A 55,421-nucleotide genomic window follows, 5' to 3' on the forward strand; every position below is an offset into this window, starting at 1 on the left:
AGCCGGACGCGGTCCGCGCCGAGGAGGCACTGCGCGCCTCGGGAGCCGAACTGACCGTCGTACGGGCCGCGTTCTTCGCGCAGAACTTCACCGAGGGCGCCATGGCGGAGGGCGTCGCGGAGGGCGTGATCGCGTTCCCCGCCGGCGACACGGCGGAGCCGTTCGTCGACGCGGACGACCTCGCGGAGGTCATCGTCGAGACGCTGACCCGGGACGGCCACGCGGGCCTGGTGCACGAGGTGACCGGTCCCCGGACGCTGACCTTCGCGGAGGTGGCGGCGGAGGTCTCCCGGGCGTCGGGCCGTGAGGTGACGTACATCCCCATGGGCGAAGGCGAATACGCCGCGCTGCTGGGCACGTTCGGGCTGCCCGCCGAGGACGCGCGGTGGCTGGCGGCGCTCTTCGCGATGCTGCTCGACGGCCACAACGCGTCGGTCACGGACGGTGTGAAGCGGGTCCTCGGCCGCGAGCCGCGCGACTTCACGGCCTTCGCGGCGGAGGCGTGGGCGCGGCCGGCGGAGGCGTGAGGACCGGCGGAGAGGCGGCCGACGGCGGCGTGGCGGCTCCGTACCGGGCTGCGAGGCGGGCGACGGTCCCGGCGATGCGGGCACGGAGTTCGGGGGGTTCCAGGACCTCGATGTCCGCGCCGAGACCGAGGTAGGTGTCGTGGGCGTGGGCGAGGGACTCGATCGGGAGCGTGGCGCGCGTCCAGCCGTCCGGCTCGGGGGTGCCGTTCGCGGCGAGGGCGCGGGCGGCGGCGCCCGTGAGGCGCTTCACCCCGTCCGGGGAGAGACGGACGAGCGCGTCGCCGCCGTGCAGCCGGGCGTGGAACCCGGCCTGGGACGCCCGCCAGTGGGCGGCCAGGTCGAAGCCGTCGGGGATCCCGGACTCCTCGTCGGTGACGTCGATGCCGAGGATCTGGTCCACCCGGTAGGTGCGCGGTCCGGGGCCCGCGACCAGATACCAGCGGCCGGCCTTGAGGACGAGTCCGTACGGTTCGAGGCGACGGTCGACGTCGGTGGGCTCCTTCCAGCGGCGGTAGCGGACGGCGATGACCCGGCCGGCCCGTACGGCCTCGGCGACCTGGGGCAGGAAGGGCGCGTCGGTGTCCTCCGCGTACCACCCGGGGGCGTCGATGTGGAAGCGGGCCCGCAGCCGGTCGACATGGTCGCGCAGCGGCGCGGGCAGGGAGGCGCGCAGTTTGAGCTGCGCGTCGACGAAGTGGGCGCCGAGGCCGAGTTCGGCGGCGGCCCCGGGGATCCCCGCGAGGAAGAGCGCCTCGGCCTCGCCCGTGTACAGGTCGGTCAGCCGTGAACGGTGGCCGGCGAGCAGCTGGTAGCCGCCGGAGTGGCCCGCGTCGCCGTAGAGCGGGACTCCGGCCGCGTGCAGCGCCTCGACGTCGCGGTAGACGGTCCGTACGGACACCTCCAGCTCCTCGGCGAGCTGGGCGGCGGTCATCCGGCCCCGGGTCTGGAGCAGCAGGAGGACGGAGATCAGACGGCTGGACTTCACTGACACAAGGTGTCAGTGAAGTCCTCCTACAGTCCAGCCATGGCTTTCGCAGAGAAGTTGCTCTTCGTTCCGCCGCCCGTCGAGGTGGGCGGCCGTCGTGTCAAGCGCTATCACGTCACCCTGGACCCGGCCGGGATCGAGCCGGAGGTCGAGAAGGCGGCCTACGCCCTGCTCCCCGACCTGCTCCCCGAGGCGGACGGGACACCGCCCGCGACCTTCGTCGTCCTCCACCGGGGCGGCGACACCGGCGCCTACCTGAACGCGTACAGCTGGGTGTGGGACAACGTGCTCCACTTCGGCGGCGCGGCCGCCGGGCAGCCGGTCCTCGGCTGTCCGGACACCGACCCCACGCACTTCGTGAAGACGGCGAAGCCCTGGATCGGCTGTGTCTGGGAGCTCCCGCCGATCCTGCACGAACGGGACGCCTGGGTACGGCACATGCTGGCGCCGGACGCGCCCGACCTCGACGGCTACGTACTCGACTCCCTCCCCGCCGGCACGACCGGAGACCGCGCGTGAGCGGCGTCGACCGGGCCGGCGGCTTCGACTTCCTCGACGGCGGCTGGAACGTCCGCAACCGCCGCCTCGCCGACTTCCTCGATCCCGCGAGCGGCTGGGAGGAGTTCGACGGGCACACCTCGGGCCGTCTCCACTGGGGCGGCCGGGCCCACGTCGACGAGATCGTCTTCCCGTCGAAGGGGTTCAGCGGGCTGACGCTGCGGCTGTACGAGCCGGAGACGGACGAGTGGACCCTGAACTGGTCCAACAGCCGTACGGGCCGCCTCGAACCGCCGGTCAGGGGGCGGTGGTCCGAGGACGGCACCGGGGAGTTCCACGGTGTCGACACCTACGCCGGCAAGGACGTGCGGGTGCGCTTCCGCTGGTCGGGCATCTCGGCGGGCACCGCCCGCTGGGAGCAGGCGTTCGCGGTCGACGGCGGGGAGTGGGTGACGAACTGGGTGATGGAGTTCAGTCGCGCCTGACGGGCCGCCGGTAGGACACGAGCCGGTACTCGGGATCGTCACGGGGGCGGTCCTGGTCCGGCAGTGCGCCGAGGCCGGCGGCGAGCGCGGCCGCCGTCTCCGGGGAGCCTTCGAACCACGAGGCGAAGTAGCCGCGGCGCAGCTTCTCGACGGTGCCGCGCGGGGTGTTGCCCTGGCCGTGGCCGGTGAAACGGGTGGCGCCGGCCGGTTCGAGGCCGTGCGCGGCCGCGTGGGCCGCGACGAGATCGGCCCGGTCGGTGCTCGCCTCGTACGAGCGGTGCGACGCGAGGACGGCGTCGATGTCGCTGCCGACGTCGTGGGCGGCGTCCTTGTCGACCGTGACGATCAGGACGCCGCCCGGTCGCAGCACCCGGGCCGCCTCGGCGACGATCGCGGCCGTGAAGGGGACCAGGTGCAGCAGCCAGACGGCGCTGACCGCGTCCACGGAGGCGTCCGGGAGCGGCAGCCGCCGGGCGTCGGCGAGGACGATCCCGCCCGGGACACGCCGGACGGCCCTGTGTGCCATGCCGGATGCGGCGTCCGCGCCGTAGACGCGCAGGTTCGGGCGGGTGATCCGCTCGGTGACGAGCCCGGTGCCGCAGGCCAGGTCGAGGAGGGTGCGGGCGCCGGGCGGCACCAGTCTCAGTACCGCCTCGGCGGCGGCCCGCGCCCGCGGGACACCGCCGCGCGTCTCGTCGTAACGGTCCGCCTCGGCGTCGTAGTCCAGCAAGGTCTCCCCCATGGGGAGAGCGTAGTCCGCCGGGGTCAGCTCGCGCCGTGGCCGGGAGCGACGGCGTCGACCCGGGCGGCCAGTTCGAAGTCCTTGTCCGTGATGCCGGGTCCGGCGGAGTGCGTGTTCACGGAGACCGCGACGGAGTCGTATCCGAGGGTCAGATCGGAGTGGTGGTTGAGCTCCTGCTGGATCTGCGCCACGTGGACGACCATCGCCGTGGCCGCGAAGTGGTCGCCGAGGCGGTACGTGCGGGTGATCCGGTCGTCCGTCAGGGACCAGCCGGGGAGCTCTCGCAGGCGGTCCTCGATCTCCTTCTGCGACAGCGGCTCTGTGGGCATGTCCGTACTCCCTCCGGTCGGGGTTGCTCACGGTGACGATACGGTCCCGGGGGTTCGATACCCCGGCCGACACCTGGGATAGCGTCGGGTCATGACAACAGTCGTGACCGACACGGGAGTAGGGCCGCTGCTGCGCGGCTGGCGCGAGCAGCGGCGGTTGAGCCAGTTGGCGCTGGCGCTGCTGGCCGATTCCTCGGCCCGGCACATCTCCTTCATCGAGACGGGCAGGGCCCGGCCGAGCGAGGAGATGGTCCTCCGCCTCGCCGAGCATCTGGAGGTGCCCGTACGGGAGCGGAACGCGCTGCTGCTCGCGGCGGGGTACGCCCCGAAGTACACCGAGTCGACGCTCGACGACCCGCAGCTGGAGACGTTGCGGGCGGGCATCGAGCAGCTGCTGCGCGGGTACGACCCGTATCCGGCGCTGGTGGTGGACGGTTCGTACACGGTGGTGGCGGCGAACGAGGGCATCGGCGTGCTGCTCTCCGGCGTGGCGGAGCACCTGCTGACGCCGCCCCTGAACGCGATGCGGATCACGCTCCATCCCGAGGGTCTCGCGCCGCGGATCCGGAACCTGCGGGAGTGGCGGGGGCATCTGCTGGCCCAGATGGAGCGTCAGATCGCCCTGTCCCGCTCGCCCGCGCTGCGGACGCTGTACGAGGAGGTGGCGGCGTACCCGCTGCCGGAGGGCGCCCAGGACCCCGAGGACCGGGAGGACCCGGAGCCGTATCCGTACTTCGCGCTCCCGCTGCGGATCGAGCACGACGGTCGGGTGCTGTCGTTCGTCTCCTCGATCTCCACGTTCAACACCCCGACGGACGTGACCGTCGCCGAGCTGGCCATCGAGACGCTGCTCCCGGCCGACCCGGCGACGGTCGACTATCTGCGGTCGCTCACGGGGTAGTGGCGCGCAGGGCCGACCACTGCAGGGCGGCGAAGCCGGCGACGGTGAGGGCCTGCGCCAGGGTCCACACCGTCCCCGCCGTGCTGGGCTCCAGCCAGGCGACCAGCGCGACGACGCTCAGCACGGTCCAGAGGACGTTGACGTCGACGACGAGCCTGACGCCGAGGACGGGCGGGCGGGCCCGGCCGCCGACCCAGGCCACGCCGGCGGCGTACGCGGTGAGCAGCGCGCCGAGGGCGAGGAGCAGCCCGGGGTCGACGCCGAACAGCTCGCCGAGCGGCCCGGAGGCGCCGAGGTAGGCGAGCCCGTTGGCGCCCGTGACGAGGGCGTCGAGAGCGAGGAACCGGCGCAGCATGGACAGGGGCCGAGTGGTGCGGGAGAGGCCGGCGAGCAGGGCCTGGGACATGGCGGATCACCCTCCTTGGGGGACGTAACCGCTGCTGGTGGGCCGGAGCTCGGCCGGAGTGCGCCGGCCGAGTTCCGGTGGACACCACGATGCCGCCGGTCCTGACGTGGGTCGATTACGTGTGGGGTAATGCGCGATGCTCCAGGGACGCGCCCGCCGCGCGTCAGCCGCTAGCGGACCGGGACCGGGACCGACCGCGGACGCGGACACGACCGCGACCGCGCCCGCGCCCGCGACCGCGCGAGCCTGTTCTCACAGGCGGCTTCTGTGCGGGGCGTACAGGTCCAGGAGGCGGGTCCGTGCGGAGACCAGGCGGTTCGCCAGCATCTGGCCCACCGCGTGCTCCACGGCGTAACCGAACGCCGGGTCCTCGGCCATCTCCCGCCGCACGGAGAGGGCGTCGAACTCGAAGGCCCGCACCCGGGTCATGGCCTCTCCGCCGAAGTGCCAGCGGTAGGGGTGGAACAGCCAGGACCAGCCGACCAGTTCGCCCGCCCGCACACTCTCGACGACGGCGGCGGAACGGCCGGAGACCTGGACGTCGAGGGTGACCGTACCGGTGCGGATGATCCAGAACTGGTCGGCGATTCCCCCTTCCTCGAACAGGCGGGTGCCTTCGGGGAAGTCCACCGGGCGGGCGCCGGACATGAGGCGCTCGCGGTGGTCACCCAGGGCGACGGAAAGGTTTCGGGGGGAAGCGGGCGGTGTCACGGCGGACCTCCTCACCGAGGATGTCTCTTCACTATGCCCCGAGCCGGGCGCCGCCACCTCAGGGACGGGTACCCCGCCCCGGCCGCCGACCGCACATCGTGACGAGTTCTCGACACGGAGTGATGAAGTCCGCATAGGGGCGGTCCCTGAGGGCAGAACGCCAGTGGCACGACCGTCCCAACCCCGGGAGCCTCCCATGTCATCCTCGCCTCCGGCCTCCGAGCCGGTCTTCATCGCGGACTTCAGCTCTCCGGAGCAGTGGGTCGCCGGCCGCTCGTGGGCCTATCCCGACGGCGGGCCGGTCAACCCGGGCGACAACAAACTCGACCACCTGGTGGAGGACCCCGACTACAGCCGCTCCGGGGTCTTCCGTGCGACCCGCCGCGGCGACGGGCTGTGGGACAGCGGACTGCTGACGACGGAGGGCAGCCCCCAGGGTTTCGAGGTGCGCGCGGGGGACGTGCTGGAGGCGCGGGTCCGGCTGCCCGAGGAGACCGGGGCCTGGCCCGCGATCTGGACCTGGCGCGACGGCGGGCAGGAGATCGACGTCTTCGAGTACCACCCGGACAACCCCGACCTGCTCGAACTGTCGAACCGTGTGCGCGGCGCCCACCGCTACCACCGCTCCCCCTCGGTGCGCCCCGGCGGCTGGATCCGGCTGCGGACGCAGTTCGGAGCGCGCTCGGTGGTGTGGTGGCTGGACGACGTACGGGTGTTCGACGACCGTCGCGGGGTCGGCCGCTCCTGGCACGCCGCCCTGATCGTCAATCTGTCGGTCTGCGCGGGCCGTTACCACCCGGCACCGGACGCGGGCACCGACGAGATGTCGTTCGAGGTACGTGACCTCAAGGTGTACCGGCCGGGCGGGTGAGCAGGGGCGCGGCGCCGGATCCCCCACCGGGGAACCGAGGCCGTGTCCGACCACAACTCCCGTGCGACGTATGGGTATTCTTCGCGCCGTGGTGGCGGGGGCCGCCATCGGGACGGCGGGAGACGCACATGGCGTGGCGCAGGGACCGGGCGGGGATGGTGGCGGCCGGGGACGAACACAGGGTGACGCCGGCCGAGCTCTTCTTCGACCTGGTGTTCGTGTACGCGATCACTCAGGTCACCGCTCTGATGGCGGCCGATCCGTCGGTGGTCCGCGTGGTCGGCGCGATGATCGTGCTCGCGCTGCTGTGGTGGTGCTGGTGCTGCTTCGCATGGCTGGGCAATGTCGTCCGGGCCGACTCCGGTGCGCTGTTCGCGGTGCTCGTGGTCGTGATGGCCGTCGTCTTCATCGTGTCGCTCGTGGTGCCCGAGGTGTTCGCGGACGCACCCGGCGGGCTCTCGGCCCCGCTCCTCTTCGTGCTCTGCTACGGGGCCGTGCGCACGCTCCATCTGGTCTCCTACTGGATCTCCAGCCCCGGTGACGCCGCCCTGCGGGCCACGCTGCGCCGCACGGCGCTGCTGTCCGTGGCTCCGCCGATGGTGCTGCTGCTGATCGGCTCCGCGTACTCGGGGAAGGTCCAACTCCTGCTGTGGCTGGGCGCGGTGGTCATCGACTACGGCGGGATCTACGTCACGGGAGCCTCGGGCTGGCGGGTCAACTCGCCGGAGCACTTCTCCGAGCGGCACGGGCTGATCGTCATCATCGCGCTCGGCGAGTCGATCGTGGCGATGGGCGTCGGGGTGTCCGGCCTCCCGATCACGGTCGCGGTCCTGGGCGCCGCGGCGGCGGGTCTGCTGCTCTCGGCCGCGCTCTGGGCGCTGTACTTCCGGCGCCTCGCGGAGGGGGCGGAGCACCGGCTGGCCGGGCTCGACGGCGACGAGCGGACCCGGTTCGCCCGGGACGTGTACACCTTCCTGCACCTTCCGCTGGTCGCGGGTGTGGTGCTCTGCGCGCTCGGGATGAAGAAGGTCCTGCAACAGGTCGCCGACACCGGCCACTACGGCCTCGCCGAGCCGCTGCACGGGGTCGTGGCCTGGTCCCTGACGGGTGGTGTCGGCGTCTTCCTGCTCGGCGGCGCCGCGATCGTGCTGCGCACCTCGGGCCGCCGGCCGACGGTCCTCGCCGTGGGCGGGGTGTGCGCGCTGGGGTCGGGCGCGCTCGTCGGTCTGGTCCCGGCCATGGTGGCGCTGGTGCTTCTCGCCGTCGGCCTGACGACGCTCGTCTTCCTGCACGGCAGGGCCGCCACGCCCCAGAAGGCCCACGGAGCGGCCTGAGCCGCCTTTCGTCGCGTCAGTACGCGGCGTCCCGGTGCTGGATGTAGCCGCGCAGCCTGGCCGTGTCGGCGGCCGTCCAGCCCTCCGGCGGGGCCACCGCCGCCCAGCCGTCCACGGCCCCCGCGCCGTAGCGGTGGCCGTGCGGTGCCTGCACCCCGTACGAGACGGCCATGTCGACCGAGGTCTGCCAGAAGGCGACGAAGGGGAACCAGTCGATCTCGGGGGTGATGTCCGGGCCGAGCGGGTCCGCGAGCCACTGGGGCCGGTCCAGGAGGAGATCCGGCGACCACCAGACGACCGGGTCCGAGGCGTTCTGCAGATAGACCGCGCGGGGCCACTGCCAGCGGGCCGGGGGCCGGCCGAGGTCGGCCGCCGGGAACTGCGCGAACCGCACCCGCGCGCCGCCCTCGTACTGCGGGCGCCACACGGGGCTGCCGGGGTCGCGGTCGCGGCGGATCTCCTGCGAGATCGGGGAGAAGTTCGGGGTCCCGAGCAGCAGGGCCCCGTCGGTGCGGGCGAGCAGGTCGTCGGGGCCGTCGAAGGACGCCTCGATCGCGTACGCGCCGAGGCTCTCGCCGGTGACCAGGAGCTTGGGCCGCCGCTCGGCGGGGAGTGCGTCGATGCGGGCGCGTACGGCCCGGACGAGCGCACGGGTGGCCTGGCCCGCCTTCTCCTTGTCGACGAGGAAGGAGACCCAGCTGGGCAGGTACGAGTACTGGACGGCGACGATCGCGGTGTCTCCGCCGTACATGAACTCCAGCGGCTCGGCCACGTTGGGGTTGACCCAGCCGGTACCGGTGGTGCCGGCGACGACGAGCACCCGGCGGTCGAAGGCGCCGGTGCGCTCCAGTTCGCGGACGGCGAGCCGGGCCTGGGCGGCGAAGGGGCGTTCGTCCTCGAAGGCGGCAGGCAGCGCGGAGGGTATGTAGACGCGGACGGGGTCGGCGGCGGCGGGTCGTCCGCTCACGGCGGTGACGCGGGCGCGGGTGGGGACGGAGCCGGTGAAGTTGCGGCCCTGGTAGCCGAGGTCCTGCCAGGGGATGAGGGAGCCCGGGCCGCCGGAGACGTACCGCGAGACGGGGCGGTGGATGCCGTCCTTCGTACCGCCGTTGGCCGCCTCCGCGATCCGGTCGGCGATGTCGACGACTCCCCGGTCGAAGACCACGTCCCGGACGCCGACGAGGACGGCGAGGGTGGACAGGAGCGCCCCGACGGCGAAGGCGACGGGCCTGGGCAGGAGCCGGCCGAGCTGACGGATCAGCTTCGCGGAGCCGAGCCGGACGGTGCGGGCCACGAGGAGGAGCGCGAGCAGCAGCGCGAGCGTCATGAGCGCGATCATCGGGGTGTGCCAGGTGAGCGCGGGCGGCAGGCCCTGCAGGACCCGGAGCTGACGCTGCATCCGGGCGCTCTCGGAGATGAGCCACACCGAGAGGACCACGGCGATCACCCAGTACACCTGCCAGCATCTGGCCCGTGTCCGCTCGCCGGGACGTCGGCGCACGAGCGCCCGGAACAGCCAGGCGGCACAGGAGCCCAGCGCGTAACCGATGGCCGCGGTGATGCCTCCGACGACGCCCTGGAGGTACCAGGGACGCGGGACGAGCGAGGGGGTGAGGGAAGCCCAGAAGAAGAGCGTGGCGACGCCGAGCGCGGTGAGGTCGGGCCAGCGGCGGATCAGGTACGAGGGGTCGGGGCGGTCCCAGTAGGGATGCCGCGCGACGGAGACGAGCCGGGTGCCGAGCGCCCTCTTCGGGAGGAGTGGGGCGCGGCGGCCGACGGGGCCGGCGGACCGATCGGGAGGCGTGTGCCGGTCGGTCGAGGTCATCGGCTCAGCCTCGCTCACCGCCCGGCGATTCCGCAACGCGGTCCGCCGGCGCTCTTCTAGCCGGCGGGGCGCTCGTCCCGGGCCGGCGCGGGTTCGGGTTCGCGGACCGCGGCGCGTTCCGGCTCCACGGGGGCGACGCGGGCGTCGCGGGCGGCCTCGGCGCGCAGCAGGGCGCGCAGCACGACGAAGGGGTCGACGGGCATGGTGAAGCTCCTTGCGGTGGGGGGTGAGGTGCTGGGAGAGGTGGGGGCCTCTCAGCAGCGCATCACCACACACCGGCGGGCCTCGCCACGCGGGCGGGGTACGGGTACGGGGGTGCCGGCCCGGACCACGGCAGCGGCCGGGTGCGCGACGCGGACGCGGATGTCGCCGTACCGCCGGCGGAGCCGTCCGGGCGCCGTGGCCTCGCCCTCGGCGACCTCGTGCGTCTCCCCGCCGAGGTCGGGCGCCTGACTCGCGGACGCCGGCCTGGCCTCCGTGGCGGCCGGGCAGACGGCGCCGGCGCCGACGCCGAACAGGGCGGCGAGCACCAGCGCCAGGACGAGCACGGCACGCCGGGCCACACCCGCCGGAGCGGCGGGTTCGGTACGGGGCTCGGGCGCGGGGCTCATGGACTTGCGTACTGCCCCGTGGCGGGCCCGGCGTGCCGGTGAGGGCGGTGGATCCGCCCGGGCGGCCTACGCGCGCAGGCCCGGATTCACGCGCTCGGACGCGCCGTCGGCCGCTTCGTCAGCCGCTGTTTCGGCCGCTGCTTCGGCCGCTTCGTCGAAGGCCTCCCGCCGGACCTTGCGGGCCGACATCCACGCGTACACGAGGACCCCGGCGAAGAGGAACAGCACTCCCTGGTAGACCGCCGCGTAACCCGAGCCCGCCACCAGCCACATGGAGAAGCCGAAGGCGGCCGCGGCCAGGACCCCGTCACGGACCAGACGGCCGCGGTCGACGCGCTCGGAGTGGCCGGAGAGCAGGAAGTAGATCTGCGCGGCGGTCGACAGGAGGTACGGGACGGTCGCGGTGAAGGTGGTGACAAGGACCAGGATCTCGAAGACGCCTTCGGTGCCGACCGTGTAGTTGTAGACCGTCAGGAGCGAGGCGAGGACGACGGTCACGATGACGCCGACCGTGGGGACGCCACGCCGCTTGCGTGCGAAGACCTTCGGGAAGAGACCGTCGCGCGCCGCCGCGTACGGGGTCTGGGCGCTGAGCAGCGTCCAGCCGTTGAGCGCGCCGAGCATGGAGACGAGGGCCATGCAGGCGATGGCGGTGCCGCCCCACGAGCCGCCGAACATGGCGTTCACGGCGTCCGAGAACGGTGCGGAGGAGTCGACGAGCCGGTCGTGGGCGACCGTGCCGAACACGGCGACCGTGCCGAGGAGGTAGATCGTGGCCGCGCCCAGGGTGCCGAGGACGGTGGCGCGGCCGACGTTGCGCCGCGGGTCGCGGACCTCGCCGGCGCTGACGGCCGCCGACTCCACGCCGAGGTAGCTGAAGAGCAGGATCGCCGCGGAGGCGGAGACGGCGCCGAGCGCGCCGCCGTCCCCCGCCCGGAAGGGCCCGAGGTTGGCGCTGTCGAAGAAGAACAGCCCGCCGACGGCGACCAGGAGGAGCGGGACGAACTTCAGGACGGTCGCCACCAGCTGGACGGCGCCGACGTAGCGGGTGCCCGCGAGGTTGGCGAGCGCCGGCAGCCACTGGAGCGTGAGCGCGGCGGCGATGGTGGCGGCCGTCGACTCGTGCACGGGGATCAGCACGTCGAGGTAGCCGACGGCGGCCACGGCGAGGGCCGCGTTGGAGACCCAGGCGGTGATCCAGTACGACCAGGCGGCGAGGAATCCGGCGAAGTCGCCGAAGGCCGCGCGGGCATAGACGTAGGGTCCGCCGGTCTGCGGGTGGCGGTGGGCGAGCCGGCCGAAGACGAGGGCGAGGGCGATGGCGCCGAGGGTGAGGACGCCGAAGGCGACCAGGCTGATCGTGCCGTACGGGGCGACGGAGGCGGGGAGCAGGAAGATTCCGCCGCCGATGATGTTGCCCATGACCAGGGCGGTGGCGATCGGCAGTCCGAACCGCCGGGCATGCTTGTTCCGTTCCCCGGGGACCCCGGAGGTGCCGGAGGTCTCCGGGGTCTCCGAGGTGTCCGAGGTGTGTGAGGTATCGACCGTGGACCGGTCGGACAGGGCCGTGCTCATGGGGGGTGGTGCGCCTCTCGTCGTGCAAACCCGGACATGGTCCGGCACGTGAGACGCACCACCAAATCAGCTCTTTTTCTCCCGTACGACCGGCCCGTCAACCGGAAGAAACGCTTCCGCATCACTGTCGGGCGGGGAAATCTCCAGCGGCACCTGCGGACCCGCGCACTCCCACAGCCAACGCCTGAGCACCTGGTGCAGCTGTTCCGCGCCCACCAGCTCGCCCCCGTCCGGTACCGGCGCGGAAAGGTCCACGGGGGAGAGCAGGAAGGGGCGCGCCTGCTCTCCCCCGAGGCCGCCGTGCGAGCCGATCTGCTCCTCGAAGGCGTGGACCGTGCCCCTCGCGGGGTCGTACATCGAGTTGACCATGATGTCGGCGACGTGCGGGAAGCGGTCGGTGCGCCGGACCGCGTCCGCCGCACCGGGCCCGAAGACCGCGAGCGGCCCGTCGTCGGCGAGTTCGGCGACCGGCACCTCCGCCCCGTCCCGCCCCAGGACGACCGAACCGTGCTCGGCGCTCGCGACGAGCAGGAAGCCGACGCCGGGATGGTCGGCGAGTGTCCGCAGCAGCGCGGGATGGCGGCGGTCGATCTCCTCACGGGTCATCCGGTGCGGCACTCCGGGGAACGAGATCAGCCCCAGGTTTCCCGAGGCGAGCACGATCGGCTCGGCCTCGTCCCGCTCGTGCTCCCCCACCAGCTCCCCCGCCCCCTCGCCGTCCTCGTCGACCGGCCGGTGCAGGGCGCTGCGCAGCGCGTCACGGGCCGCGTCCCTGGCCTCGGAGCCTCCCCCGGACTCCGCCTGGGGGTGCCCCCGGCGGGTGCGCCGGACCCGGCGCGGCACGGGAAGCCCGCACCCGACGCGTACGAGGTCCCGCAGGGACAGCCCGTACGCCCCTTCGAAGGTCGCGCCGGGGCTCTGGCCGTGGTCGGAGAGGAGCACGATCCGGTACGGACGGGGTGCGTGCTCGGCGACCTTGGCGATCAGCGCGATCGAGCGGTCGAGCCGGGCGAGGACCCGGTCGGTGTCGTGGCCGTGGGGGCCCGAGTGGTGCGCCACCTCGTCGTACGCGACGAGGTCGGCGTAGACGGCGGTCCGCCCGGCCAGCAGGTCCCCGATCACCGCGGCGACGACCACGTCCCGTTCCACGACGGTGGCGAAGGCCCGGACGAAGGGGTACGCGCCACCGCGCGACACCCTCGGCGTCTCCTTGCCCAGCCGCGCCCGCGTCGACTGCGCCACCTCACGGACGGCCTCCGCGACGAAGGAGCCGGCCGTGCGGACGGCGTTGGCCGGGTCGGAGAAGTACGCGAAGTAGCCGGCCCGGGAGCGGTTGCGGCGGCCACGGCGGGCGGCCATGGACAGGACGAGCGCGAGCTGGTCGGCGCCGCCGCTGAACAGGTTGCCGCGCGAGGCGCCGTCGACGGTGAGCAGCCCGCCGTCCCCGGTGCGGGCTATGGCCCGCCGCTGGAGCTCCACGGCGCTCGCGGGCCTGTTGGAGACCATCAGCCGGCCGGTGTCCTTCTCGTACCAGCGGAAGGCGGGCACGTCCTCGTTGGAGCCGTGCAGGATGCCGAGCTGGCTGGCGCCGGTCTGGCTGGACCAGTCGGTGCGCCAGGGGGTGAGCCGGTGGGTGGTGTCGAGCCAGCCGGCGACGGTCGGCATCAGGCCGTCGGCGACGGCGTCGCGGAGCACCCGGTGGCCGACGCCGTCGAGTTGCAGGAAGAGCGTGCCGGGGACGGGCTCGGAGTCCGCGGTGACGGCACGGCGGCGCGTGCGGGCGGCGAGCCGGTAGAGGCGGCGGCGGTAGGCGTCGTCGTCGCGCACGGCGAGCGCGGTGGAGGTCGCCGAGGCGACGGCCGACATGACGGCGGCGACCACGACGGCCGTCTCGGGGTCGGCGGCGCCGCGACCGTCGGGGACCAGCCAGAGCGCGATCAGCAGCAGCGAACCGTTGAGGAAGAAGACCAACAGGCCGAGGACGAGGGCCGGTACGAGCAGCAGCGCGCGGACGACGACGGGCCACACCAGCGCGCTGAGGAGACCGAAGGCTCCGGCCGCCCACACGGCGGTGAGGGCGGTGCGGGTGATGCTGTCGCCGTCGGCCGACTGGAGTTCGAAGTCGGGCAGCAGCCCGGCGAGGGCCAGCACGGTCAGGGTGGAGACCGCCCAGACCACGATCACCCGCGCCAGGGCGCTCCCCGCGGTCCGCCATCGGCCGGTGGTACGCCATCGCCCGTCACCCACGCGTGGTTCACCTTTCACCCGTTACCTGACTCAAGCGTGGCACATCACCCAGGGGGCGCAGCCAGGGCGGGGAGGGGGCGGAGCGGGGCGGAGCGGGGCGGAGCGGGTGCGCCGGGGAGGGACACCCGCTAGCAGCCGTCGTAGCCGGCCGTGGGCATGGAGAGGCGGCGGTGCACGTCGGCCTTGGCCGCGGCGTCGTACGACGGCTCGTCCAGACCCGCGGTCTCCAGTCGTACGCCACGGCGCCCGCACTCCGCGACAAAGCCCGGCACGTCGGTCAACGCCCGGGACAGGACGCGTTCGTTGGGCGCGACGAAGAGGTCGACATGGCCGTCGTCCACGTCCGCCCAGAGCGCGGCGTGGTCGGGCCGGATCCCGTAGAAGAGCAGCTGTCTCGCCACCACGTAGCCCTTGTCCAGGGCCCAGCGGGCGCACATGGCGTGCTGGCTGCGCGAATCGACCAGGAAGGGGTCGCTGTCGAGTTCCTCGAGCGGGGTGAGGCTGGCGATCGCCGCCACCCGAACGTCGTCCATGGCCCGACCCTACTCCGATCGCGGGGACCCGAGGAGGGCCCTCCTCGCGTAGGGCCGGACCTCAGGGCGGTGAGGAGTAGCCGCAGGTGTGGCAGATCCTCCAGCCGTCCTGGGTGACGGCGAGGACGCCCCCGCAGCGCGGACACTGCGCCGAATTGCAGGTCGTCCCCATCGTGCTCACCGCGACTCCCATCCCCTTGCTGACGGATGGCTACCCCCGCGAACCGCCGTAGACGCCCCGCGTCGCCCGCTTCGGGCATTTACCCTCGTGACAAGTGGAGTGCCGAGCGGAAGGGCGGCGGGCCGGTGGAGATCACCTGGTGGGGTCATGCCACCTGCACGGTCGAGGACTCCGGCGTCCGCTTCCTCACCGATCCGCTCTTCGCCCGCCGGCTGGCCCATCTGCGGCGCAGGCGCGGCGCGCTGCCGCCCCCCGAGGCCGGGCGCGCCGAGGCGGTGCTCGTCTCCCATCTGCACGCCGACCATCTGCATCTGCCGTCGCTCGCCCGCCTGACGCCCGGGACGCGGCTGATCGTCCCGCGCGGTGCGCCCGCGGCGGTCGCGGGGCTGCGCAGGCTCGACGGGCGGGGGCTGCGGCTGACGGAGGTCGGCCCCGGTGACTCGGTGACGGTGGAGGGCGTGACCGTACGGGCCGTTCCGGCGCTGCACGACGGACGGCGCCTGCCCGTCGGACCGCACCGCGCCCCCGCGCTCGGGTATGTCGTCGAGGGCGAGGCGCGGACGTACTTCGCCGGTGACACCGGGCTCTTCGACGGGATGGCCGAGGCGGTCGGACCGGTGGACGTGGCGCTGCTGCCGGTCGGCGGCTGGGGGCCGTATCTGGGACACGGTCATCTGGACGCGGGGCGCGCGGCGCGGGCGCTCGCGGAGCTGTGCCCGGCGGCGGCGGTCCCGGTGCACTACGGCACGTACTGGCCGATCGGGATGGACGCCGTGCGACCGCACGAGTTCCACGCGCCGGGCGACGAGTTCGTCCGGCACGCGGCGCGGCTCGCGCCGAAGGTGGCGGTGCATCTGCTCGGCCACGGCGAGCGCGTGCGGCCCGAGGTCGCCCGGTGATCGACGCTCTGCTGCGCGCGGCGGGTGACCTGCCGCCGGAGTCGACGCAGCAGGCGGTCGGCCTTCCTTCGCTCTTCCTGCTCGTGGCGCTCGGCGCGCTGGTGCCGGTGGTGCCGACCGGGGCGATCGTCAGCTCGGCGGCGGTGGTGGCCTTCCACCAGACGTCTCCCTTCGCCCTGCTCAACGTGTTCCTGGTGTCGGCCGCCGCCGCGCTCCTGGGTGATGTGACGCTGTACTGGCTGGGGCGGCGCGGAGTCCGTTCCAGGAACGGTTCGCGGTGGCTGGCGGTGCTGCGGGGGCGGGCGGCCCCGGACCGGCTCGCGCAGGCGCAGGAGAAGCTCGACACGCATCAGGTGTCGGTGCTCGTGCTGTCGCGTCTGATTCCCGCGGGCCGGATCCCGGTGATGCTCGCGTGTCTCCTCGCGGAGGTGCCGCTGCGGCGGTTCGTGCGCGGGGACCTGCCCGCGTGCCTGGCGTGGGCGGCGACGTACCAGCTGATCGGGATCCTGGGCGGTTCGCTGCTTCCGGAGCCGTGGCAGGGCGTGCTGGCGGCGGTGGGTCTGACGGTGCTGGTCAGCGCAGCTCCGGCGCTGTGGCGGCGGTTGCGGGGAGCCGGGCGGCGGGGAGCGGGGCGGCGGGGCGACAGGTCAGGGAACGAGCACGCGTGAGGCGCCGACCGGGAGGTCCCAGAGGTCCTCGCGGGGCAGGCCGGCCCGCTCCCAGGCGGCCCGGACCCGGGTGAGCGGTTCCAGGACCGGCTCGGAGGAGAGCACGAACGTCGCCCAGTGCATGGGGGCCATCCGGCGGGCGCCCAGGTCCTGGAAGGCACGGACGGCCTCCTCGGGGTCGGTGTGGACGTCGCTGAGCCACCAGCGGGGGTCGTAGGCGCCGATCGGGAGCAGGGCGAGGTCGAGCCCGGGGTGTCGGGCGCCGATCTCGGCGAACCAGTGGCCGTAGCCGGTGTCTCCGGCGAAGTACACCGAGCGCCCTGCGCGGTCGGCGAGCACCCAGCCGCCCCACAGCGAGCGGCAGGTGTCCAGGAGGGTCCGCTTGGACCAGTGGTGCGCGGGGACGAACTCGATCCGCACGCCGTCGAGTTCGGCCGCCTCCCACCAGTCCAGCTCGGTGACGCGGCTGAACCGGCGGCGGACGAACCAGCGGGCGAGACCGGCGGGGACGAAGACCGGGGTGTCCTTGGGGAGCCGCTGGACGGTCGGGGCGTCGAGATGGTCGAAGTGGTTGTGGCTGATGACGACGGCGTCCACGGGCGGCAGGTCCTCCCAGCGGACCCCGACGGGGGTGATCCGGGCGGGTGTGCCGAGGATGCGGCGGGACCAGACGGGGTCGGTGAGCACGGTGAGGCCGCCCACGCGCAGGATCCAGCTCGCGTGGCCCGCCCACGTGACGGCGAGGGTGTCGGGTCCGGCGTCGGGCAGCGGGCCGGGGGCGAAGGGCAGCAGCGGGATGTCGCGGAGCCCTTCGGCGCCGGGGCGCACGGCGCCTTCGCGGGCGAGGCGGGCCATGGCACGGACCCCGGGGAGCGGGGCGGTGAGGCGCTCGGCGAAGTCGCGGGGCCAGTCGGTCCGGACCCGGCCGAGGGGCTGGAGGACCGGGCCCGGAGCGGGCGCGGGGGCAGGGGCGGAGGCGGGGGCAGGGGCAGAAGCGGGGGCAGGGGCGGAAGCGGAGGCGGAGGCAGGGGCGGAGGCGGGGGCAGGAGTGGAGGCGGGTGTGGGAGTGGCCGCGTGCGCGGTGGTGGTCCGGCCGTCGCGTACGGAGCGCGGGGCCTGCGTCGGCCGTGCCGTCCGTTCCGTCATCTGCGGGCTCCGTTCTACGCGGTTCGTCGGGACGGTCGTGTCACCGGAGCTCTTCCAGAGCTTCGGCGAACGACCTCAACGCGGCTTCCACGTGCGGCAGTTCCACCGGGTTCGCGGAGGTGAGGGACTCCATCAGCTCCTCCTCGGTCGAACCAAGGAAGGCGCCGGTGTCGAAACGCACCCGCAGGGCGCCGAGTTCGTCGCCGAAGCGGTGGCCGCCGGGGACGGGGGTGCCGAGCCGGCGGCCGAGGTGGTTCTCCAGCTCCATGGAGTCGGTGACGCCCCGGACGGCGAGTCCGGACCGCAGCGGCCCGAGGTCCGCGTAGAGGTGCCGGCCGGCCTGCGGCGGCCTGGCGAGGGCGCCGGCGGTGAGGACCGCGCGGTGGGCGGCGGTGCCCACGCGGGCGTAGAGGGCGGAGGCGAGGGCGGCCCGTACGGCGACCTCCTCCGGCTCGTCGAGGGCGTGGGCGGCGGCGGGGGCGACGGGTCCCGCGACGAAGGCACCGAGCGCGGTGAGGATGTCCAGGGTGCGGGCGCGCGGGTCGGTGTACCGGTCCGCGCGGTCGGGGCCGGTGGGCGGGAAGCGGGCCACGGCGCAGGGCCAGGCCGCCGGGGCGAGGGCGCCGGCCAGGTCGTACAGGACGGTCACGTCGTCGGGACACATCTCCGCGGGGCTGAGCAGCACGGTGTCGTGGCGCTGGTGCAGGGTGTCGCGCCAGGTCTCGTCGCTGATGATGTGCAGCCCCTCGGCGACGGCGGCCTCGCACGCCTCGCGGACCAGCTCGGGCGGGGCGACGGTGGCGGTCGGGTCGTCGGCGACGGAGAGCAGCAGCAGCCGGGGCCGGCCGCCCTCCGCGCGGACCCGCCGGACGGTTTCGAGGAGGGCGTACGGGTCCGGCACGCCACCGCACTCGGCGGGGGTGGGCACGTGGTAGGCGGGGCGGCCGAGGAGCCGGGCCTGCGGGGTCCACCAGGCGGGACAGGGCCGGGGCAGCAGGATGTCGCCGCCATGGGCGGCGATCAGGGCGAGCATGAGGGGCTGGGCACCGGGTGCGGCGACGACGTCCTCGGCGTGGGTCCGCAGCCCGCGCCGCCACCAGTAGCCGCTCGCGGCCTCGCGGAGCACGGGCCCGCCGCCCGGCGGTTCGACGGCGGTGCGCCCCGCGGCGGCGGCCAGGATCGCGGCGAGCCCGGGCAGCACGGGCAGACCGGGCTCCGGGGCGGGTGGTCCGTAGCGCACCGGGCCGCGCCCTTCCGGGGCCGTCTGCCGCATCTCCCGCACCTCCCGAACACCGGCCGCCGCCCCGTACGGCGCCTCAATGCCCTTTATACGAAGGTTGAGGAGGGTTCGCCGCCTCAGAGGGCACCGACCGCGCCGCGGACACGGGAGCGGGGGCGCCGCCGCGCGGCGCCGGGACCCGGGGCGGAGCCGCCGAAGGACCCGCCCTGCCGCCCTGGAGGGCCGGGTCCCCGTTCCCGGCCGGGACGCGCAGGGCCGTCCGGGTGAACGCCGGGCCGAGCGGGGCGGGGCGGGCGGATCGCGGGCGCGCTCAGCGGACCAGGATCCGTTCGAGCATCAGCTCGACCGCGGAGACGATCGCGTCCGCGTCGATGCCCGCGTCGTGGAGCTGCTCCTCCGGGGTCGCCGAGGTGGGCATGGAGCGGACGGCGAGCCGGGCCAGGCGGGGCACCCCGCCGTGGCCGTTGGCGTACGCCTCGGCGACGGCGTCGCCGAGACCGCCCTCGGGCCGGTGGTCCTCCACCGTCAGGACGCAGCCGGTCGTCCCGGCCGCGTCGTCGAGGGTGGCTGTGTCGACCGGCTTGACCGAGTAGAGGTCGATCACCCGCACCGGCAGCCCGTCGCCCTCCAGCCGGTCGGCCGCCTTCAGGGCCTCCGGCACGGTCACCCCGGCCGCCACGATCGTCGCCCGGTCGTCCTCGCCGTGGCTGCGGAGCACCTTGCTCCCGCCGACCGGGAACTCCTCGTCCGGCCCGTAGACGACGGGCGTGGCGCCGCGTGTGGTGCGCAGGTAGCGGACGCCGTCCAGGTCGGCCATGGTCGCGACGAGCCGCGCCGTCTGGGGGGCGTCGCACGGGTAGAGGACGGTGCTGCCGTGGACCGAGCGCATCATCGCCAGGTCCTCGAGTCCCATCTGGCTCGGCCCGTCCTGGCCGATCGAGACACCGGCGTGCGAGCCGACCAGGTTGATCCCGGCCCTGCTCACGGCGGCCATGCGGATGAAGTCGTGGGCGCGGGTGAGGAAGGCTGCGAAGGTCGAGGCGTACGGGACGTAGCCGCGCGCCTGGAGGCCGACGGCGGCCCCGACGAGCTGCTGCTCGGCGATCCAGCACTCGAAATAGCGCTCGGGGTGCGCCTTGGCGAACTTCTCGGTGCGGGTCGAGTCACCGACCTCGCCGTCGAGCGCGACGATGTCGCCGCGCGTCTGCCCGAGGGCGGCGAGAGCCTGTCCGTAGGCGTCCCGGGTCGCGACCTTCTCGCCCCGGTCGTACGTCGGGAGGTCCGGCGTACCGTCCGGGGCCGGCCGGGACACCAGAGCGGCGGGCGGGTCGGTGACGCGGACTCTCAGGTCCCGGTATCCGCCGAGTTCGGCGATGGCGGCCTCGGCGTCCGGGAGGGGCTTTCCGTGCTTGCCCTCGCGGTTCTCGACGGCGGCCACGCCGCGTCCCTTGCGGGTGGCCGCGAGGACGGCCGTGGGCCGGCCGACGGTCGCGCGCGCCTCCCGCAGGGCCTCGTCGACGGCCTCCACGTCATGGCCGTCGATCCGTACGGTGTGCCAGCCGAAGGCCTCCAGGCGCCCGGCGTAGGCGCCGAGGTCGTGCTGGTGGCGCGTGGGGCCGCGCTGGCCGAGCCGGTTGACGTCGACGATCAGGGTAAGGTTGTCGAGACCGCAGTACGCGGCGTGCTCGACGGCCTCCCAGACGGAGCCCTCGGCCATCTCGCTGTCGCCGCTGACCACCCACACCTGGTACGGGACGCGGTCGAGGAACTTCCCCGCCAGCGCCATGCCGACGCCGACGGGCAGCCCCTGGCCGAGCGAGCCGGTGGCGACGTCGACCCAGGGCAGCCGGGGCGTGGGGTGGCCTTCGAGGAGGCTGCCCGCCTGCCGGAAGGTCAACAGCTCCGGCTCGCCGACGACGCCGGCGGCCCGGTACATGGCGTAGAGCAGGGGCGAGGCGTGCCCTTTGGAGAGCACGAGCCGGTCGTTTCCGGGGTGGTCGGGGCGGTCGAAGTCGTAACGCAGATGGGTGAGCAGCACGGCACCGATCTCGGCGGCCGACATGGCGGACGTCGGATGACCGGAGCCGGCCGCGTCGGTGGCGCGCACGGAGTCGACACGGAGCTGCTGGGCGAGCGAGGACATCGTTTCGTACCGCATCGAATGCCTTCCTCCATCGGTGCGCGGCGGCGTCCGGTCACCGGCGGTCCCACACCGCCCGAGTACCCAGGCCCCGACTCCGTATGCCCCGGGAAAGCCGCTCGCCCGGGGCGTCGGCGCCCGTCGAGAATGCGGTGCATGTCGATCCGTGCAGCACTCCCCGCGGACGCGGCGGCGATCGCCGCCGTCCACGTCCGGTCCTGGCAGGCGGCCTACCGCGACCTGATCCCCCAGTCGTACCTCGACGGTCTGGACGTCGGGGAGCGGGCCGCCGTCTGGTCGGCCCGGCTGGAGGCGCCGGCGCCCGCCCCGGTGCTGGTGGCGACCGAGGCCGGGGGGCGGGTGGTCGGATTCTGCTGCTTCCGGGCGTGGCCGGACGCCGACCTCGACGCCGCCACCACCGGGGAGATCGCCGCGCTCTACGCGCTCCCCGAGGTGTGGGGCTCGGGGGTGGGCCGGGGCCTCCTCGCCGCGTCCGAGGAGGCGCTGGCGGCGGACGGGTTCCGCGAGGCGGCGCTGTGGGTCCTCGCGGACAACACCCGGGGGCGCCGCTTCTACGAGGCGGCGGGCTGGCGGCCGGACGGAACGGTCGTCCAGGACACGACGGCGGGCCGGACGCTCGACGAACTCCGGTACCGGAGGCTCCTGTTCACCTGAACGGCTCGTCGACTTCGTCCGCATCGCGAGATTGCTATCTCACGATGCGGGTGATGCGCGTACCGTTGCCGTACCCACTCAGACGAGGGAGTCCGGTCATGACGTATGCCGCCGAAGAGTCCAGTCCTCACGAGACCGCCGTCTACACCCACGGGCACCACGAGTCGGTGCTGCGCTCGCACAGCTGGCGCACCGCCGCGAACTCCGCGGCGTATCTGCTGCCCGAGCTGCGGCCCGGCCTGGACGTCCTGGACGTGGGCTGCGGCCCCGGCACGATCACCGCGGATCTGGCGGCGCTGGTCGCGCCGGGGCGGGTGACCGCGGTCGACGCCGCCGAGGACGTCCTGGACAAGGCGCGCGCCGTGGCGGCCGAACGCGGCCTGGAGAACGTGGAGTTCAGGGTCGCCGACGTCCACGCCCTGGACTTCCCGGACGACTCCTTCGACGTCGTCCACGCCCACCAGGTGCTGCAGCACGTCGGCGACCCCGTGCGGGCGCTGCGCGAGATGCGGCGCGTCTGCCGTCCGGGCGGGGTGGTCGCCGCGCGGGACAGCGACTACGGCGCCTTCGCCTGGTACCCGGAGCCGCCCGCCCTCGGGGTCTGGCAGGAGCTGTACCACCGGGTCGCGCGGGCCAACGGCGGCGAACCGGACGCCGGGCGGCGGCTGTTCTCCTGGGCGCGGCGGGCGGGGTTCACCGACGTCACGACGACGGCCGCCACCTGGTGCTACGCGACGCCGGAGGAGCGGGCGTGGTGGAGCGGGCTGTGGGCGGACCGGACGACGGAGTCGGTCTACGCGAAGCTGGTGGTGGAGGGCGGTCACGCCACGGCGGACACGCTGCGCGCGATCGCCGACGCGTGGCGGGAGTGGGGCCGGCAGGAGGACGCCTGGTTCATGGTCCCGCACGGCGAGATCCTCTGCCAGGTCTCCTGATCCTCAACTAGGCTCGTCCGCATGGAGATTCTGGGGACCACTCTTCGTGTCTGCGTCGACGAGCTCGAACCCGCCGTGGACTTCTACGAGCGGCTCACCGGCTCCCCCGCCCTCCGCTTCGAACGGGGCGGGGTGTCGGTGGCGGCCGTCGGCTGCTTCCTCCTGATGAGCGGGCCGGAGGCGGAGCTGGAGGTCCTGCGCAAGGTCTCCGCGACCATCTCCGTCCAGGACGTGGACGCGGCGTTCACCGCGCTGGCGGAGGCGGGCGCCAAGATCCTGGCCGGCCCGGTCCCGACGCCGGTGGGCCGCAATCTGATCGCGGTCCACCCGGACGGTTCGGTCTTCGAGTACGTCGACCGGCGGTCCTGAGCCGCCCGCCGCGCGGCGGGCGGGCCGTTCTCCCGTACGGCGGCGCGGTCGCGCTGACGCACAGCTGCGCGGTCGCGTCCGGCTCAGGCGGCTGACGCGCCCTGCCCGAGGGCGCGTTCCACCGCCGCGTAGGTGATGCCGTGGTCGGCGAGGACCTCGGCGACGACGCCCGGGCGGGCGGTCAGGGCGAGCAGCAGGTGCTCGTCGCCGATCACCTTCTCGCGGCGGCCGAGGCAGATCCGCAGCGTGCGCTCCAGGACACTCGCCGCCTCGCGGCTGAACGTGGGCCGTCCGAAGCGCCGGGAACCCCCCTCGCGGTCGTCGGCGAGGGCCCCGGGGCCGTGGGCCTCCTCGACGCGGGCGACGATCTCCGGCACGTCGATCCCGAGACCCGCCAGCGCCTCCATGTCGGCCTTCGACAGACCGCCCCGCCGATGGGCGTCGGAGAGCTCCGCCTCGAGCGAGGCACGCCGGTCGGTCGCGCCGAGGGCCCGCAGCACGAAGGACGCCTTGGTCCCCTCCGCGTCGAGCAGCGCGAGCAGCAGATGCTCCTCGGTGACCGTGGCGGCGCGGCCGCGCCGGGCCAGCTCCACGGCCTCGATGACCACCGCCCGGGCCCCTGCCGAGAATCGCTCGAACATCAATGCCTCCCGTACTTCTTGTGCACGGCCTGACGGCTCACACCCAGCTCGGCCGCGATCTCCTGCCAGGACCAGCCCTGTGCGCGGGCACTGCGCACCTGGACGGCCTCCAGCTGTTCGAGGAGCCGCCTCAGGGCGGATACGGCGCGCAGTCCGACCCGGGGGTCCCGGTCGCCCGCCCGCGCCGCGAGATCGGTCGCATCGGTCATGACGTCAACCTACGTTGACGCACCCTTCCTGTCAACCAAGGTTGACATCGGGTCCCGAATCGACCGAAGGCGGCCGAATTCGCGAAATTCGATGAACACACCCACCGAAAAATGATCACATTGTGCGGGAACTGTGCACACGCACCGAGTTCCTTTCACCACGCCGATCTGGAGTCACCATGACGCCTCCTCATCCCCCTGTGCCACAGCCGGGTTCAGCCGCCCCCACGGGCGTCGGCCCTGCCGCCTTCGACGCGGTTCCCGCGCTGGACGGAGAGCTGCGCTTCGACACCGCCGCACTCGACGCGGCGTCCACCGACTTCGGCGGCCTGGTCCGCCTGCCTCCCGCCGCGGTCCTCAGAGCCGGCTCGGTCGAGGACGTCGCCACGATGGTGCGCCACTGCCGGGAGCGCGGTCTGAAGGTCGCACCCCGCGGCCAGGGACACTCGACCAACGGTCAGGCGCAGGTGCCCTCCGGCCTGGTCGTCGACCTCGGCACGCTGGATGCCGTCGAGATCCACGATGACACCGCCGTGGTCCAGGCCGGGGCCCTCTGGAGCTCCGTGGTCCGGGCCTCCCTGGCCCGTGGCCTCACCCCGCCCGCCTTCACCGACTACCTGGAGCTGTCCGTCGGCGGCACCCTGTCGGCCGGAGGCCTGGGCGGGCAGATCGGCCACCACGGCACACAGGCCGACACCGTCCGCGAACTCCAGGTCGTGACGGGAGAGGGCGACATCGCGACCTGCTCCCCCACCGTGCGCCCCGACCTCTTCCGCGCCGCCCTCGGCGGCCTCGGGCAGTGCGCGATCATCACCCGCGCCACGCTCTCCCTGATCCCCGCGCCGCGCTCGGTCCGGTTCTACACCCTGACGTTCCGGAGCGTCGCCGAGCTCACGGCCCAGCAGGCCCGGCTGATCGGCGAAGGACGGTTCGACTACCTCATCGGCCAGACCCGGCCCACGCCGGACGGCTGGGTGTACCGGGTGGAGGCCGCCGCCTACGACGGGACCACCGACGACGACGCCCGGCTCACGGACGACCTGGACGCCCTCTCTGTCGAGGCCCAGGACGTCCCGTACTTCGACTTCGTCAACCGTCTCGCCGCGATGGTGGACGCCTTCACGGCCATGGGCGAGTGGTCGCTGCCCCACCCCTGGTACGACGCTCTGCTCCCCGCCTCACGGGTGAACGCCGTCGTCACCGACACGCTCGCCGACCTCAAACCGCAGGCCATCGGCGCGAGCGCGGTCATCCTGCTCTACCCCGTGCTCACCACCAAGTGCCGCACCCCGCTCCCGGTCATGCCGGACGAGGAACTCGCCTACCTCTTCTCGATCCTCAAGACCGCTTCCCCGGGCGCGGATTCCGCCGACGAGATGGTCGCCGCGAACCGCCGCCAGTACGACACCACGGTCGAGGCCGGCGGCTGCTGGTACCCCATCGGGTCGGTCCCCCTCACCAAGGACGACTGGGTGCGCCACTTCGGCGGCTTCTGGGACGAGTTCGAGGCCGCGCGGCACCGCTACGACCCCGACGGCGTCCTCACCCCCGGACAGCGCATCTTCTGACCGGGGGACCGTCGCCGGGGCCTCAGGGACGCATCCGGAACTCGTAGCGGTCCGGCAGCGGCTCGTCCGTCAGCAAGGACCAGACCTCGCCCAGGATCTCGGCGCCCTCCCGCAGGTCCGCCACCTCGAAGCCCTCGTCGAAGACGGCACGGGCCTCGGCCTTCCTGCCCTCGGCGATGAGGAGGCGGGCCTCCAGGAGGCGGAACGCACCACGGGCGCGCACCGCCTCCGGCAGGCCGTCACGGAGCGCGCGGGCCCCGGCGATCCTCCCTGCCTCCAGGAGCGCGGTGAGGGTCTCGCGGCCCAGGGCCGCGGTCACCACCTCGTCGGCGTCGGCGGGCAGGGCGCCGAAGGCCTCGGCGTACCGTTCGGCGGCGCGCGCCGGGTGTCCGCCGTCCCGGTCGGCGACGGCCAGGCAGTACAGCAGGGCCCAGCGCATGCCCTCCTGCCGGAGCCCGCGCTCCCAGCTCCGTACGGCCTGGGCCAGATCGCCGGCACGCCACTGCGCGAGCCCGAGGTGGTACTCGGTCAGGGGTACGGCGGGAGCGGTCTCCAGCATGTCCCGCCAGTGGTCCGCGACCAGGGACGGCCCGGGCACGTCGCCGCCGGCGGGCTGCGGCAGGGCGCCGGTGCGGAGCAGCTCCAGCCAGGGCTTCTGCTCCTCCCCCAGGGTCGATTCGGGGAACGGCGTGCCGGGCAGCTCATGCCCCGAGCAGAGGACCTCGAGGGCTCCCCAGCCCGATCCGACCCCGAGCACCGTCGTCGGCTCGGCGTCCGCCGGGCCGTCCCGCCATGCCTCGTGGGCGGCGTCGACGGCTGCGCGTGGCAGGGCGGACTCCAGGGACCGCTCCACCTCCGCGCGGGCCGCCGCCCAGTCCTCTCCGTGCACGGCCCCGCGCTCGGCGGCCAGCGGCCCGTACGCCTCCAGCCAGCTGAACTCCTCTCCGCCCTCCAGCTTCAGATGCTCCAGCTGCGTACGGGCGAGGCCCGCCTGTATCTCGGCGTAGCCCGGCGCGCCGGGTTCCGTGAGCCACCGCTGCCAGCGCCGCCCGCCCCGGGACGAGCCCCAGAGGAACAGCTTGCGCCCGCGCGGCAGGTCGGTCGACGTCTGGACGAGCCCCGCGCCGCCGTCGTCGACGGCGGCGATCCAGCGCCGCTGCGGGTCGGCGAGGTCGTAGAAGTAGTCGGCGGGCAGGGTGCCGTGCTCCGGATACGTGTGGTCCGCGCCGTCCTCGCCGCGCGGGACGGGGACGCGGCGCAGGCCGCGCTCGTATCCGTGGAGCCAGGCCTCGTCGGCGGGGGCGAGGATCCGGCGGTCCTCCGGGACGGCGGTGTTGGACCACCAGTAGACCGGGACGGCCCGCTCGTGCGGGTTGCGGATCCGCACGCCCACGTGGAGGAAGTCGGAGCCCTCGGGCAGCCACAGGTCGACCTGGAAGGGCAGGTCGCGCAGTCGCTCCCACTCCCACAGCCGGAGCATCTCCCCGCCGTCGGGGGACGGGACGATCGCGGCGTGCAGCGGCGCGCAGGAGAGGGTGGTGTGGCCGGTGGCGCCGATGTTCCACTCGATGCCGCCGGCGAACCAGGCACCGTTGAGGGCGAAGGCGGCGGGCTGGAACACCGGGTTGCGGTGCACGAGTTCACGCCCGGTGGGCTTGTGGTGCAGCGAGTGGACGCGGCCGCCCAGGCCGGGCAGCACGGTCGCCCGCAGCCGGTCGTTCTCGACGACGATCGCGTCGAATTCCGTGTCCACGCGCTCGCGTCCGTAGCCGTCCCGGAGCGGGACGGGCAGCACGGTGCGCAGGGGTGCGTACCCGAGCTGCCGGGCCATGTCGCGCGGCAGCCCTTCCGCGGCACGGGCGTCGACCGTCGGGGTCCCGTCGAGGGTGCGCAGGGCGGGCAGCGGGTTGTCCGGGCCCAACGGGGCGGCGGGCAGGGTCAGTACGGCACGTCGTACGGTCGTCATGTCGGCCATGGAACACGGCGGACGGGCGGCCGACCAGGGGGTCTGTCCGTCAGTCTTCGGCAAAGGCGGCGACCACGACGTCCGTGAGCAAGGCTCCGGCGGTACCGTCGGGGTCGAGATCGGGGTCGTAGATCGTGACGTTGAGCCCGACGCAGCGCTCGGCGCGGACCAACGTCCGCAGCAGGGGGACGAGTTCGTCGGGGAAGAGGCCTTCGGGGTCGGGGCTGTCGACGGCCGGCATCACGGCGGGGTCGAGGACGTCGGCGTCCAGGTGCACCCAGAAGCCGTCGAGCTCCGGGGCCCCGAACGCCGTGACCGTGGCGGCGGCGAGGTCGGCCGGGCCCCAGGCGCGCAGGTCGGCGACGGTGACGACGGGGACCTTCAGGGCGCGCAGTTCGACGAGTTCGGGATCGTCCTGGTACGCGTCACGGATGCCGAAGAGCCGGACGTCCTCCTCTCGGAGGTAGGGCCCCAGGCTCTCCAGGTCCGTGAGGTCGGCCTGGCCGCGCCCGGTCGCGAGGGCCAGCTCCTCGCCTCCCGCGGCACCGACGCCGTCGGAGTTGCCGGGGTGGCGGAAGTCGGGGGAGGCGTCGACGGCGGCGAGCCCGTAGCGTCCGATGCGGCGCAGGGCGAGCGAGGCGCCGAGCTGGATCGAGCAGTCGCCGCCGAGGACGAGCGGGAAGTCGCCGGCCCGTACGTGGTGCTCGATCCGGTCCGCGAGGGTGCGGGTGTACGTGGCGAGCGCGGCCGCGTTGAAGACGCCGTCGCCCTCCTGCCAGTCGCCCCGGTCGTAGCGCGGCGGGACGACCACGCCGCCCTCCAGAGCGCCGAGCCGCTGGACGATCCGGTTCTCGCGGAGGGCTCCGGCCAGCTTGTGACAGCCGGGGACGGTGCCGGGGACCGGCGGACGCAGGCCGAGGTTGGACGGTGCGTCGAGGGCAACGATATTCCGCATGCGCCTCATCCTCGCCGCCGTACTCTGGATCTTCAACGCCTTTGACGACCACGCTCCGCACAGCACGGCGCTGCGTGAAGAACGACGTGAGGACCAGGAGAATGACCACCCAGCACACCTACCGGGTGATCGTGCGCGGCACGTTCGAGGGGCTCTCGGAGGAGGGCCGGTCCCGGCTGCTCGCCGAGGCCGACGCGCACGGCATGTCGGCGATGCGGTTCACCCCGGAGGGTTCGCTCGCCTACGACCGGACGCTGAAGCACTTCTCGTACCGCCTGGTCGTCCTCTCGGACGCGGCGGACGGCGAGGAGATGGCCGGAGCGATCGCCGAGGACCGGGTGGAGACGGCGCTGAGGGAGCTCGGGCACGGCCACGGCGAGCTGAAGTCCACCGTCACGGACATGGACACCATGAAGATCAACTACAAGCGGTGACGGCCCAGCGCTCGTGGTCCCGCCAGGCGCCGTCGATGTGGAGCATGGCGGGCGAGAACCCTTCGAGCCGGAAGCCGGCCCGGAGTACGAGCGCGCGGGATGCGGCGTTGCCGGGCTGGATGTTGGCCTCGAGCCGGTGCAGTCCGAGGGGCCCGAAGGCGTACGGGAGGAGCAGGCCGAGCGCCTCGCCCATCAGGCCCCGCCCTGCCGCGTGCGCGAAGGCGCCGTAGCCGAGGGCGCCGCTGAGGAACGCGCCGCGGACGATGTTGTTGATGTTGACGAACCCGGCGATCCCGCCCCGCGCCTCGCGATCGCACACGAGGAAGCCGGCCCTGGCGGGGTCGTCGGTCAGGGCGCGCGCGTAGGCGGCGAAGGTCTCGGGCCGGTCGGGCGGGAAGAGCCAGGGCCGGTGCAGCTCCCGGCTCTCGCGCGCCCGCGCGGTGAACTCCTCGGCGTCGTCGAGGGAGTAGGGCCGCAGGCCCACCCGTGGACCGGCGGTGAGGTACTGACCAAGATCGTCGGACATGCCCTCAGGCTACGGGGACCGGGATCGCCGGTGGAGACGGCTACGGCTACGGCTACGGGCAGCGGAGGAACCGGCGGCGGCATCAGCGGCGGGCCGAGGTGACCCGGGCCGGGCAGCTCTCGCCCTTCTTCACGACGCCGATCACGACCGTCGTCCGGCCGTCGGTCACCGCGCCCTCGGTCGGGTACTGCGTGCACACCTGCCAGTTCGGCGGCCAGAGCACCCGCCTGTCACGGCCGCCGACGTCATGGACGTCGAGACGGGTGCGGGGATCGAGGGCGGTGAAGACCCGCCAGAGGCCCTTGCCGAGGAGATCGGGCATCGGCCGGTCGTCCGTGCCCGGCGCCTTCTCCCCCGGCGCCTCCTCCGCCGTCGCTACCGCCATGGCCGCGAGCGCGACGACGGCGCCCGCGCCCAGGAGCGCCGCCTTCCTCATGAACGCCGCCGGTCCGCCGCGTGGCGGCCGCACTCCGCGCCCGGCACGCTCACCCGCGCGACGCGGCCGGGCACGGCCGGCCGCGTGGCGCAGGCGCACGGGAGGGGTCCGGAGCGCCGGTGGCCGTCGGCGCTCGCTGTCTCGGTGGGACTCATGCCCGGACCTCTCCTCCGTCGTACGCGGCCGCCCCCGTGGGACCAGGATGGAGGGATCCGGTCCGCACGGGGGCGGTGGAAGGGGCCGTACGGGTGAGGGTGCGGCCTCTCCCGCCGTGCCCGGTCAGTGGTGGGCGAGGACCAGCTGCGGCTCGTCGGCGTCCGCGTCGGCCGCCTCGGCCGGGTCGGGGCGCTGGATGAGCAGCGCGGTCACGACGCCGATGCCGAGCAGGGCGAGCGCCGTGTACATCGCGTGCTGGTAGCCCGCCTCCGTCGGACCGCCCGCGTCGCTGCCCGCGGTGATCATCGCGGAGGCCAGGGCGATGCCGAGGGAGGCTCCGATGCCGAAGCAGGCACCGTTGAGACCGGAGAGCGAGCCGGGCTTGTCCTTGGGGGCCGTGGTGACGGCGAGGCCGTTGAGGCCGGTCAGCATGAAGCCGCCGTACGTCACGCCGAGGGCGGCGAGCGAGGCGACGAGGATCCACTCGTCGTGCAGGAAGAAGGTGGCGACCAGGAAGATCGCGAAGTTGGCGATCGCGCCGGTGACGACGATCCTGCGCCAGCCGATCTTCGGGCCGAGGCGCCCGGTCAGCGGCGCGGAGATCACGCCGATGAGCTGGATCGGGGTGAGGAAGAGGACGGCCGCGGTCACGGCGGAGAGGCCGAGGCCGACCTGGCCGTCCTGCGAGAAGAGCGGGATGGTCAGCGCGACGGCACCGAAGGCGCCGCCCAGGGTGCAGACGGTGGTGAGGAGCAGCGGCCAGGCGCGGCGCGAGGCCAGGACCTCGATGTCGATGACCGGGTTGGCGGCGCTCTTCTGCGAGACGACGAAGAAGACGAGCGAGGCGAGGCCGCCGAGCAGGAAGCCGAGCGTGAGGACGGAGGTCCAGCCCCAGGCGCCGCCCTGGGCGAGGCCGACGAGGACGCCGGTGAGGCCGAGCGCGAGGGCCGCGATGCCACGGGAGTCGAAGCGGCCGTCGGCGGCGGTGGCCGGGACGTCCGGGACGTACTTCCGGACGCCGATCAGGCCGGCGACGGCGATCAGGGTGGAGCAGACGAAGATGCCGCGGAAGCCGATGGTGTCGGCGATCTGGCCGCCGGCGATGGCGTCGACACCGGCGAGGCCGCCGTTGACGGCCGTGATGATGCCCGCGGCCTTGCCGAAGCCTGCCGGGGTGAGCAGCTGGTTCAGGGTGAGGAAGGCGAGCGTGAACATCGCGGCGGAGATGCCCTGGAGGATGCGGCCCGCGATGAAGAGCTCGATGTTCGGCGCGAAGACGCAGAGCAGGTTGCCGGCGATCAGGACGACGGCACAGACGATCATCATCGGCTTGCGGCCGCGCTGGTCGCTGAGGCGGGCGAGGGTGACCTGACCGATGGCCGCCATCAGGAAGAAGAGGGTCTGCGAGAGACCGGCGGCGGCCGTGGTCGTGCCCAGGCGCTCGATGACATCCGGCAGGGCGGGGCTCAGCATCGTGGCGTTGATCTGGTACCCGAGGACGGCGAGCACCATCGCCAGGAGCATGGGCCCGCGGCCCTTGAGGTCGGATGTGGCTGACATGTGGGCCCCTTTGCCGTGGATGTCATTCGATGAAACCGAGCTTGTCAGACAAGTAACGCCAGACAGAGTGAGTTCTACGCGCGTAAAACGTCAAGTCCCTTTGACCTGTGATTCCGAATACCGTTCACTTGCCGACAACCGAGCGGAGGAGGGGCAGTGGCAGTCGGCGGACAGCAGCGGCGACCGGTCGTGGTGCTCTACGAACGGATCGCGGACGCCATCCACGACGGCACCTATCCGCCGGGCTCGACCCTCCCCTCCGAGCCGAAGCTCGCCGGCGAGCTGGGCGTCAGCCGGCCCGCCCTGCGCGAGGCCCTGCTGCTGCTCCAGGAGGACGGCCTGCTCTCCGTCCGGCGCGGGGTCGGCCGGACCGTCAACGACCACCCGCCCCGCCGCGGCTTCGAGCACATCCAGCCCCTGGAGGAGCTGATCGGGGCGGGCGCCCCGCTGCGCGTCCGCGCCCTGCTCCGGGCGGTGGAGGAGCCCACCGACTTCACCACCCAGCACCTGCTCGCCCCGGCCAGGGCCGAGCTGCGCTTCTGGGAGTCGCTGCTGGCCGGAGAGGGTGCGGCGGCCGCACTCAGCCAGGAGTGGGCGGCGGCCGACGACGTACTGGAGGCGTCGCATCCGGACTTCGCCGAGGCGCTGCGCACGGCGCCCGCGCCCGAGCGGACCTCGATGCTCGCGGTGCTCGCGGGAGCCTCGCGCGGGATGCCGCTCGCCGCGCACAGCAGCGTGACCGCGACGCTGCTCGGACAGCGCCGCGGCGAGCAGCTCGGCCGGCCGGCCGACACCCCGGCGGTGCTCGTCACCCAGGTGGTACGGGTCGGGGAGACCCCGATCCTGGCGGCCAAACACATGCTCCCCACGGGCGCCCCCGCCCTTCCGGTCCTCCAGTCGAACTAGGCCGCCCCCTGGGCCCGGGCACCACGGCGACCGCCGTCACAGCGGCCCGCCCCCGACGTGGCGTACACTTCCGCGCCATGCACTTGTCTGACAACCCTGCCGCCCCGCTCAGCAGCCCGGTCTCCATACCCGTCGCCGAGTGGATCCGCCGCGCGCCGAAGGCCGTCCTCCACGACCACCTGGACGGCGGCCTGCGCCCCGCCACGATCGTCGAACTGGCCCGGGAGTGCGGCTACACCGCGCTGCCCACCGAGGACCCCGCCGCGCTCGCGGTCTGGTTCCGGGACGCCGCCGACTCCGGCTCGCTGGAGCGGTACCTGGAGACCTTCGCCCACACCTGCGCGGTGATGCAGACCCGCGAGGCGCTGCACCGCATCGCGGCCGAGTGCGCCGAGGACCTGGCGGCGGACGGTGTCGTCTACGCCGAGATCCGCTACGCCCCCGAGCAGCACCTGGCGGCCGGGCTGACCCTCGACGAGGTCGTCGCGGCCGTGAACGACGGCTTCCGGGAGGGCGAGCGCCGCTCCGGCGGCCGGATCACCGTCCGTACGCTCCTCACCGGCATGCGGCACACCGACCGTTCGCTCGAGATCGCGGAGCTCACGGTCGCCCACCGCGAGAACGGCGTCGCGGGCTTCGACATCGCCGGCGGAGAGATCGGCAATCCGCCCGCCCGCCACCTCCCGGCCTTCCAGCACCTGAAGCGGCACAACTGCCACTTCACGATCCACGCCGGCGAGGCCGTGGGCGCGGAGTCGATCCACGAGGCCGTCCAGGTCTGCGGCACGGAGCGGATCGGTCACGGCGTGCGGATCACGGACGACATCGCCGAGGACGGCACGCTCGGCCACCTCGCCGCGTACGTCCGCGACAACCGGATCGCCCTGGAGGTCTGCCCGACCTCCAACCTCCAGACGGGTGCGGCCAAGGACTACGCCTCGCACCCGATCGACGAGCTGCGCCGCCTCGGCTTCCGGATCACGCTCAACACGGACAACCGGCTGGTCTCCGGTACCACCATGAGCGAGGAGTTCCAGCACATGGCGGACACCTTCGGCTACGGCCCGGAGGTCTTCGAGGAGTTCACCGTCGCGGCGCTCGACGCGGCCTTCCTGCCGCTCCCGGAGCGGCGGCGGCTGATCGACGAGGTCGTCCGCCCCGGCTACGCGGCGCTCGCGGCGCGCGCGTAACGCCGCCGGCCACGTGAAGAGCCCCCGTCCGGCCGGACGGGGGCTCTTCTCGCTCGCGGCACCGGCGCTGCGCGCGCCGGCCGCCTAGGCGGGGACCAGAGGCCCTCGGGGCGCCGTGTCGAGGCCCGGCACCGTGCCGAAGCGGGCGGGGTGGCCGAGCCGGATGGCGCGGTCGAGGCGGGCCTCGATGTGGGCCCGCACCACGGGCCACTCCTCGTCCAGGACCGAGTAGAAGGCGGTGCTCCTCACGGCCCCGTCCAGACCGCGCGAATGCGCCCGGCGCACACCTTCGCAGGTGGCGCCGAGCCGCTCGATGGCGGCCCGGGAACGTACGTTCCTGGCGTCCGCGCGCATCGAGATCCGGCGGACCCCCCACGCCTCGAAGGCGTGCCGGAGCATCAGCAGCTTGGCCTCGGTGTTGACGCCGGTGCCCTGGGCCCGGGGCGAGAGCCAGGTGTTGCCGATCTCCGCCGCGTCCGGGACGGAGGTGAGCGGATCACCGTGCGGGACGCCCGGCACCGAGGGCCAGACCAGCGGCCCCTGCCAGTAGTCCAGCTCCAGGAACCGTGTCGATCCCACGATCCGCCCGTCGGCGGTACTGACGACGGCGAAGGGCTGCGCTCGGCCCGCGGCCTGTTCGGCCAGGGCACGTTCGATATAGATCTCTGCCGCGTCCAGATTGTGGGGGACGGGCGTGAACGCGTACGTCGTACGGTCCTCGGAGCCGGCCGCGGCGATCGCGGCGGCGTGCTGTGGTGCGAGGGGTTCCAGCCGTACGGTGCGGCCGGACAGCACAACGGGAAGTGGCACGGGGCCTTCGGTCCTTCTGCGAGGAGGGAGCTGCGCCCCGCACCGACGTCACGGCACGAAGGCGGAGGCACAGTCTCCGTCCCACTGCCCGCAGAGTGGGAAAAGAACAGGTAAAGAACACCCGAAGGTCACGTGAATCCACCCTTCTGGCTGCTACCTCACCTGGCCCTTGACAACGGGCAGCTCCAGGGTGCCGGTGGCCCGTCTCGTAGCGGTGCACGATGCCCGGGAGCTCCACCGTGAAGGGCAGGGTGACGTCCGGTACCCGTACCGGCGCCACGAGCCGGTTGACCAGGGTCTTCCTGCCGTCCGGGGCGATGTCGCAGACCTTGGCGAAGAACACCGGTTTGTCGGCGGCGTCGCCGGAGTCCTGGACGCGTTCGGTCCCGGGCGACCTTGGCGCGGTTGTCGACGGGCTTGCCGTCGCCGGAGAGGTGGAGCTTCCGGCTGAGGGCCGGCACCCGGGCCGCCGTGCCGTAACCGCTCTGCCAGGAGCGGTAGTAGGCGACCTCCGTCCCCGTGTCGACACCCCCTGCGCGCCTTAGGTACCGGTCGAACCAGGCGAGGACGCGCTGCCCGACGTAGCTGGTCTCCAGGTTGCCCTGCCCGAGGTCGAGTTCACCGGGTGCCTGTCCCCCGCTGTGCCCCCACGACTGCCAGATCATCTTGGTCTCGACTCCGCGCGCCCGGAGCCGTTCGTAGGTGTCCTGGGCCTCGTTGAGGTTGAAGAGGCTGTCGGACTGGCCCTGGACGAGGAGCGTCGGGGCCTTGACCCGGTCGAGGTACGAGGCCGGGGTGACGCTCCGGGCGAAGTCCAGCATCTTCCGGGTGTCCGCGTCGCGGTAGCGGCCGGAGTTGAGCAGCCGGACGGTGTCGCAGGCGTCCGAGAGGGTCAGCCGAGCGCCGGTACGTCCAGCGTGAGCGTCCCGGACTCCGCGTCCAGCACGCCGGGCACGCCCAGCGGGAAGGTGAGCGCCGTCTCGCTGTGCCCGAACCCCAGCTCCTCCACCACGGGCACGCCGAGGGCGCCGAGCCGGTCGGCGAGGACCGCACGGACCTCGTCGTAGGGGCCGCACTCCGCCCAGGAGCCCAGGGCGATGCCCGCGACCCCGTCCAGCCATCCGGAGCGGAGCAGTTGGGTGAGGATCCGGTCCAGGCGGTACGGCTCCTCCCCCACGTCCTCCAGGAGCAGCAGCCCGCCACGGGCGGAGGGCCGGGCGTGCGGGGTGCCGAGGTCGGAGGCCAGGAGGCTCACGCAGCCGCCGAGGGTGACGCCGTGGGCCCGGCCGGGGGCCAGCGGGCGTGCGGTGTCCAGGCCGAGGGTCCGCACGGACTCGGGCTCGAACAGGGTGGCGCGCAGGGACTCCTGGGTGCGGGGGTCCTTGAGGAAGGTGGCCGCGGCGGCCATCGGCCCGTGCAGGGTGGCGAGTCCGGCGCGCACGGCGAACGCCTCGTGGAGGGCGGTGACGTCGCTGTAGCCGACGAAGACCTTGGGGCCCGCCGCCCGTATCGCCGTCCAGTCGACCAGGTCCACCATCCGCTGGACGCCGTAGCCCCCGCGGGCGCAGATCACCGCCGAGACGGCGGGATCGCACCAGGCCTCCTGGAGGTCACGGGCCCGGCTCTCGTCCGTACCGGCGAGGTATCCCAACTCCGGGTGGACGTGCAGGACATGGGGTGCGACGACCGGCTCCAGGTCCCAGCCGCGCAGGATGTCCAGGCCCGCGGCGAGCCGCTCCTCCGGGATCGGCCCGCTGGGCGCGACGACGGCGACGCGCGCGCCGGGACGGAGCCGCGGCGGCCGGTTCAGCGGAGTCACGGTCACTTCTTCAGCTCCAGGAGGGGGACGTCGGGACGGGCGATGCCGAAGGTCTGTGCGTACAGGGAGAGTTCGGCCTCCAGGGCCCGGACCATCGTCTCGGCCATGCGGAAGCCGTGGCCCTCGCCCTCGAAGGTGAGGGCCGCGTGCGGGATGCCCCGCCCGGCCATGCGCGCGAGGAACCGCTCGGCCTGGGCCGGCGGGCAGATCACGTCGTCGAGGCCCTGGAGCAGCACGAACGGAGCGGAGATCCGGTCGACGTGGTGGAGCGGCGAGCGCTCGTGGTACCGGGCGGGCACGTCGGCGAGCGGGCCGACGAGCGATTCCAGGTACTGGGACTCGAAGTCGTGGGTCTCGTCGGTGGCCCAGCCCAGGAGGTCGAGGATGGGGTAGATGATCGTGCCGCAGGCGTAGACGTCGGTGGTGACGAGGGAGGCGGCGGTGGTCCAGCCGCCCGCGCTGCCGCCGCGGACGGCGAGCCGGGCGGGGTCGGCGGTGCCCTCGGCGGCGAGAGCCTCGGCGACGGCGGCGCAGTCCTCCACGTCGACGACGCCCCACTGCTCGCGCAGCCGGTCGCGGTACGCGCGTCCGTAGCCGGTGGAGCCGCCGTAGTTGACCTCGGCGACACCGATGCCGCGCGAGGTGAAGTAGGCGATCTCCAGGTCCAGGACGAGTGGCGCGTGGCCGGTCGGTCCGCCGTGGGCCCACACCACGTACGGCGGCAGCTCCTGGCCGGGCGGGGTCCGGTCGGGGCTGTGCGGCGGGTACACATGGGCGTGGATCTCGCGGTTGTCGGGCCCGGTGAAGGTGCGGATCTGGGGCTCGGGGTAGTACGACGGGTCGACCGGGTCGTCGTGGGCGGAGCCGATGACCCGGGCCCGGCCGGTGCGGGTGTCGAGCTCCACCACCTCGTAGGCGCTGCGGGGGCTGGCGGCGACGCCGACGACCCGGTCGCCGTGCACGGCGAGGGTGGCGGCCCATTCGGTCCAGGGGCCGGCGGCGTCGACGAGTTCGCCGCTCTCGGGGTCGAGTATGCCGAGTGCGGTGGCTCCCTTGCCGTGGATGACGGCGACGAGGCCGTTCGCCAGGGGCTGGAACCAGCTGAGCCCGATCTTCCACAGCGGTCCGCCGAACTCCTCGGCGCGGGGGCAGAGCGCGACCGGTTCGCCCCCGGGTTCCGCGCGGTAGAGGTTCCACCAGCCGCTGCGGTCGCTCACGTACAGCAGCTGGCCGTCGGCGGTCCAGCCGGCCTGCGGCACGGACTCGTCCGGTCCGCCGGCGACGGGGCGCGCGTCCCGCAGGGTGCCGTCGGCGGTGATGTCGGCGAGGAGCACCTCCGTTCCGTCCCAGGGCATCCGGGGATGGTCCCAGGCGATCCAGACGGCCTGCCGCTTGTCCGGGGAGAGCCGGGGTCCGGTGACGAACCGGTGCCGTCCGTCGGAGAGTTCGCGGATCGCTCCCCGGTCGTCGGCAGCCGATCCGTCGAGGGGTACGGCGGCGAGGACGCGGCGCACGTCGGTGGGCGCGGGGCCGGTGAACTCCTCGAGGACGCACCAGACCTCGCCGCGTTCGGGGTGGAGCACGGGGTCGGCCCAGCGCAGCCCGCCGCCCACGGCGGAGACGGGCGTGAGGGGGCGGGGGGCCGCTCCGCCTTCCGTACCGGCGTCGGGTTCGCAGGCGTAGAGGCGCTGGTCGGCGAAGTGGCTGAACACCACGAGCGGTCCGCCGTCCTCGCGCGCCAGGCCCGCCCAGGGCTGCCCGCCGTACTCGATCACCCGGCTGCGGACGTTCCAGGGGGCGGGCAGGACCGACTCCTCGGTGCCGTCGGCCCGACGGCGTACGAACGCGCGCCGGCCGCCCTCGGTGGGGCGGGGCGCGGTCCACCACACCTCGTCGCCGACGACGCCGACGTACTCGGGCCGCCCGTCGTGGCGGGCGGCCAGTGGGGCGTCGATCGGGGAGGGCCAGGTGCCGTAGGCGCCCGTGGGGACCATCGCGACTTCCTTTACGCGGACGTGACGTGACTCGCTCGAACCCGACCGAAGCTACGCGGACCTCAGGTAGTGGTCGAGGACTCGGACGCCGAAGTGCAGGGCGTCGACCGGAACCCGTTCGTCGACGCCGTGGAACAGCGCTCCGTAGTCGAGTTCCGGGGGGAGCTTCAGCGGGGAGAAGCCGTATCCGGTGATGCCGAGCCGGGAGAACTGCTTGGCGTCCGTGCCGCCGGACATGGAGAACGGGACGACGTGCCCGGTCGGGTCGAAGTGCTCGACGGCGGCCCGCAGTCGGGCGAAGGTCGGCGAGTCGACCGGAGCCTCCAGGGGGACCTCGCGGTGGTGGAACTCCCACTCCACGTCCGGTCCCGTGAGCCGGTCCATCGTCTCGGCGAACTCCTCCTCGCCGCCCGGCAGCATCCGGCCGTCGACGTAGGCGACGGCCCGGCCGGGGATGACGTTGACCTTGTAACCGGCCTCCAGCATCGTCGGGTTGGCGCTGTTGCGCACGGTCGGTTCGACGAGGGCGGCGGCCGGTCCGAGCTTCTCCAGGAGCTGGTCGACGTCGAATCCGTCGGCGCTCACATCGGTCTCGATGCCGTAGAGGGCGGCGAGTTCGCTCAGCGCGGCCCGTACGGTCGGGGTGAGGCGTACGGGCCAGGTGTGGGCGCCGATGCGGGCGACGGCCGCGGCGAGGCGGGTGACCGCGTTGGCGGTGTTCACCTTGGAGCCGTGGCCCGCGCGCCCCTGGGCGGTGAGCTTGACCCAGGCGGTGCCCCGCTCGCCCGCGGCGATCGGGTAGAGCGTCATGCCGGGGGTCGGGTGGAAGCTGAACGCGCCGGACTCGCTGATGCCTTCCGTGCAGCCCGCGAAGAGCCCGGGGTGTCGCTCGGCGAGGAAGTCCGAGCCGTCCACGGCGCTCGCCTCCTCGTCCGCGGTGTAGGCGAGGACGATGTCCCGGCGCGGCCGGACGCCCTGGCGTGCCCAGGAGCGGACGACGGCGAGGACCATCGCGTCCATGTTCTTCATGTCGACGGCGCCGCGCCCCCAGACCACCCCGTCGCGGACCTCTCCGGAGAAGGGGTGGACGGCCCAGTCGGCGGGCTCGGCCGGGACGACGTCGAGATGGCCGTGGACGAGCAGGGCGTCGGCGGACGGGTCGGTGCCCTCGATACGGGCCACCACGTTGGTACGGCCCGGGGTCCGCTCCAGGAGCGTGGGCTCCAGGCCGATGGCGGCGAGGCGCTCGGCGACGTACTCGGCGGCGGGCCGCTCGCGGCAGTCCCCGCCGCCCCGGTTGGTGGTGTCGATGCGGATCAGCTCGGAGGTGAAGGTCACCACCTCGTCGAGCGCCGCGGCGTCCGGGCCGCCCTGGGCAGGCTCAGCCATACTGCTCCTCCACCGCTGCGGAGACGATCGTGGTGACCGCCTTGAACGTGCGAATGCCCTCGTACATCGCCTCGCTGGTGTAGGCGACCCTCCGCTCGCCGGTCCGGGCCACGCCCGGGACGACGGTGGCGGCGCCCGCCAGATGCTCGGCGTCGAACTCCAGCTCGATGGTGAACGGCCCGCCCGGCTCCGGCTCGTACCGTACGGCGAGGCCTGCCGCGGACTGCGCGGCGGCCCGGATGTCGCTCGCCGTGCGCTTCGGGGTCCGGCACACCGCCGCGTACCGCGAGACGTAGTCCTTGACGGCGACCTTGCGCGCCTCGGGCGCGTAGCCGAGGGCGTCGTCACAGGTCAGGTCGTCGCCCGTGACGAGGACGACGGGCACGCCGTACTCCGCCACCACATGGGCGTTGAGCAGCCCCTCGCTCGCCCGGACGCCGTTCAGCCAGACGCCCGTGACGGAGTTCGCGAGATAGGTGTGGGCGAGGACGCCCTCGGTGCCGGCGCCGGTGTGGTAGCCGACGAAGGCGACGCCGTCGACGTCACCGTGCTGCACGCCCTCGACCATCGACAACGTCTTGTGCCGCCCGGTGATCATCTCGGCGCGCTCGTCGAGCTGTTCGAGCAGCAGGTTCCGCATGCTCCAGTGGGCCTCGTTGATGAGCACCTCGTCGGCGCCCCCGTCGAAGAACCCCAGCACCGCGGCGTTCACATCGGAGGTGAACATGGCCCGGCACCGCTCCCACTGGGGCGTACCCGGCAGCACGTCCGCCGGCCAGGTGACACCGGTGGCGCCTTCCATGTCGGCGCTGATCAGGATCTTCATCGTGCTCCCGGTCTCCTCGACGCAGCCCCACCATAGGCGCGAAGACCCTCGGTGCGAAGGAGGACCGGGCAAGAGCGACCGGGTGCCGGGCCGGGCGTCACCCGGTGGTGTGCGCCGCCCTGTCACTGGTGGCCCACAGGGAGCGGACGTGGCCCAGATGCCTCTTCATGCACCGCTCCGCTCCCCTGGCGTCACCCGCGAGCATCAGGTCGAGCAGCTCCAGGTGCTCCTCGGCCGACGGGATCAGCTCGCCGCGCTCGTCCAGCGCGGTGAGCCCGTACAGCCGGGACCGCTTGCGCAGCTCGCCGACGGTCTCGACGAGGCGTTCGTTGCCGGCGAGCCCGAGGAGCGTGAGGTGGAACCGCCGGTCGGCCTCCAGGTAGCCGATGAGGTCGTGCTCCCTGGCGGCGCGCACGATCTCCTCGGCGACGGGCCGCAGCGCCTCCAGGTCCTCCCGGGCGGCGGTCCGGGTGACCCGTCCGACCACGGGGATCTCGATGAGCGCGCGGATCTCGGTGTACTGGTCGAGGTCGCGCTCGTCCACCTCGGTGACCCGGAACCCCTTGTTGCGGACCGGCTCGACCAGGCCTTCGCGCGCCAGGTCGAGCATGGCCTCACGGACGGGGGTGGCGGAGATCCCGAAGTCCTCCGCAAGGGTCGGCGCGGAGTAGACCACGCCGGGCCGCAGTTCGCCCGAGATCAGCGCCGCCCGCAGGGCATGGGCGACCTGGTCGCGAAGCCGCTCCACGGAGGCGTTGAGGTCGCGGTGGGTCAGGTGCCCCATGGTGGCGGTGGTCCCTTCGTTCGGGTCCGGACCGGGTCCGTTGGTTCGGTTCTGAACCACCACCGTACAATGTCACGTTGTTTCCGCAGGTGACAGGGTGTAGGTGCGACTCGACGTGTAGAAGTCGAGCGCGGCCCCGCCCTGTTCGCGCGCCCCGAGGCTCGACTCCTTGCACCCTCCGAAGGGCAGGTGGAAGTCCACCCCGCTGGAGGGGGCGTTGACCCGGACCATCCCGGTGTCGAGCGCGTCGAGGCCGTGCAGGGCGGTGGTCAGATCGGCGGTGTGGACCGAGGTGACCAGGCCGTACGGCACGGCGTTGGTGATGCGGACGGCCTCGGCCAGGTCGTCGGCGGGCAGCAGGGCGGCTACGGGTCCGAAGACCTCCTCGTGCAGCAAAGGGTGTTCGGGGGCGACCTTCTCGACCAGCGTCGGTGCCGCGTACCAGCCGGGTCCCGCGGAGGGGAACGTGCCGCCGGCGAGCGTGGGCAGCCCCTCCCAGGCCGCGGCGACCCGGTCGCGGGCCCGCCGGTCGACGAGCGGGCCGCAGACGGTCGCCGGGTCGGCGGGGTCGCCGGTCGGAACGGCGCGCAGCGCCTCGGTGAGGGCCTCGCGCAGGGGGCCGAGGGCGGCTCCGACGGCGACGACCCGACCGGTGGCGGTGCACTTCTGTCCCGCGTACCCGGCGATCGCCGCGGCGATGTGGGCGGCGGCCTGTCCGATGTCGGCGTCCGGCAGCACGATCGCCGCGTTCAGACCGCCCATCTCGGCCTGGACCGGGATCCCCCTGGCCATGGCGTACGCGGCGACGGCCCGGCCGACCGAGGTCGAGCCGGTGAAGGAGAGGACGTCGGCGGCCGAGACGAGCGCGTTCCCCTCGGTGGCCCCGCCGGGCAGCACCGTGAACACGCCCTCGGGCAGCTCCTTGCGGACGATCTCGGCCAGGCTCAGTGCGCACGCGGTGGCCTCGGGGGCGGGTTTGAGGACGACGGCGTTGCCGACGGCGAGGGCGGGGGCGGCCTTCCAGCTCGGGATGGCGAAGGGGAAGTTCCACGGGGTGATGAGCCCCGCCACGCCGTGCGGCCGGCGCCGGGTCAGGAGGAGCCCGGGCCCGGCGGCGGGTTCGTGGACGGCCCCGGTCGGCGCGAAAGGTGCCTGGGCGTAGTAGCGCCAGATCGCGACGGTCCGGGCGACCTCGGCCCTGGCCTCGGTCAGCGGCTTGCCCACCTCGCGTACGGCGAGCGCGGCGAGTTCGGGCCCTGCGGCCTCGACGGCCGCCGCGACGGCTCCGAGGGCGGCTGCGCGGGCAGCCGCACCGCCGCGCAGCCAGTCGGCCTGGACGGCGCGGGCGCGTTCGACCGCGTCGGCCACCGCGAAGGCGCCGGGGGCCGGGACGCGCAGGACGACGTCGGCCGGATCGGCCGGGTTGCGGGAGGTGAGGACCGGGGCGTCGGTGAGGCCCATGGGATCGGTGAGCGGGGCGCGGTGGGCGGGTGCCGTGCGGCCGGTGCCGGCGGGTGCGTGGTCGGCGCGGTGGGCGGTCACAGGAGGAAGCCTCCGGGGAACGGGTCGTCCGGGTCCAGGAAGTACTGCGCCGTGCCGGTGATCCAGGCCCGGCCCGTCACGGTCGGTACGACGGCGGGCACCCCGGCGACCTCGGTCTCGGCGACGAGCCTGCCGGTGAAGCTCGTCCCGATGAAGGAGTCGTTGACGAAGTCGCGGTCGAGCGGCAGCTCGCCCCGGGCGTGGAGCTGGGCCATCCGCGCCGATGTGCCGGTTCCGCACGGGGAGCGGTCGAACCAGCCGGGGTGGATCGCCATGGCATGGCGGGAGTGGCGGGCATCGGAGCCGGGAGCCGCGAGATAGACGTGCTTGACCCCTGCGATCTCCCCCTGTTCGGGGTGGACGGGGCGGTCGGGTGAGGCGTTGACCGCCTCCATGACGGCGAGTCCGGCAGCCAGGAGGTCGTCCTTGCGGGCGCGGTCGAAGGGCAGTCCCAGGTCGTCCAGGGTGACGAAGGCGTAGAAGTTGCCGCCGAAGGCGAGGTCGTAGGTGACCGTTCCGTACCCGGGCACGGCCACCTTGCGGTCCAGGCCGACGCAGAACGCGGGCACGTTGGTGAAGGTGGCCGACGTGGCGGCACCGTCCTCGACCTGTACGTCGACGGCGACGAGGCCCGCCGGGGTGTCGAGCCGCACGGTGGTGACCGGCTCGGTGACCGGCACCATGCCGGTCTCGACGAGGACGGTGGCCACGCCGATCGTGCCGTGCCCGCACATCGGCAGCAGGCCGGAGACCTCGATGTAGAGGACGCCGTAGTCGGCGTCGGGCCGGGTGGGCGGCTGGAGGATGGCGCCGCTCATGGCGGCGTGTCCGCGCGGCTCGTACATCAGGAGCGTCCGGAGGTGGTCCAGATGCTCGATGAAGTGCAGCCTGCGCTCGGCCATCGTGGCGCCGGGGATCACTCCGACGCCGCCGGTGATCACACGCGTGGGCATGCCCTCGGTGTGCGAGTCGACGGCGTGGAAGACATGACGGGTCCGCACGGGCTTCCTTTCGCTGGACGGGTGTGGTGGGCCGTGGTCAGTGGTGGCCGTCGGCGACGGCCTTCTCGGTGGCGGTCCGCACGCGGGCCTCCGTCTCGCCCGTGAGCGGCAGGCGCGGCGGGCGCGTGGGGCCGCCGGGGAGGCCGACGATGTCCATGGACAGCTTGATCGCCTGGACGAACTCCGTCCTGGAGTCCCAGCGCAGCAGCGAGTGCAGGGACTTGTAGAGCGGCAGCGCGGTGGCCAGGTCGCCGGCGACCGCGGCGCGGTACAGCTCCGCGCAGGTGGCGGGGAAGGCGTTGGGGTAACCGGCGATCCAGCCGACGGCCCCGGCGACGGCCAGTTCGAGAAGGACGTCATCGGCACCGATCAACAGATCCAGTTCCGGGGCGAGTTCGGCGATCTCGTACGCTCTGCGGACGTCACCGCTGAACTCCTTCACGGCGACGACGGAGCCGTCGTCGTACAGCCGGGCCAGCAGGTCGGGAGTGAGGTCGACCTTGGTGTCGATCGGGTTGTTGTACGCGACCACCGGCACGCCCGCCCCGGCCACGTCGGCGTAGTGGGCCCGCACGGCCGTCTCGTCGGCGCGGTAGGCGTTCGGCGGCAGCAGGAGCACCGATCCGCAGCCCGCCTCGGCCGCCTGCTCCGCCCAGCGCCGGGACTCGGCGCTGCCGTAGGCGGCGACGCCGGGCATCACGCGCGCCCCGTCGCCCGCCGCCTCGACGGCGGTGCGGACCACGCGGGCGCGCTCCCCGTCGGTGAGGGTCTGGTACTCGCCGAGCGAGCCGTTGGGGACGACTCCGTCGCAGCCGTTGTCGATGAGCCGTCGGACGTGCTCGGCATAGGCGTCGTGGTCGACGGAGAGGTCGTCGCGCAGGGGCAGGGTGGTGGCGACCATGATGCCGCGCCAGGGGGTGGTGGCGGTCCAGGAAGTGCCGGTCATGTCGACGAACCTTTCTGTATGGTGTGACATTTTATTGAACGTCCCGAGGCGCCCACAAGGGGCGGACACCCCTAGGACTCCTCGTCGAGCGAGGCCAGCGCCGAGAGCGGGACCGGGACGGCCAACGGGCGCCGTTCGGCAGGAGGTTCGGCGGGGAGCCCGGCCGAGGCCGGGGACTCCGACGTGACGGCGGCGCCGCCGGACGCCGCCAGGCAGGCCACGGCCGTCCCGCACATCCGGCCCTGACACCAGCCCATGCCGGCCCGGGTGAACAGCTTGACAGTCCGCGCGTCACGCGCCCCGAGGCCGGCGACCGCCTCGCGGACACCTCCGGCGGTGACCTCCTCGCAGCGGCACACCTCCGTGTCGTCCGTCATCCACCGCGACCACCCCGGGGCGGGCGCATGGGCGGCGGTCATGACGTCGGCGAAGGCGCGCATCCGGTCCCGTCGGCGGCGCAGTTCACGGACCCTGCCACCGGGAGCGCCGCTCCCCCGCAGCCGCGCCGCCACCGCGAGTCCGGCCAGTTCACCTTCCGTACGGGCCAGTTCCGCACCGCCCACGCCTCCGGACTCGCCCGCCGCCCAGAGGCCGCGCACCGAGGTCTCCTGGAGTCCGTCCAGGGCCAGGGCGAGGGTGGAGTCGGACAGGCGACGGGTGGCGCAGCCGAGCGCCGTGGCCAGTTCGATCTGGGGAACCAGTCCGTGCCCGACGGCCAGCGCGTCGCAGGCGATCAGCCGGCCCGTTCCCGGCACGGGCCGCCAGTCACGGTCGAGACGCGAGACGGTGACGGCCTCCACCCGTTCGGTTCCGTGGACCTCGGTGACGGCGCTGCGCGTCCGGAGCCGTACACCGTGCCGCAGCAGCGCGCCGCCGTGGAGCAGTGCCTCGGCGGCCTTGCCCGGGTTGGCGGCGAGCGCCCGCGGGCTCCGGGCGTACCACAGATACCCGGAGGCCTCCACCACGGCCGGCACCCGCGCCCCGGCCGCCGCCAGCGACGAGGCGACCGCGAGGAGCAGGGGGCCGCTGCCGGCCACCACGACACGCCTGCCGGGAAGCACCAGGCCGGACTTGAGCATGGCCTGCGCTCCCCCGGCCCCCACGACGCCGGGCACGGTCCAGCCGGGGAACGGCAGGTGACGCTCGTACGCTCCGGTGGCGAGCAGTACGGCCCGGGCGCGCACCGTCGTGGGGGTTTCCTCGGTGCCGTCGGATCCGGTGACGGCGTGCACCGTCCAGAGGGCGTCGGGCGCCGCGTCGCTCCTGGTCAGGCTCCACACGTGGTGTCCGGCCAGGTGGGTCACATCACCGTCCGCCAGGCGGCGGTTCAGGTCACGGAACGCGGACCAGTCGTGGTGCAGCGCTTCGGGCCGTACGGCGCCCAGCGCCGGTTCCGGGTGCCGGTAGAACTGCCCGCCGGTCCGCGGCGAGGCGTCCACGAGGGCGACGGTCAGGCCGCGTTCGGACGCGGCGACGGCCCCGGCGATCCCGGCGCAGCCCGCGCCGACGACCGCGAGGTCGTACGCCTCGTCCCGTTCACACCCCGAGGCTGTCATGACCGTGCCCTTCCTGCGTGGTGATCGTGTCGCCGGGCCGGACGGGGACGAGGCAGGCCCGCCGGTTGGGCTGCCCGTTGACCGTGGCGAGGCAGTCGTGGCACTGGCCGATGCCGCAGAACACGCCACGCGGCCGGCCGCTCTTTCTGGTCGTGCGCCAGGCGACGATTCCGGCCGCCCACAGCGCGGCGGCGACGGACTGGCCGGGCAGGGCGGTGAGCGGGCGGCCGTCGAAGGTGAACTCGAACGGCGGACCGGGCTGCGCCCCGACCAGGTCGGTGGGGGTACGGGCCACGGGGCCTCTCCTCTCGTGACGGGCGGACGACGGTGGCTTCAGGAGGACACGGGAGCGAATCGCTCGGGCCTGAACGGCGTGATGTCGAGCGGGGGTTCGCCGCCGGTGAGACAGCGGGCGACGATCTGGCCGGTCACCGGCGCGAGACCGATCCCGGCCCCTTCGTGCCCGCAGGCGTGCAGCAGGCCGGGGACGCGGGGATCCGGGCCGATCGCCGGCAGATGGTCCGGCAGATAGGGGCGGAAGCCCGCGTACGTCCGGATCGCACGGACCCCGGCAAGCACCGGGAAGAGACGGGTGGCCCCGGCCGCGAGGCGCCGCAACACCTCGGTGGAGAGGGTGCGGTCGAAGCCGACGCGCTCCCGGCTGGCACCGATGAGGACCGGACCGGCCGGGGTCCCCTCGACCACCGCCGAGGTCTGCAGGGCCGCCGACCCGCTGGCCACGTCGGCCACGTAGTCGGCCGCATAGACCTTGTGGCGGACCACGCGCGGCAGCGGCTCGGTGACCAGGACGAAGCCTCGGCGGGGCAGGACGGGCAGCTCGACCCCGGCGAGGCGCGCGAGGTCACCACCCCAGGTGCCGGCGGCGTTCACCACGTGCGGGGCGTGGAGTTCGCCGGCCGGCGTACGGATGCCGCGCACCTCGCCCGAGGATCCGGTGAGGACCGCGAGGACCTCCTCGCCGAGCCTGAGCCGAACGGTCCCGCCGGTCCCGCCGGTCTCACCGGCCCCGCCGGTCCCTCCCGTCCCGTCGGCGCGCAGCAGGTGCGCGGCGGCGAGGGCGGGCATGACCTGGGCGTCCTGCGGATAGTGGAAGCCACCCGCGAGGCCGGGTGCCAGATGGGGTTCGAACTCGTGCAGCAGCCCGGCCGGGACCTCCCTGGCGTCGACCCCCGCGTCGGACTGGCCGGCGGCGAACGCGCGGAGGGCGTCCAACCCGCCCTCCCCCGACGCGACGACGAGGCCGCCCTTCGCCTCGTACTCGATTCCCTGCGGCAGCAGTTCGACCAGCTCCTGCCACAACGCCGCCGAGCGAAGGGCGAGTTCGAGTTCGGGTCCGGGCTCCTTGTCGGAGACCAGGAGGTTGCCCTCCCCCGCGCCCGTGGTCCCGCCCGCGACGGGCCCGCGGTCGACGACGGTGACGGTGAGGCCGGCCCGGGCGGCGTAGTGGGCGCAGGCCGCGCCGACGACGCCCGCGCCGACGACGATGACGTCCGAGCTGTTTCTCGTGAGCACGTCAGTAATATTTCACATTGCACATCGTTCGCCAAGACCCCGCGCGAAAACCGGAGAACCGGTTCCCCCCGAGACCGTCTGAGGAAAGCCGCGTGCCCCGGCCCCGCGACGCGCGGGGCCGGGGCACGCGGCTGGGGCGGGTCAGCTGCGCAGCGGGCCCTCACAGCTGTAGCTCGACGTTCCGGCGGCCTTGTTGGACCAGATCTCCACCGGTCCGAAGCTGCAGTTCATGTCGGCCAGGTTGGTGGAGGCCGCACCGGCACGGTCGAGGAGGAAGTAGTCGACCGTCTCGGACATGTCCTTGAAGTTCTGGTCGTCGCTCGACCACTTGGAGAGGTTGGCCGTGATCCGGCCGGTGCACGTGAACCGGCGCTTGCCGGGATCGCCGTTCTCCACACAGTCGGGCGTGTTGTAGGTGGCGGCGGCGAAGGAGGACCTGACGGCGGCGAGCGTGGAGTCGCGCAGCCGGTCGTTGGGCGTGTAGGTGGTGTTCGGGACGTAGAGGTCGTCGACCTTGGCGATCTGCGCGTCGAGGAAGCGGTCGTAGCCGCGCTGGACGTAGCTGTCCGCGCCCGTCCGGTGCCGCCAGGAGTCGTACGCCTGGACGTCGTTGTTGCGCAGGTGCGTGTACATCTCGCGGAGCAGCGAGGGCTTCTCGGTCCAGAGGTACTCGAAGAACGTTCCGGCGTAGCTGTAGAAGCGGAAGCCGTCGCCGTCGTACGTGGCGTTGAGGATCTGTTCCACGTTCATCCTCGGGCCGCCGCCCGCGGTGTCGTTGATGACGCTGCGGACGAGCGACTTGCGGACGGCGATGCCGTTGTCGCGGGTCGCGCCGTCGAAGAACTCGGCCGTCCCCTCGTCCATCGCGGTCGTGCGGTCGCCCTCGTACCAGGGGCCCTCGCCGAAGAAGCCGGGGACGGCGAACCGGCCGTTGAGGTAGTGGACGTACTCGTGCCGGAACAGCTCCTCCAGGGTGAGGGAGGAGTCCTGCGGCACGCGGCGCTGGTACGTGTAGAAGGTGGCGCCCCGCTCGATGTAGATGCCGCCGTTGTTGGTGTCCATGCCGGTCAGGACGGGGTGGTAGTTCTCGTAGTCGGCGCGCGAGGCGTACAGCACGATGTTCAGGGAGGTGTTGGGGTCGCCGGCGAGCGGCTGCTCGGTGCCGAGGACCCGGTGGTACTGCGCCTTGACCTGCTTGCTCGCGTAGTACAACTGGTCGACGGTGGCGCGGTCGAGACCGGTGCGGACCTTGATCGCCCCGTTGTCGTAGGTGTACGTGTAGGGGAAGATCTGCTTCTCGATGTCCTCCTTGCACACGCCGTACGGCTTGCACGCCTCGTAGAAGTTGAGCCAGGAGACGAGCGTGGCCCAGGGCGCGCTGCCGGCACCCCAGGCGTCGCGGACCGGGCCGATCAGGCCGCCGAGGTCGGCGACGACGGCGTCCTTCAGACCTTCGATCTGGCCGAACCGGCCGTACTCGCCGAGCGCGTCACGGGTCACCCAGGCGTTGGCCCCGCCCTTGAGGTGGGTGTACCCGGCGAAGGCCTTGAAGGCGGCGCGGTAGGCGGGGTCGGCGGCCGCGGCCGCGTGGAAGGCGGTGTCCCGGTTGCCCGGGTAGACACCGAGGTAGTTGACGGAGAGGGCGGCGAGCGCGGCGCCCGCCCAGCCGGCGTCCTGGTGGGTGGCCGGGCGGTCGGGGCCCATGGTGGCCAGAACGTTCTTGATCAGGGTGAGCTGGTGGTGGCGCAGTCCCGGGGCGCTGGCGGCGTAGAGGGCCTCGCGCAGGGTGTGGGCGTTGCTCGGGGTGACGTCGAAGGTGCGGGCGGCGCCCGAGAAGTCGGCGACGGCGCGGCGCATGGCGTCGACGGTCGGGGCGTCGGTGACGTCGATCTCGTCGCGTGAGAAGTCGTGGTAGGCGACCGCGTGCAGGTAGGTGAACATCTCCTCCAGGTGGGAGGAGTTCCGGCCGTCGTGGGAGGCGGCCAGGCTGGATATCCGCCGGGAGACGGCCTGCACATGGGCGTCGGACATGACGGGCGTGAGCCGGGCGTCCCAGGTCCAGACGAGACCGCGCAGACAGCCGTCGGCGGTGACGGCCGGGTCGGCGAGGAAGTCGGCGAACGCCTCGGGGGCGAGGCCCGTGATCCCGTCGAGCGTGCAGGGGACGCCGGCCGCGGCGGCGGGGGTGGCGGCCGTGGTCCGGGCGTGCGCGGTGGTGGCGGCCGGGGCACGGCCGGGGACGCGGCCGGTGGCGAGGCCGCCGGGGGCGGGCGCGGCTGCGAAGGTCCGGCGCGGGGCGGCGGCGAGATGCTCGACCTCGTCGAAGGGGTTGGCGCCCTGGCCGGCCTGGGGCGCGGCCGCGCCGAGCGCCCTGGCCGGGGCGGCGGGGGTGGGCGGGGAGTCCGTACCGGCCGCGGAGACGGCGGTCTGGCCGGCGGAGGCCAGGAGGGTGACCGCTATCGCGGAGGCGAGCAGGGACGAGCGCACACGTCTGTGGAGGGACAACAGAACTCCTGCTGTGAGGGGGTGGCTGTGGGGGTGGAGCCCGAACTGTTGTGGTTCGCACGGCATTTGACGGAGCTTCACCATGCCGTGTGCGCTGTAACATAGTAATGTGAAATTGCACTGACAACCCCTCGGGTCGCACGAGTTCGCGGTCCCTCTCCGCCGGGTCCGGGGTGCGAACCGGGTCAAATCTCCCGCGCACGGCCGTATAGGCTTGTCGGACCCCGCCCCCGAGTCGTCAGGAGACCCCGCGTTGACCACCGCGATCGCCGCCGAAGCAGCCCCCGAAGCCGGGACGACGGACTTCGTCGTGCAGGACGTGCCCGACGTCGTGGTCAGGGACGCCCGTGAGTTCGGTGCCTACGCCCGCACCGGCGGCTGGGCGTTCGCGCTGAAGGTGGCACGCAGCGTCAGGCCGGGCGGGCAGGGGGCGGACGAGTCCGGGGTCTCCGGCGCGAAGGTGTCGGCGAAGGCCTTCGCCGAGCTGGCGGAGTGCTCCCCCGAGCGCGTCATGCGGTACTACAAGGCCTGGGACATGGCCGCCGACGACGGCCTCGTCCCGCAGTTCGAGGCGCTGGTCCCGGGCGAGGACATCGAGCTTCCCGAGGCCGACGTCTGGATGTCGTACTACTCCTCCCGTTCCAGCGCCGCCTCCGTGCGCGGTCACGCGATCACCGCCGCGGCCGAGGCCGAGGGCATCCGGCCGACGAAGGCGCTGGAGGTCGCCGAGAACCCCACGGCCCTGCGGGCCGCGATCCTCGCCGACCCCGGTACGGCCGAGGCCGCGCGCGGCGCGCTGCTCGACCGGATGAAGGAGGACACGGCGCTGCAGACCGGGATGGCCCGCGCCATCGTGCGGACCGACGAGCTGAAGAAGGCCGTGGCCGGCGAGGCCAAGACGGCCGACCGGATCGCGTACGTCCGGCAGGTCGCGGAGAAGGGCCGGATCAGGACGCCCGCGGGACAGACGGTCGAGGCGCCGCCCGCACTGCGCGCCGAGGCCGAGCGGCACCTCTCCCTGATCGACGAGCTCGACGACGCCGAGGGCGCGGGCGAGTGGGCCGGCGAGGCGTACGACGCGGTGAAGGAGATGGTCGCCGAGGCCGTCGAGGCGGATCCCGAACTCCGCGTCCAGGAACGCCGTACGAAGTTCTACAACAGCCTCCAGAAGGCGACGAAGGTCTTCGAGGAGCTGACGCTCGACGAGGTTCTGGAGGAGGACGTCGTCGAGGACGACATGCTCCAGCGCCTGGAAGCCCTCCAGACGGCGATCGGCACCTGCATCGACACCCTCCGCAGGGCGACCGCCGCGTCCTGACCCCCGGCACCCGGCAGTGGCACCCGGCGCCCCCTCCGATCGTCTCGGAGGGGGCGCCGTCCTGATCAGTCCTCGTGGCCGAGCTGGAGGTCGCGCTCGGTGCGTCCGCCGCCCGCGACCTGCAGCACGGTCGCGACCGGCGGATAGCCCGCCGCGATCACCGTGTACTCGCCCGAGGACAGGTCCACGAACCGGAAGGTGCCGTCCGGGCCCGTCGTCAGGGTGTCGACGACGTTCCCCGCCGCGTCGAGCAGCGTGACGCGCGCGTCCTCCACCGGCCTTCCGCCACCCGCGCGTACCGTCCCGCGCAGCACCGCGCCGCCCGCCAGCTCGATGTCCTGGCGGGTCTCCCGGGAGGCCTGCACGCTGACCGGCAGGGCGGCGGGCCGAAAGGCGGGGGCGCTGGCGGCCAGCGTGTACTCCCCCGCCACCAGCTCCGTGATGACGTAACCGCCCTCGCGTCCGCTGCGGGTCGAGGCGACCACCTCGCCACGCACGTCGGTGAGGGTGACCGCCGCGTCCCGTACGGGGGTGCCGTCGGCGGTCACGACGGAGCCGGCGAGGCGGCCCGCGCCGCCGAGGACGACGTCGAGCTCCACCGGCCGCTCGCCGACGGTCACGGAGACGGCCTGCGGCTGGTGGCCGCCTGCCGCCGCGATCAGGACGTACGAGCCGGGCCCGGGGACGCTGAGGGCGTACCGCCCGTCCTCGCCGCTGCCGCCGCGGCCGATCTGCTGTCCCTGGACGTCGATGAGTGTCAGGGCCGCGCGCGGGACGCGGCTGCCGTCGTGGTGCTGGACCGTGCCGCAGACCGGGAGTCCCGCGATGTACGCGCCGGAGCCGGCGGGGGCGGCGGTCCGGGCGCGCGGAACGGCGGTGGGGGCCTCGGTGGTGGGGGTGTGGTGGGACACCAGCGGTTGCTCCTTGAGGAAGAAGGCGAGGACGAGGCCGAGCACCAGGACCGGCACGAGGTAGAGGAAGATGCGGGGCATCGCGTCCGCGTACGCCTGGATGTAGGCGTCGCGCAGGGCGGGCGGAAGGGCGTGCACCGCCTGGGGAGTGATCGATTCGGCGGCCGGCAGCGACGCTCCGCCCGTGCGGGGCAGGGAGTCGGCGAGGGCGTCGTCGAGGCGTGAGGCGAACAGGGTGCCGAAGACCGCGGCTCCGACGCTGCCGCCGATCTGGCGGAAGTAGTTGTGCGCACTGGTGGCGGTGCCGAGGTCGGTGGGGCGTACGGAGTTCTGGACGGCGAGGATGAGGACCGGCATGACCAGGCCGATGCCGACGCCCAGGACGGCCTGCCAGACGCTGTGGTGCAGGCGCGGGGTGTCCGTCTCCATCCGGGAGAGCAGCCACATGCCGACGACGGAGACGGCACCGCCGAGCACCGGGTAGATCCGGTAGCGGCCGGTGCGGGTGATCAGCTGGCCCGACACGATCGAGGCGAGGACGATCCCGCCCATCAGCGGCAGCATGAGGAGGCCGGACTCGGTGGCGCTGGCGCCCTCCACCATCTGCAGGAAGGTCGGCAGATAGCTGGCGGCGCCGAAGAGCGCGATGCCGACGACCGCGCCGACGAGGCTGGTGACGGTGAAGACCGAGTCGCGGAACAGCCGCAGGGGGATGAGGGGTTCGGGCGCGAAGTGCTCGACGACGAGGAAGAGCAGGGTCGTTGCCGCCGCTCCGGCGCCGAGGCCGATGATGACCCGCGAGTCCCAGGCGTACTCGGTCCCGCCCCAACTGGTCAGCAGGACCAGACAGGTGGAGGCGGCGGCGAGCAGGACCGAGCCGAGGACGTCGAGCCTGGCCCGGGTCCGCGGCCTGGGAAGCTTGAGCACCGCGGCGACGACGGCGAGGGTGACGAGCCCGAAGGGCACGTTGAAGTAGAAGCACCAGCGCCAGGAGACGTGGTCGGTGAAGAAGCCGCCGAGCAGGGGGCCCGCGACGGAGGCGAGCCCGAAGGCGGCGCCGATGAGTCCCATGTACCGGCCGCGTTCGCGGGCGGGGACGATGTCCGCGATGATCGCCTGGACGCCGATCATCAGCCCGCCCGCGCCGACCCCCTGCACGGCGCGGAAGGCGATCAGTTCGTCCATGGAGCGTGACCAGCCGGCCAGGGCCGAACCGATGACGAAGACCACGATGGCGAAGAGGAAGACGCCCTTGCGGCCGAAGAGGTCGCCGAGCTTGCCGTAGACCGGCAGGCCGATGGTTGCGGTCAGGAGATAGGCGGTGATCGCCCACGACATCCGGTCCAGGCCCTGGAGTTCACCGACGATCTTCGGCAGGGCGGTGGCGACGATCATCTGCTCCAGCGCGGCGAGCAGCAGCGCGAGCATGAGACCGAAGAAGACGAGCCGGACGCGGCGGGGATCGAGGGCGCCGTCCTCGGCCGGGGGCGGCACCGGCACCTGGCCGGAGGGCGGATCGTCGGCGACGTGCGGCACGTCGTCCTTCACCAGCGTGATCGCGTCCACGTGCTGCTCCCCTCGTCACGGCTTCGGCGCCGCGCCATTCTTCGCATTGGGCGCGAAGCGGGAGCAAGTCGGGCGGTATGGGAGGTCAGCCGCGCCCACGGCCGCGAACGGGCCTGCCAGGCGGCGCACTTGGGGCGCTCATCAGCGCGTTTACGGAGAGCCGCGCGACCCCCGGGCGCGCGGGGCGCCGGCGCGGGGGTCGCGCGAAGACCACTCGAATCGGTGAGCGCGGGAGCGTTACTTCTCCACCTCGGCGGCGAGGTTGGCCAGCACGGCGTCGTAGATGCGGCCGAGGCCCTTGGGGGCGAAGGTCTTCTCGAAGAAGCCCCCGATGCCGCCGGCGCCGTTCCAGACGCTGGTGACGACGGCGCGGGATGTGCCCTCCCCGGCCGGGGTGACGGTCCAGGTGGTGACCATGGAGGAGTTGCGGTCCTTCTCGACGAGCTGACCGTCGGTCGGCTCGGTGACCTCCAGGAGGCAGTCGCGGATCCGCTTGCTGGTGGCCTGGAGCTTCCAGTGGACGAGGGTCCCCTCGCCGTCGCCGCCCTCGCGCACCTCGTACTCGCTGAAGTGCTCCGGCAGCACCTTCGCGCGGGTGCCGCTGTAGTCGGCCAGAGCGTCGAACACCGTCTCCGCGTCCGCCGCGATGATCCGCTCCGTGGTGGCCTCGACCTGCGCCATTGCACTTCCTCCAGCACTTGGTTCCTCAGGGGTGTGGCACCAGCCAACCACCTGGGCGCGGGCCTCCCAAATCCGGGCCTCCCCACCGGCTTGCGACGATCAAGGGAACATGTGTTCTATTCTGTGTCCAGGGCCGAGGAGACAGCTACCGAGGAGGCGTCCATGCGCTGGGACAACCTGGGCGACGACAGCGCCGCCGGGACCGCTCTGTTCGGTACGGACGCGGTCACCACCCGTACGTTCGACACACCCGAGTTCCGCGGGATCACCTTCCACGAAGTACGGGCCCGCTCGATCGTGAACCGGGTGCCGGGCGCCTCCCGCATGCCCTTCGAGTGGACGGTCAACCCGTATCGCGGCTGCACGCACGGAATCCTGTACTTCCCACTAGGCCCCGCAAGCGCCTAGCCGCCTGACCTGCGCAGACACGAGAGAGCCCCCGCCGGATCGCCGGGTGGGGGCTCTTTGCTGTGCTCGCGGACGGGTGGGTCAGCGCCAGCGCCGTTTCGACGAACCGCCGACACCAGCACTTCCCGCAGCCGTCCTCTTCCGTATGCTGATTGGGCAGGTGCTCGCAGGTTGCGCACTTGTGGCCCTCGCGCCTGACGATCACGCCGGTCCCCACGTGGCCGCACCAGCACACGTTGGGCGCCGGGTTCTCGCTCGTCGGGTGCCAGGAGGCAGACGACGTCGGGTTGGTCTCCAGCCGCCTTGGCTGGTTGAACAGCGACACCTCGCTCTCTGGAATGCGACTGTCGGCCGTAGAGCCGAAGCTGAGCCTATGAACCTCTACGCGTTCGATGAGCTCTCTGGAGACATGACCGATGACTTCGGCCCGGGTGACGTGGCCCGGCCCATCA

General features: G+C 73.3%; 52 protein-coding genes and 2 pseudogenes (1 of these 54 running past the window's edge). 17 read left to right on the top strand and 37 right to left on the bottom strand.

Translation table 11 applies throughout. The annotated features are described in order from the left end of the window. Positions 1–527: the 3' portion of an NmrA family NAD(P)-binding protein gene (locus ACFVGW_RS02130; RefSeq protein ID WP_385850360.1), read on the top strand. The gene continues 310 nt to the left of window position 1, outside the view; 527 of the gene's 837 nt are visible here — the last part of the coding sequence; its start codon lies off the left edge, out of view; it ends in the stop codon at positions 525–527. Here ACFVGW_RS02130 and ACFVGW_RS02135 read toward each other — a convergent pair. Beyond that, positions 481–1,512, bottom strand: a complete 1,032-nt coding sequence (locus ACFVGW_RS02135) for a helix-turn-helix transcriptional regulator (RefSeq protein WP_385850361.1) — start codon at positions 1,510–1,512, stop codon at positions 481–483. The genes ACFVGW_RS02130 and ACFVGW_RS02135 overlap by 47 nt on opposite strands. A gap of 39 nt (positions 1,513–1,551) precedes the next feature. Between ACFVGW_RS02135 and ACFVGW_RS02140 the strand changes: the two genes are divergently transcribed. Together ACFVGW_RS02140 and ACFVGW_RS02145 are read left to right on the top strand one after the other, a co-directional pair. Further along, a complete protein-coding gene (locus ACFVGW_RS02140; protein WP_383219943.1) occupies positions 1,552–2,031 on the top strand; it encodes a hypothetical protein in 480 nt (159 codons plus the stop codon). Further along, on the top strand, positions 2,028–2,495 hold the full coding sequence (locus ACFVGW_RS02145; protein WP_385850362.1) for a hypothetical protein: 468 nt from the start codon (positions 2,028–2,030) through the stop codon (positions 2,493–2,495). The genes ACFVGW_RS02140 and ACFVGW_RS02145 overlap by 4 nt, the downstream gene beginning before the upstream one ends. Here the strand turns inward: ACFVGW_RS02145 and ACFVGW_RS02150 are convergent. Together ACFVGW_RS02150 and ACFVGW_RS02155 are read right to left on the bottom strand one after the other, a co-directional pair. Next, positions 2,482–3,225, bottom strand: a complete 744-nt coding sequence (locus ACFVGW_RS02150) for a class I SAM-dependent methyltransferase (protein WP_385850553.1) — start codon at positions 3,223–3,225, stop codon at positions 2,482–2,484. The genes ACFVGW_RS02145 and ACFVGW_RS02150 overlap by 14 nt on opposite strands. A 35-nt stretch (positions 3,226–3,260) precedes the next feature. Then, positions 3,261–3,566, bottom strand: a complete 306-nt coding sequence (locus ACFVGW_RS02155) for a 4a-hydroxytetrahydrobiopterin dehydratase (RefSeq protein ID WP_352188134.1) — start codon at positions 3,564–3,566, stop codon at positions 3,261–3,263. Between the two features lie 91 nt (positions 3,567–3,657). Here ACFVGW_RS02155 and ACFVGW_RS02160 point away from each other — a divergent pair, with 91 nt between their 5' ends. Continuing rightward, positions 3,658–4,467 carry a helix-turn-helix domain-containing protein gene (locus ACFVGW_RS02160; protein WP_385850363.1) on the top strand — a complete coding sequence of 270 codons (810 nt, stop codon included), beginning with the start codon at positions 3,658–3,660 and terminating at the stop codon, positions 4,465–4,467. Here the strand turns inward: ACFVGW_RS02160 and ACFVGW_RS02165 are convergent. Together ACFVGW_RS02165 and ACFVGW_RS02170 are read right to left on the bottom strand one after the other, a co-directional pair. Continuing rightward, entirely contained in the window at positions 4,457–4,873 is a 417-nt protein-coding gene (locus ACFVGW_RS02165) for a hypothetical protein (protein ID WP_385850364.1), read from the bottom strand. The genes ACFVGW_RS02160 and ACFVGW_RS02165 overlap by 11 nt on opposite strands. A 252-nt stretch (positions 4,874–5,125) precedes the next feature. After that, complete coding sequence (locus ACFVGW_RS02170; protein WP_352188104.1) at positions 5,126–5,584, bottom strand: cyclic nucleotide-binding domain-containing protein; 459 nt, start codon at positions 5,582–5,584, stop codon at positions 5,126–5,128. A 196-nt stretch (positions 5,585–5,780) separates the two neighbouring features. On the opposite strand from ACFVGW_RS02170, the gene ACFVGW_RS02175 reads away from it, so the two are divergent. Next, a complete protein-coding gene (locus ACFVGW_RS02175; RefSeq protein WP_385850365.1) occupies positions 5,781–6,455 on the top strand; it encodes a beta-glucanase in 675 nt (224 codons plus the stop codon). A 128-nt stretch (positions 6,456–6,583) separates the two neighbouring features. After that, a complete protein-coding gene (locus ACFVGW_RS02180) occupies positions 6,584–7,789 on the top strand; it encodes a low temperature requirement protein A (protein WP_352188102.1) in 1,206 nt (401 codons plus the stop codon). Positions 7,790–7,805: 16 nt separating this feature from the next. Here ACFVGW_RS02180 and ACFVGW_RS02185 read toward each other — a convergent pair whose 3' ends face one another. From ACFVGW_RS02185 to ACFVGW_RS02210, 6 genes are all read right to left on the bottom strand, one after another. Beyond that, positions 7,806–9,614, bottom strand: a complete 1,809-nt coding sequence (locus ACFVGW_RS02185) for an alpha/beta hydrolase (protein ID WP_385850366.1) — start codon at positions 9,612–9,614, stop codon at positions 7,806–7,808. A gap of 56 nt (positions 9,615–9,670) precedes the next feature. Next, entirely contained in the window at positions 9,671–9,817 is a 147-nt protein-coding gene (locus tag ACFVGW_RS02190; RefSeq protein ID WP_383289986.1) for a hypothetical protein, read from the bottom strand. A gap of 51 nt (positions 9,818–9,868) precedes the next feature. Continuing rightward, on the bottom strand, positions 9,869–10,225 hold the full coding sequence (locus ACFVGW_RS02195) for a hypothetical protein (RefSeq protein ID WP_383219928.1): 357 nt from the start codon (positions 10,223–10,225) through the stop codon (positions 9,869–9,871). A 66-nt stretch (positions 10,226–10,291) separates the two neighbouring features. After that, positions 10,292–11,647, bottom strand: coding sequence for an amino acid permease (locus ACFVGW_RS02200; protein ID WP_385850554.1), 1,356 nt, complete (start codon positions 11,645–11,647; stop codon positions 10,292–10,294). A gap of 219 nt (positions 11,648–11,866) precedes the next feature. Then, entirely contained in the window at positions 11,867–14,047 is a 2,181-nt protein-coding gene (locus tag ACFVGW_RS02205) for a phage holin family protein (protein ID WP_385850367.1), read from the bottom strand. A gap of 128 nt (positions 14,048–14,175) precedes the next feature. Continuing rightward, complete coding sequence (locus tag ACFVGW_RS02210) at positions 14,176–14,580, bottom strand: hypothetical protein (RefSeq protein ID WP_385850368.1); 405 nt, start codon at positions 14,578–14,580, stop codon at positions 14,176–14,178. Positions 14,581–14,886: 306 nt separating this feature from the next. On the opposite strand from ACFVGW_RS02210, the gene ACFVGW_RS02215 reads away from it, so the two are divergent. After that, complete coding sequence (locus ACFVGW_RS02215; protein WP_385850369.1) at positions 14,887–15,660, top strand: MBL fold metallo-hydrolase; 774 nt, start codon at positions 14,887–14,889, stop codon at positions 15,658–15,660. Beyond that, a complete protein-coding gene (locus ACFVGW_RS02220) occupies positions 15,657–16,328 on the top strand; it encodes a DedA family protein (protein WP_385850370.1) in 672 nt (223 codons plus the stop codon). The genes ACFVGW_RS02215 and ACFVGW_RS02220 overlap by 4 nt, the downstream gene beginning before the upstream one ends. On the opposite strand, the gene ACFVGW_RS02225 is transcribed toward ACFVGW_RS02220, so the two are convergent. The 3 genes from ACFVGW_RS02225 to ACFVGW_RS02235 form a co-directional block, all read right to left on the bottom strand. After that, positions 16,308–17,474: an MBL fold metallo-hydrolase gene (locus ACFVGW_RS02225; protein WP_385850371.1), complete on the bottom strand. Its 1,167-nt coding sequence runs from the start codon at positions 17,472–17,474 to the stop codon at positions 16,308–16,310. The genes ACFVGW_RS02220 and ACFVGW_RS02225 overlap by 21 nt on opposite strands. Positions 17,475–17,514: 40 nt before the next feature. Next, the gene (locus tag ACFVGW_RS02230) at positions 17,515–18,747 is read right to left on the bottom strand and encodes an aminotransferase class I/II-fold pyridoxal phosphate-dependent enzyme (protein ID WP_385850372.1); all 1,233 of its coding nucleotides are present in this window, start codon (positions 18,745–18,747) and stop codon (positions 17,515–17,517) included. A 277-nt stretch (positions 18,748–19,024) separates the two neighbouring features. After that, entirely contained in the window at positions 19,025–20,872 is a 1,848-nt protein-coding gene (locus ACFVGW_RS02235) for a transketolase (RefSeq protein WP_385850373.1), read from the bottom strand. Positions 20,873–21,010: 138 nt separating this feature from the next. Between ACFVGW_RS02235 and ACFVGW_RS02240 the strand changes: the two genes are divergently transcribed. The 3 genes from ACFVGW_RS02240 to ACFVGW_RS02250 all read left to right on the top strand — a co-directional run bounded on the left by ACFVGW_RS02240 (position 21,011) and on the right by ACFVGW_RS02250 (position 22,833). Continuing rightward, positions 21,011–21,529 (top strand): GNAT family N-acetyltransferase, encoded by a 519-nt coding sequence (locus ACFVGW_RS02240; protein WP_385850374.1) that lies wholly within the window; start codon positions 21,011–21,013, stop codon positions 21,527–21,529. Positions 21,530–21,627: 98 nt separating this feature from the next. Then, entirely contained in the window at positions 21,628–22,464 is an 837-nt protein-coding gene (locus ACFVGW_RS02245; RefSeq protein WP_385850375.1) for a methyltransferase domain-containing protein, read from the top strand. 21 nt (positions 22,465–22,485) lie between these two features. Continuing rightward, complete coding sequence (locus tag ACFVGW_RS02250; protein ID WP_385850376.1) at positions 22,486–22,833, top strand: VOC family protein; 348 nt, start codon at positions 22,486–22,488, stop codon at positions 22,831–22,833. 83 nt (positions 22,834–22,916) lie between these two features. Here the strand turns inward: ACFVGW_RS02250 and ACFVGW_RS02255 are convergent, their stop codons facing one another. Both ACFVGW_RS02255 and ACFVGW_RS02260 read right to left on the bottom strand, forming a co-directional pair. Continuing rightward, complete coding sequence (locus ACFVGW_RS02255; protein WP_385850377.1) at positions 22,917–23,474, bottom strand: Clp protease N-terminal domain-containing protein; 558 nt, start codon at positions 23,472–23,474, stop codon at positions 22,917–22,919. Then, on the bottom strand, positions 23,474–23,683 hold the full coding sequence (locus ACFVGW_RS02260) for a helix-turn-helix domain-containing protein (protein WP_315894318.1): 210 nt from the start codon (positions 23,681–23,683) through the stop codon (positions 23,474–23,476). The genes ACFVGW_RS02255 and ACFVGW_RS02260 overlap by 1 nt, the downstream gene beginning before the upstream one ends. Before the next feature lie 200 nt (positions 23,684–23,883). Here ACFVGW_RS02260 and ACFVGW_RS02265 point away from each other — a divergent pair, with 200 nt between their 5' ends. After that, on the top strand, positions 23,884–25,251 hold the full coding sequence (locus tag ACFVGW_RS02265; protein WP_385850378.1) for an FAD-binding protein: 1,368 nt from the start codon (positions 23,884–23,886) through the stop codon (positions 25,249–25,251). A gap of 22 nt (positions 25,252–25,273) precedes the next feature. On the opposite strand, the gene ACFVGW_RS02270 is transcribed toward ACFVGW_RS02265, so the two are convergent. Both ACFVGW_RS02270 and ACFVGW_RS02275 read right to left on the bottom strand, forming a co-directional pair. Continuing rightward, the gene (locus ACFVGW_RS02270; protein ID WP_385850379.1) at positions 25,274–27,217 is read right to left on the bottom strand and encodes a DUF5107 domain-containing protein; all 1,944 of its coding nucleotides are present in this window, start codon (positions 27,215–27,217) and stop codon (positions 25,274–25,276) included. Between the two features lie 49 nt (positions 27,218–27,266). Continuing rightward, positions 27,267–28,172 carry an arginase family protein gene (locus tag ACFVGW_RS02275; RefSeq protein ID WP_385850380.1) on the bottom strand — a complete coding sequence of 302 codons (906 nt, stop codon included), beginning with the start codon at positions 28,170–28,172 and terminating at the stop codon, positions 27,267–27,269. 101 nt (positions 28,173–28,273) lie between these two features. On the opposite strand from ACFVGW_RS02275, the gene ACFVGW_RS02280 reads away from it, so the two are divergent. Beyond that, positions 28,274–28,606, top strand: a complete 333-nt coding sequence (locus tag ACFVGW_RS02280; protein WP_385850381.1) for a DUF6204 family protein — start codon at positions 28,274–28,276, stop codon at positions 28,604–28,606. Here the strand turns inward: ACFVGW_RS02280 and ACFVGW_RS02285 are convergent. The 3 genes from ACFVGW_RS02285 to ACFVGW_RS02295 all read right to left on the bottom strand — a co-directional run bounded on the left by ACFVGW_RS02285 (position 28,590) and on the right by ACFVGW_RS02295 (position 31,284). Then, positions 28,590–29,132 (bottom strand): GNAT family N-acetyltransferase, encoded by a 543-nt coding sequence (locus tag ACFVGW_RS02285; protein ID WP_383219898.1) that lies wholly within the window; start codon positions 29,130–29,132, stop codon positions 28,590–28,592. The two genes, ACFVGW_RS02280 and ACFVGW_RS02285, sit on opposite strands and share 17 nt — an antisense overlap. 82 nt (positions 29,133–29,214) lie before the next feature. After that, positions 29,215–29,568: a hypothetical protein gene (locus ACFVGW_RS02290; RefSeq protein ID WP_385850382.1), complete on the bottom strand. Its 354-nt coding sequence runs from the start codon at positions 29,566–29,568 to the stop codon at positions 29,215–29,217. 279 nt (positions 29,569–29,847) lie between these two features. Further along, the gene (locus ACFVGW_RS02295; RefSeq protein ID WP_385850383.1) at positions 29,848–31,284 is read right to left on the bottom strand and encodes an MFS transporter; all 1,437 of its coding nucleotides are present in this window, start codon (positions 31,282–31,284) and stop codon (positions 29,848–29,850) included. A 156-nt stretch (positions 31,285–31,440) separates the two neighbouring features. On the opposite strand from ACFVGW_RS02295, the gene ACFVGW_RS02300 reads away from it, so the two are divergent. Then, positions 31,441–32,190 carry a GntR family transcriptional regulator gene (locus ACFVGW_RS02300; protein ID WP_383219892.1) on the top strand — a complete coding sequence of 250 codons (750 nt, stop codon included), beginning with the start codon at positions 31,441–31,443 and terminating at the stop codon, positions 32,188–32,190. Between the two features lie 77 nt (positions 32,191–32,267). After that, positions 32,268–33,380, top strand: a complete 1,113-nt coding sequence (locus ACFVGW_RS02305) for an adenosine deaminase (RefSeq protein WP_383219890.1) — start codon at positions 32,268–32,270, stop codon at positions 33,378–33,380. An 84-nt stretch (positions 33,381–33,464) separates the two neighbouring features. Here the strand turns inward: ACFVGW_RS02305 and ACFVGW_RS02310 are convergent, their stop codons facing one another. The 14 genes and pseudogenes from ACFVGW_RS02310 to ACFVGW_RS02375 all read right to left on the bottom strand — a co-directional run bounded on the left by ACFVGW_RS02310 (position 33,465) and on the right by ACFVGW_RS02375 (position 50,085). Continuing rightward, positions 33,465–34,190 carry a GNAT family N-acetyltransferase gene (locus ACFVGW_RS02310; protein WP_385850384.1) on the bottom strand — a complete coding sequence of 242 codons (726 nt, stop codon included), beginning with the start codon at positions 34,188–34,190 and terminating at the stop codon, positions 33,465–33,467. 193 nt (positions 34,191–34,383) lie between these two features. Beyond that, a pseudogene (locus tag ACFVGW_RS02315) lies at positions 34,384–35,071 on the bottom strand (CocE/NonD family hydrolase); the annotation flags it as partial. A gap of 11 nt (positions 35,072–35,082) precedes the next feature. Beyond that, positions 35,083–36,015: an LD-carboxypeptidase gene (locus ACFVGW_RS02320; RefSeq protein WP_385850385.1), complete on the bottom strand. Its 933-nt coding sequence runs from the start codon at positions 36,013–36,015 to the stop codon at positions 35,083–35,085. After that, positions 36,012–38,003: a prolyl oligopeptidase family serine peptidase gene (locus tag ACFVGW_RS02325; RefSeq protein ID WP_385850386.1), complete on the bottom strand. Its 1,992-nt coding sequence runs from the start codon at positions 38,001–38,003 to the stop codon at positions 36,012–36,014. Before ACFVGW_RS02325 ends, ACFVGW_RS02320 begins: the two co-directional genes overlap by 4 nt. A 51-nt stretch (positions 38,004–38,054) precedes the next feature. Continuing rightward, a complete protein-coding gene (locus tag ACFVGW_RS02330; protein WP_385850387.1) occupies positions 38,055–39,392 on the bottom strand; it encodes a M20/M25/M40 family metallo-hydrolase in 1,338 nt (445 codons plus the stop codon). Next, positions 39,385–40,218: a M55 family metallopeptidase gene (locus ACFVGW_RS02335; RefSeq protein WP_385850388.1), complete on the bottom strand. Its 834-nt coding sequence runs from the start codon at positions 40,216–40,218 to the stop codon at positions 39,385–39,387. Before ACFVGW_RS02335 ends, ACFVGW_RS02330 begins: the two co-directional genes overlap by 8 nt. Positions 40,219–40,315: 97 nt before the next feature. Next, complete coding sequence (locus tag ACFVGW_RS02340) at positions 40,316–41,002, bottom strand: GntR family transcriptional regulator (protein ID WP_383220932.1); 687 nt, start codon at positions 41,000–41,002, stop codon at positions 40,316–40,318. A gap of 72 nt (positions 41,003–41,074) precedes the next feature. Then, positions 41,075–42,463, bottom strand: coding sequence for an aldehyde dehydrogenase family protein (locus ACFVGW_RS02345; RefSeq protein ID WP_385850555.1), 1,389 nt, complete (start codon positions 42,461–42,463; stop codon positions 41,075–41,077). A gap of 77 nt (positions 42,464–42,540) precedes the next feature. Further along, a complete protein-coding gene (locus ACFVGW_RS02350; protein WP_385850389.1) occupies positions 42,541–43,545 on the bottom strand; it encodes a proline racemase family protein in 1,005 nt (334 codons plus the stop codon). Between the two features lie 37 nt (positions 43,546–43,582). Next, a complete protein-coding gene (locus tag ACFVGW_RS02355) occupies positions 43,583–44,491 on the bottom strand; it encodes a dihydrodipicolinate synthase family protein (protein ID WP_385850390.1) in 909 nt (302 codons plus the stop codon). Positions 44,492–44,562: 71 nt separating this feature from the next. Continuing rightward, the gene (locus tag ACFVGW_RS02360; protein WP_385850391.1) at positions 44,563–46,047 is read right to left on the bottom strand and encodes an NAD(P)/FAD-dependent oxidoreductase; all 1,485 of its coding nucleotides are present in this window, start codon (positions 46,045–46,047) and stop codon (positions 44,563–44,565) included. Next, positions 46,028–46,342, bottom strand: coding sequence for a (2Fe-2S)-binding protein (locus tag ACFVGW_RS02365; protein WP_385850392.1), 315 nt, complete (start codon positions 46,340–46,342; stop codon positions 46,028–46,030). Before ACFVGW_RS02365 ends, ACFVGW_RS02360 begins: the two co-directional genes overlap by 20 nt. Before the next feature lie 38 nt (positions 46,343–46,380). Next, positions 46,381–47,580, bottom strand: coding sequence for an NAD(P)/FAD-dependent oxidoreductase (locus tag ACFVGW_RS02370; RefSeq protein WP_385850393.1), 1,200 nt, complete (start codon positions 47,578–47,580; stop codon positions 46,381–46,383). A 141-nt stretch (positions 47,581–47,721) separates the two neighbouring features. Next, the gene (locus ACFVGW_RS02375) at positions 47,722–50,085 is read right to left on the bottom strand and encodes a collagenase (RefSeq protein WP_385850394.1); all 2,364 of its coding nucleotides are present in this window, start codon (positions 50,083–50,085) and stop codon (positions 47,722–47,724) included. Positions 50,086–50,338: 253 nt separating this feature from the next. Here ACFVGW_RS02375 and ACFVGW_RS02380 point away from each other — a divergent pair, with 253 nt between their 5' ends. After that, positions 50,339–51,403, top strand: a complete 1,065-nt coding sequence (locus tag ACFVGW_RS02380; protein ID WP_383219859.1) for a hypothetical protein — start codon at positions 50,339–50,341, stop codon at positions 51,401–51,403. A gap of 65 nt (positions 51,404–51,468) precedes the next feature. Here the strand turns inward: ACFVGW_RS02380 and ACFVGW_RS02385 are convergent, their stop codons facing one another. Together ACFVGW_RS02385 and ACFVGW_RS02390 are read right to left on the bottom strand one after the other, a co-directional pair. Further along, positions 51,469–53,880, bottom strand: coding sequence for an MFS transporter (locus ACFVGW_RS02385; protein WP_385850395.1), 2,412 nt, complete (start codon positions 53,878–53,880; stop codon positions 51,469–51,471). A 237-nt stretch (positions 53,881–54,117) separates the two neighbouring features. After that, positions 54,118–54,561 carry an SRPBCC family protein gene (locus ACFVGW_RS02390; protein WP_383296438.1) on the bottom strand — a complete coding sequence of 148 codons (444 nt, stop codon included), beginning with the start codon at positions 54,559–54,561 and terminating at the stop codon, positions 54,118–54,120. A 162-nt stretch (positions 54,562–54,723) separates the two neighbouring features. Here ACFVGW_RS02390 and ACFVGW_RS02395 point away from each other — a divergent pair. Further along, positions 54,724–54,942, top strand: a pseudogene (locus tag ACFVGW_RS02395) (radical SAM protein); the annotation flags it as partial. Positions 54,943–55,421 lie beyond the last annotated feature (479 nt).

This window comes from Streptomyces sp. NPDC127129, from assembly GCF_042671585.1.
In the GTDB taxonomy this organism is placed as follows: domain Bacteria; phylum Actinomycetota; class Actinomycetes; order Streptomycetales; family Streptomycetaceae; genus Streptomyces.

Bases quoted from the DNA above. Each gene is read 5' to 3' on its own strand.
- ACFVGW_RS02140 (WP_383219943.1), top strand. From the start codon at position 1,552: ATGGCTTTCGCAGAGAAGTTGCTCTTCGTTCCGCCGCCCGTCGAGGTG.
- ACFVGW_RS02155 (WP_352188134.1), bottom strand. From the start codon at position 3,566: ATGCCCACAGAGCCGCTGTCGCAGAAGGAGATCGAGGACCGCCTGCGA.
- ACFVGW_RS02160 (WP_385850363.1), top strand. From the start codon at position 3,658: ATGACAACAGTCGTGACCGACACGGGAGTAGGGCCGCTGCTGCGCGGC.
- ACFVGW_RS02165 (WP_385850364.1), bottom strand. From the start codon at position 4,873: ATGTCCCAGGCCCTGCTCGCCGGCCTCTCCCGCACCACTCGGCCCCTG.
- ACFVGW_RS02175 (WP_385850365.1), top strand. From the start codon at position 5,781: ATGTCATCCTCGCCTCCGGCCTCCGAGCCGGTCTTCATCGCGGACTTC.
- ACFVGW_RS02180 (WP_352188102.1), top strand. From the start codon at position 6,584: ATGGCGTGGCGCAGGGACCGGGCGGGGATGGTGGCGGCCGGGGACGAA.
- ACFVGW_RS02185 (WP_385850366.1), bottom strand. From the start codon at position 9,614: ATGACCTCGACCGACCGGCACACGCCTCCCGATCGGTCCGCCGGCCCC.
- ACFVGW_RS02190 (WP_383289986.1), bottom strand. From the start codon at position 9,817: ATGCCCGTCGACCCCTTCGTCGTGCTGCGCGCCCTGCTGCGCGCCGAG.
- ACFVGW_RS02195 (WP_383219928.1), bottom strand. From the start codon at position 10,225: ATGAGCCCCGCGCCCGAGCCCCGTACCGAACCCGCCGCTCCGGCGGGT.
- ACFVGW_RS02200 (WP_385850554.1), bottom strand. From the start codon at position 11,647: ATGGGCAACATCATCGGCGGCGGAATCTTCCTGCTCCCCGCCTCCGTC.
- ACFVGW_RS02210 (WP_385850368.1), bottom strand. From the start codon at position 14,580: ATGGACGACGTTCGGGTGGCGGCGATCGCCAGCCTCACCCCGCTCGAG.
- ACFVGW_RS02225 (WP_385850371.1), bottom strand. From the start codon at position 17,474: ATGACGGAACGGACGGCACGGCCGACGCAGGCCCCGCGCTCCGTACGC.
- ACFVGW_RS02230 (WP_385850372.1), bottom strand. From the start codon at position 18,747: ATGCGGCAGACGGCCCCGGAAGGGCGCGGCCCGGTGCGCTACGGACCA.
- ACFVGW_RS02235 (WP_385850373.1), bottom strand. From the start codon at position 20,872: ATGCGGTACGAAACGATGTCCTCGCTCGCCCAGCAGCTCCGTGTCGAC.
- ACFVGW_RS02240 (WP_385850374.1), top strand. From the start codon at position 21,011: ATGTCGATCCGTGCAGCACTCCCCGCGGACGCGGCGGCGATCGCCGCC.
- ACFVGW_RS02245 (WP_385850375.1), top strand. From the start codon at position 21,628: ATGACGTATGCCGCCGAAGAGTCCAGTCCTCACGAGACCGCCGTCTAC.
- ACFVGW_RS02250 (WP_385850376.1), top strand. From the start codon at position 22,486: ATGGAGATTCTGGGGACCACTCTTCGTGTCTGCGTCGACGAGCTCGAA.
- ACFVGW_RS02255 (WP_385850377.1), bottom strand. From the start codon at position 23,474: ATGTTCGAGCGATTCTCGGCAGGGGCCCGGGCGGTGGTCATCGAGGCC.
- ACFVGW_RS02260 (WP_315894318.1), bottom strand. From the start codon at position 23,683: ATGACCGATGCGACCGATCTCGCGGCGCGGGCGGGCGACCGGGACCCC.
- ACFVGW_RS02270 (WP_385850379.1), bottom strand. From the start codon at position 27,217: ATGACGACCGTACGACGTGCCGTACTGACCCTGCCCGCCGCCCCGTTG.
- ACFVGW_RS02275 (WP_385850380.1), bottom strand. From the start codon at position 28,172: ATGCGGAATATCGTTGCCCTCGACGCACCGTCCAACCTCGGCCTGCGT.
- ACFVGW_RS02280 (WP_385850381.1), top strand. From the start codon at position 28,274: ATGACCACCCAGCACACCTACCGGGTGATCGTGCGCGGCACGTTCGAG.
- ACFVGW_RS02285 (WP_383219898.1), bottom strand. From the start codon at position 29,132: ATGTCCGACGATCTTGGTCAGTACCTCACCGCCGGTCCACGGGTGGGC.
- ACFVGW_RS02290 (WP_385850382.1), bottom strand. From the start codon at position 29,568: ATGAGGAAGGCGGCGCTCCTGGGCGCGGGCGCCGTCGTCGCGCTCGCG.
- ACFVGW_RS02295 (WP_385850383.1), bottom strand. From the start codon at position 31,284: ATGTCAGCCACATCCGACCTCAAGGGCCGCGGGCCCATGCTCCTGGCG.
- ACFVGW_RS02305 (WP_383219890.1), top strand. From the start codon at position 32,268: ATGCACTTGTCTGACAACCCTGCCGCCCCGCTCAGCAGCCCGGTCTCC.
- ACFVGW_RS02325 (WP_385850386.1), bottom strand. From the start codon at position 38,003: ATGGTCCCCACGGGCGCCTACGGCACCTGGCCCTCCCCGATCGACGCC.
- ACFVGW_RS02330 (WP_385850387.1), bottom strand. From the start codon at position 39,392: ATGGCTGAGCCTGCCCAGGGCGGCCCGGACGCCGCGGCGCTCGACGAG.
- ACFVGW_RS02335 (WP_385850388.1), bottom strand. From the start codon at position 40,218: ATGAAGATCCTGATCAGCGCCGACATGGAAGGCGCCACCGGTGTCACC.
- ACFVGW_RS02340 (WP_383220932.1), bottom strand. From the start codon at position 41,002: ATGGGGCACCTGACCCACCGCGACCTCAACGCCTCCGTGGAGCGGCTT.
- ACFVGW_RS02345 (WP_385850555.1), bottom strand. From the start codon at position 42,463: ATGGGCCTCACCGACGCCCCGGTCCTCACCTCCCGCAACCCGGCCGAT.
- ACFVGW_RS02355 (WP_385850390.1), bottom strand. From the start codon at position 44,491: ATGACCGGCACTTCCTGGACCGCCACCACCCCCTGGCGCGGCATCATG.
- ACFVGW_RS02360 (WP_385850391.1), bottom strand. From the start codon at position 46,047: ATGACAGCCTCGGGGTGTGAACGGGACGAGGCGTACGACCTCGCGGTC.
- ACFVGW_RS02390 (WP_383296438.1), bottom strand. From the start codon at position 54,561: ATGGCGCAGGTCGAGGCCACCACGGAGCGGATCATCGCGGCGGACGCG.